Origin of the sequence: Lysinibacillus sp. FJAT-14745 (assembly GCF_001275675.1) — a bacterium.
Classification (GTDB): Bacteria; Bacillota; Bacilli; order Bacillales_A; family Planococcaceae; genus Lysinibacillus.
In genome coordinates this window covers 419,141-476,811 of the sequence record NZ_LITM01000009.1, presented here as the reverse complement: position 1 = coordinate 476,811, position 57,671 = coordinate 419,141, and the positions used below count along the sequence as shown (strand labels likewise).

The 57,671-nt window shown below is 38.0% G+C and carries 50 protein-coding genes and 1 riboswitch (1 of these 51 cut by a window edge); of the genes, 43 read left to right on the top strand and 7 right to left on the bottom strand.

Features of this window, described 5'->3' with window-relative positions:
* From AMS59_RS17450 to AMS59_RS17440, 3 genes are all read left to right on the top strand, one after another.
* Window positions 1-720, top strand: partial view of a cysteine desulfurase family protein gene (locus AMS59_RS17450; protein WP_053485001.1) — the 3' portion only. Its footprint begins 441 nt before the window's first position; 720 of the gene's 1,161 nt are visible here — the last part of the coding sequence; its start codon lies beyond the left edge, outside the window; its stop codon occupies window positions 718-720.
* Window positions 717-1,925 carry a tRNA uracil 4-sulfurtransferase ThiI gene (gene thiI / locus AMS59_RS17445; RefSeq protein WP_053485000.1) on the top strand — a complete coding sequence of 403 codons (1,209 nt, stop codon included), beginning with the start codon at window positions 717-719 and terminating at the stop codon, window positions 1,923-1,925. The genes AMS59_RS17450 and thiI overlap by 4 nt, the downstream gene beginning before the upstream one ends.
* A 152-nt stretch (window positions 1,926-2,077) precedes the next feature.
* A complete protein-coding gene (locus AMS59_RS17440; RefSeq protein ID WP_053484999.1) occupies window positions 2,078-2,296 on the top strand; it encodes an alpha/beta-type small acid-soluble spore protein in 219 nt (72 codons plus the stop codon).
* A 201-nt stretch (window positions 2,297-2,497) separates the two neighbouring features.
* On the opposite strand, the gene thiE is transcribed toward AMS59_RS17440, so the two are convergent.
* Genes thiE through thiM form a run of 3 tightly spaced genes read right to left on the bottom strand, consistent with a single transcriptional unit; the run spans window position 2,498 to window position 4,699 of the window.
* Window positions 2,498-3,130: a thiamine phosphate synthase gene (gene thiE, locus AMS59_RS17435; RefSeq protein WP_053484998.1), complete on the bottom strand. Its 633-nt coding sequence runs from the start codon at window positions 3,128-3,130 to the stop codon at window positions 2,498-2,500.
* Window positions 3,120-3,944: a bifunctional hydroxymethylpyrimidine kinase/phosphomethylpyrimidine kinase gene (thiD, locus tag AMS59_RS17430; protein ID WP_053485119.1), complete on the bottom strand. Its 825-nt coding sequence runs from the start codon at window positions 3,942-3,944 to the stop codon at window positions 3,120-3,122. The genes thiE and thiD overlap by 11 nt, the downstream gene beginning before the upstream one ends.
* On the bottom strand, window positions 3,944-4,699 hold the full coding sequence (thiM, locus tag AMS59_RS17425; RefSeq protein ID WP_053484997.1) for a hydroxyethylthiazole kinase: 756 nt from the start codon (window positions 4,697-4,699) through the stop codon (window positions 3,944-3,946). Before thiM ends, thiD begins: the two co-directional genes overlap by 1 nt.
* A gap of 87 nt (window positions 4,700-4,786) precedes the next feature.
* Window positions 4,787-4,885: riboswitch (TPP riboswitch) on the bottom strand.
* Between the two features lie 229 nt (window positions 4,886-5,114).
* Here thiM and mbcS point away from each other — a divergent pair.
* The 5 genes from mbcS to AMS59_RS17400 all read left to right on the top strand — a co-directional run bounded on the left by mbcS (window position 5,115) and on the right by AMS59_RS17400 (window position 10,760).
* Window positions 5,115-6,704: an acyl-CoA synthetase MbcS gene (gene mbcS / locus AMS59_RS17420; protein WP_053484996.1), complete on the top strand. Its 1,590-nt coding sequence runs from the start codon at window positions 5,115-5,117 to the stop codon at window positions 6,702-6,704.
* A gap of 313 nt (window positions 6,705-7,017) precedes the next feature.
* Complete coding sequence (sppA, locus tag AMS59_RS17415) at window positions 7,018-8,031, top strand: signal peptide peptidase SppA (RefSeq protein ID WP_053484995.1); 1,014 nt, start codon at window positions 7,018-7,020, stop codon at window positions 8,029-8,031.
* Between the two features lie 12 nt (window positions 8,032-8,043).
* Window positions 8,044-8,661 carry an RDD family protein gene (locus AMS59_RS17410; protein WP_053484994.1) on the top strand — a complete coding sequence of 206 codons (618 nt, stop codon included), beginning with the start codon at window positions 8,044-8,046 and terminating at the stop codon, window positions 8,659-8,661.
* Window positions 8,662-9,237: 576 nt separating this feature from the next.
* Window positions 9,238-9,741 carry a thiol peroxidase gene (gene tpx, locus AMS59_RS17405; RefSeq protein ID WP_053484993.1) on the top strand — a complete coding sequence of 168 codons (504 nt, stop codon included), beginning with the start codon at window positions 9,238-9,240 and terminating at the stop codon, window positions 9,739-9,741.
* 89 nt (window positions 9,742-9,830) lie between these two features.
* Window positions 9,831-10,760, top strand: a complete 930-nt coding sequence (locus AMS59_RS17400) for a class I SAM-dependent methyltransferase (protein WP_053484992.1) — start codon at window positions 9,831-9,833, stop codon at window positions 10,758-10,760.
* Window positions 10,761-10,806: 46 nt separating this feature from the next.
* Here the strand turns inward: AMS59_RS17400 and AMS59_RS17395 are convergent, their stop codons facing one another.
* Window positions 10,807-11,256 carry a universal stress protein gene (locus AMS59_RS17395; protein WP_053484991.1) on the bottom strand — a complete coding sequence of 150 codons (450 nt, stop codon included), beginning with the start codon at window positions 11,254-11,256 and terminating at the stop codon, window positions 10,807-10,809.
* Window positions 11,257-11,661: 405 nt separating this feature from the next.
* Here AMS59_RS17395 and ald point away from each other — a divergent pair, with 405 nt between their 5' ends.
* Window positions 11,662-12,777: an alanine dehydrogenase gene (gene ald, locus AMS59_RS17390; RefSeq protein ID WP_053484990.1), complete on the top strand. Its 1,116-nt coding sequence runs from the start codon at window positions 11,662-11,664 to the stop codon at window positions 12,775-12,777.
* A gap of 675 nt (window positions 12,778-13,452) precedes the next feature.
* Here the strand turns inward: ald and AMS59_RS17385 are convergent.
* Window positions 13,453-14,541 (bottom strand): Xaa-Pro peptidase family protein, encoded by a 1,089-nt coding sequence (locus AMS59_RS17385; protein WP_053484989.1) that lies wholly within the window; start codon window positions 14,539-14,541, stop codon window positions 13,453-13,455.
* 253 nt (window positions 14,542-14,794) lie between these two features.
* Here AMS59_RS17385 and AMS59_RS17380 point away from each other — a divergent pair, with 253 nt between their 5' ends.
* Window positions 14,795-15,478, top strand: a complete 684-nt coding sequence (locus AMS59_RS17380) for a metal-dependent hydrolase (protein WP_053484988.1) — start codon at window positions 14,795-14,797, stop codon at window positions 15,476-15,478.
* Between the two features lie 152 nt (window positions 15,479-15,630).
* A complete protein-coding gene (locus AMS59_RS17375) occupies window positions 15,631-16,938 on the top strand; it encodes a DRTGG domain-containing protein (protein ID WP_053484987.1) in 1,308 nt (435 codons plus the stop codon).
* 118 nt (window positions 16,939-17,056) lie between these two features.
* Here the strand turns inward: AMS59_RS17375 and AMS59_RS17370 are convergent, their stop codons facing one another.
* Entirely contained in the window at window positions 17,057-17,362 is a 306-nt protein-coding gene (locus AMS59_RS17370) for a YtpI family protein (RefSeq protein WP_053484986.1), read from the bottom strand.
* A 90-nt stretch (window positions 17,363-17,452) separates the two neighbouring features.
* Between AMS59_RS17370 and AMS59_RS17365 the strand changes: the two genes are divergently transcribed.
* The 8 genes from AMS59_RS17365 (at window position 17,453) to AMS59_RS17330 (ending at window position 27,952) form a co-directional block, all read left to right on the top strand.
* Complete coding sequence (locus tag AMS59_RS17365) at window positions 17,453-18,397, top strand: bifunctional oligoribonuclease/PAP phosphatase NrnA (RefSeq protein ID WP_156304706.1); 945 nt, start codon at window positions 17,453-17,455, stop codon at window positions 18,395-18,397.
* 44 nt (window positions 18,398-18,441) lie between these two features.
* Complete coding sequence (gene dnaE / locus AMS59_RS17360) at window positions 18,442-21,525, top strand: DNA polymerase III subunit alpha (RefSeq protein ID WP_053484984.1); 3,084 nt, start codon at window positions 18,442-18,444, stop codon at window positions 21,523-21,525.
* A gap of 131 nt (window positions 21,526-21,656) precedes the next feature.
* Complete coding sequence (locus tag AMS59_RS17355; protein ID WP_053484983.1) at window positions 21,657-22,298, top strand: FadR/GntR family transcriptional regulator; 642 nt, start codon at window positions 21,657-21,659, stop codon at window positions 22,296-22,298.
* Window positions 22,299-22,319: 21 nt separating this feature from the next.
* On the top strand, window positions 22,320-23,168 hold the full coding sequence (gene accD, locus AMS59_RS17350) for an acetyl-CoA carboxylase, carboxyltransferase subunit beta (protein WP_053484982.1): 849 nt from the start codon (window positions 22,320-22,322) through the stop codon (window positions 23,166-23,168).
* Window positions 23,161-24,117 carry an acetyl-CoA carboxylase carboxyltransferase subunit alpha gene (locus AMS59_RS17345; protein WP_053484981.1) on the top strand — a complete coding sequence of 319 codons (957 nt, stop codon included), beginning with the start codon at window positions 23,161-23,163 and terminating at the stop codon, window positions 24,115-24,117. Before accD ends, AMS59_RS17345 begins: the two co-directional genes overlap by 8 nt.
* A gap of 275 nt (window positions 24,118-24,392) precedes the next feature.
* Window positions 24,393-25,352: a 6-phosphofructokinase gene (pfkA, locus tag AMS59_RS17340; RefSeq protein ID WP_053484980.1), complete on the top strand. Its 960-nt coding sequence runs from the start codon at window positions 24,393-24,395 to the stop codon at window positions 25,350-25,352.
* Window positions 25,353-25,379: 27 nt separating this feature from the next.
* On the top strand, window positions 25,380-27,140 hold the full coding sequence (pyk, locus tag AMS59_RS17335) for a pyruvate kinase (protein WP_053484979.1): 1,761 nt from the start codon (window positions 25,380-25,382) through the stop codon (window positions 27,138-27,140).
* Window positions 27,141-27,562: 422 nt separating this feature from the next.
* Window positions 27,563-27,952 (top strand): FxsA family protein, encoded by a 390-nt coding sequence (locus AMS59_RS17330; protein WP_053484978.1) that lies wholly within the window; start codon window positions 27,563-27,565, stop codon window positions 27,950-27,952.
* Here the strand turns inward: AMS59_RS17330 and AMS59_RS17325 are convergent.
* Window positions 27,936-28,901 (bottom strand): AI-2E family transporter, encoded by a 966-nt coding sequence (locus AMS59_RS17325; protein WP_199777779.1) that lies wholly within the window; start codon window positions 28,899-28,901, stop codon window positions 27,936-27,938. The two genes, AMS59_RS17330 and AMS59_RS17325, sit on opposite strands and share 17 nt — an antisense overlap.
* A gap of 251 nt (window positions 28,902-29,152) precedes the next feature.
* On the opposite strand from AMS59_RS17325, the gene citZ reads away from it, so the two are divergent.
* The 24 genes from citZ to rplT all read left to right on the top strand — a co-directional run bounded on the left by citZ (window position 29,153) and on the right by rplT (window position 57,436).
* Window positions 29,153-30,268: a citrate synthase gene (gene citZ / locus AMS59_RS17320; RefSeq protein WP_053484976.1), complete on the top strand. Its 1,116-nt coding sequence runs from the start codon at window positions 29,153-29,155 to the stop codon at window positions 30,266-30,268.
* An 80-nt stretch (window positions 30,269-30,348) separates the two neighbouring features.
* Window positions 30,349-31,611 carry an NADP-dependent isocitrate dehydrogenase gene (gene icd / locus AMS59_RS17315; protein ID WP_053484975.1) on the top strand — a complete coding sequence of 421 codons (1,263 nt, stop codon included), beginning with the start codon at window positions 30,349-30,351 and terminating at the stop codon, window positions 31,609-31,611.
* 323 nt (window positions 31,612-31,934) lie between these two features.
* Entirely contained in the window at window positions 31,935-32,873 is a 939-nt protein-coding gene (mdh, locus tag AMS59_RS17310) for a malate dehydrogenase (RefSeq protein WP_053484974.1), read from the top strand.
* 1,135 nt (window positions 32,874-34,008) lie between these two features.
* Entirely contained in the window at window positions 34,009-34,686 is a 678-nt protein-coding gene (locus AMS59_RS17305) for a D-alanyl-D-alanine carboxypeptidase family protein (RefSeq protein WP_082337558.1), read from the top strand.
* 511 nt (window positions 34,687-35,197) lie between these two features.
* The gene (gene vanY / locus AMS59_RS17300; protein ID WP_053484973.1) at window positions 35,198-36,082 is read left to right on the top strand and encodes a VanY-A/VanY-F/VanY-M family D-Ala-D-Ala carboxypeptidase; all 885 of its coding nucleotides are present in this window, start codon (window positions 35,198-35,200) and stop codon (window positions 36,080-36,082) included.
* Between the two features lie 271 nt (window positions 36,083-36,353).
* The gene (locus tag AMS59_RS17295) at window positions 36,354-36,794 is read left to right on the top strand and encodes a MaoC/PaaZ C-terminal domain-containing protein (protein ID WP_082337557.1); all 441 of its coding nucleotides are present in this window, start codon (window positions 36,354-36,356) and stop codon (window positions 36,792-36,794) included.
* A 52-nt stretch (window positions 36,795-36,846) separates the two neighbouring features.
* A complete protein-coding gene (locus AMS59_RS17290; protein WP_053484971.1) occupies window positions 36,847-37,563 on the top strand; it encodes a response regulator transcription factor in 717 nt (238 codons plus the stop codon).
* The gene (gene pnpS, locus AMS59_RS17285; protein WP_053484970.1) at window positions 37,560-39,095 is read left to right on the top strand and encodes a two-component system histidine kinase PnpS; all 1,536 of its coding nucleotides are present in this window, start codon (window positions 37,560-37,562) and stop codon (window positions 39,093-39,095) included. Before AMS59_RS17290 ends, pnpS begins: the two co-directional genes overlap by 4 nt.
* 376 nt (window positions 39,096-39,471) lie before the next feature.
* Window positions 39,472-39,840 carry a CidA/LrgA family holin-like protein gene (locus AMS59_RS17280; RefSeq protein ID WP_053484969.1) on the top strand — a complete coding sequence of 123 codons (369 nt, stop codon included), beginning with the start codon at window positions 39,472-39,474 and terminating at the stop codon, window positions 39,838-39,840.
* On the top strand, window positions 39,837-40,550 hold the full coding sequence (locus AMS59_RS17275) for an LrgB family protein (protein ID WP_053484968.1): 714 nt from the start codon (window positions 39,837-39,839) through the stop codon (window positions 40,548-40,550). The genes AMS59_RS17280 and AMS59_RS17275 overlap by 4 nt, the downstream gene beginning before the upstream one ends.
* A gap of 202 nt (window positions 40,551-40,752) precedes the next feature.
* On the top strand, window positions 40,753-41,742 hold the full coding sequence (gene hflK / locus AMS59_RS17270) for an FtsH protease activity modulator HflK (RefSeq protein WP_053484967.1): 990 nt from the start codon (window positions 40,753-40,755) through the stop codon (window positions 41,740-41,742).
* Window positions 41,742-42,752, top strand: coding sequence for a protease modulator HflC (hflC, locus tag AMS59_RS17265; RefSeq protein ID WP_053484966.1), 1,011 nt, complete (start codon window positions 41,742-41,744; stop codon window positions 42,750-42,752). The genes hflK and hflC overlap by 1 nt, the downstream gene beginning before the upstream one ends.
* A gap of 692 nt (window positions 42,753-43,444) precedes the next feature.
* Window positions 43,445-43,876, top strand: coding sequence for a hypothetical protein (locus AMS59_RS17260; RefSeq protein WP_053484965.1), 432 nt, complete (start codon window positions 43,445-43,447; stop codon window positions 43,874-43,876).
* A 205-nt stretch (window positions 43,877-44,081) separates the two neighbouring features.
* The gene (gene polA / locus AMS59_RS17255; protein WP_053484964.1) at window positions 44,082-46,709 is read left to right on the top strand and encodes a DNA polymerase I; all 2,628 of its coding nucleotides are present in this window, start codon (window positions 44,082-44,084) and stop codon (window positions 46,707-46,709) included.
* A 12-nt stretch (window positions 46,710-46,721) separates the two neighbouring features.
* Complete coding sequence (gene mutM, locus AMS59_RS17250) at window positions 46,722-47,594, top strand: bifunctional DNA-formamidopyrimidine glycosylase/DNA-(apurinic or apyrimidinic site) lyase (RefSeq protein ID WP_053484963.1); 873 nt, start codon at window positions 46,722-46,724, stop codon at window positions 47,592-47,594.
* A 13-nt stretch (window positions 47,595-47,607) separates the two neighbouring features.
* Window positions 47,608-48,219, top strand: coding sequence for a dephospho-CoA kinase (coaE, locus tag AMS59_RS17245; RefSeq protein WP_053484962.1), 612 nt, complete (start codon window positions 47,608-47,610; stop codon window positions 48,217-48,219).
* A 1,106-nt stretch (window positions 48,220-49,325) separates the two neighbouring features.
* The gene (locus tag AMS59_RS17235) at window positions 49,326-50,348 is read left to right on the top strand and encodes a glyceraldehyde-3-phosphate dehydrogenase (protein WP_053484960.1); all 1,023 of its coding nucleotides are present in this window, start codon (window positions 49,326-49,328) and stop codon (window positions 50,346-50,348) included.
* 205 nt (window positions 50,349-50,553) lie between these two features.
* The gene (gene nrdR, locus AMS59_RS17230; protein WP_049667519.1) at window positions 50,554-51,024 is read left to right on the top strand and encodes a transcriptional regulator NrdR; all 471 of its coding nucleotides are present in this window, start codon (window positions 50,554-50,556) and stop codon (window positions 51,022-51,024) included.
* Window positions 51,025-51,042: 18 nt separating this feature from the next.
* On the top strand, window positions 51,043-52,425 hold the full coding sequence (locus AMS59_RS17225) for a replication initiation and membrane attachment family protein (protein ID WP_053484959.1): 1,383 nt from the start codon (window positions 51,043-51,045) through the stop codon (window positions 52,423-52,425).
* A 2-nt stretch (window positions 52,426-52,427) separates the two neighbouring features.
* On the top strand, window positions 52,428-53,366 hold the full coding sequence (dnaI, locus tag AMS59_RS17220) for a primosomal protein DnaI (protein WP_053485117.1): 939 nt from the start codon (window positions 52,428-52,430) through the stop codon (window positions 53,364-53,366).
* A 448-nt stretch (window positions 53,367-53,814) separates the two neighbouring features.
* Window positions 53,815-55,746 (top strand): threonine--tRNA ligase, encoded by a 1,932-nt coding sequence (gene thrS / locus AMS59_RS17215; RefSeq protein WP_053484958.1) that lies wholly within the window; start codon window positions 53,815-53,817, stop codon window positions 55,744-55,746.
* 540 nt (window positions 55,747-56,286) lie between these two features.
* A complete protein-coding gene (gene infC / locus AMS59_RS17210) occupies window positions 56,287-56,790 on the top strand; it encodes a translation initiation factor IF-3 (RefSeq protein WP_024363824.1) in 504 nt (167 codons plus the stop codon).
* 31 nt (window positions 56,791-56,821) lie between these two features.
* Window positions 56,822-57,022, top strand: coding sequence for a 50S ribosomal protein L35 (gene rpmI / locus AMS59_RS17205; protein ID WP_004226312.1), 201 nt, complete (start codon window positions 56,822-56,824; stop codon window positions 57,020-57,022).
* 54 nt (window positions 57,023-57,076) lie between these two features.
* Complete coding sequence (gene rplT, locus AMS59_RS17200) at window positions 57,077-57,436, top strand: 50S ribosomal protein L20 (RefSeq protein ID WP_004226314.1); 360 nt, start codon at window positions 57,077-57,079, stop codon at window positions 57,434-57,436.
* Window positions 57,437-57,671 lie beyond the last annotated feature (235 nt).

Genomic DNA, 57,671 nt, shown 5'->3' with positions numbered 1-57,671 from the left:
ATGATGCATGTAAATAATGAAATGGGTGCTATCCAACCAATTTTTGAAGCTGCGAAAATTATTCATGAATCGAGTCGAGCAGCTTTTCACGTTGATGCTGTACAAAGCTTTGGAAAGTTACCGATATCATTTAACGATGATGAGGGACCAGATTGTATTTCAATTTCTGGCCATAAAATTCACGGCTTTAAAGGTTCAGGGGTACTAGCATTCCGTAAAAAAATGACATGGCAGCCGTATGCACTTGGTGGAGGACAGGAGTTTGGTTTACGTAGTGGAACGGTAGCTGTACCGCAAGCCGTAGCCTTATCCAAAGCAGCCCGAATAGCAGTCGAGACGATGAATGACCGTGCAAAAAAATACCGTCAATGGTATGAAGAAATATGCACGCAATTACGTGGATATGGGGATGTAGTGCATATTTTATCAACGCCACAAGGAGCGGCACATATTTTATCTTTTAGTATTCGTGATTTAAAAGGTGAAGTCATTATCAATGCATTGCAAAAACGCAATGTAATTGTCTCGACATCGAGTGCATGTTCATCGAAACAGACAAAAACAAGCCATGTTGTTGAAGCTCTAAATATCGATGAGCACTTTAAAAAGGGTGTTATTCGTATAAGTTTTGGTGCTCATGTAACAAATGAAGATATAGTAAAGTTTAAACAAGTATTAGATGAAGTATTGATGGAACTTAAAGGAGAATTTAAATCATGATTTGGAAAGAAATTTTAATTCGATATGGAGAGCTTTCTACAAAAGGTCGTAACAAGATGGATTTTATTCGTCGCTTACGAGAGAACATTCGTCATGCGTTTGCGGATTTAGGACATTTACACATTCGTACAGAGCGCGATCGTATGTTTATTGCCATTCAAAATGAAGCACAAATGGACGTGCTATTAAAAGGATTACCTAAAATTTTTGGTATCCAATCATTTAGTCCAGTGGCAGCATGTGAAAAAGACCTCGAGTCCATGAAAAAACTGGCAGTAACAATTATGGATACATTTAAAAATGAGCAGCTTACTTTTAAAGTAGAAGTAAAGCGTACTGATAAAACATTTCCGTTAGAATCACATGCCATTCAACGCGAAATTGGTGGTTATGTATTACCACAATATCAAAATTTATCGGTAAAGGTGAAGAAGCCTGATATCGAACTTCGTGTAGAGGTGCGTCATGATGCAACATATATGATGGCACAAGTTATTCCAGGTGCAGGTGGAATGCCTGTAGGCTCTAATGGTAAATCTTTATTAATGCTTTCTGGTGGTATAGATAGTCCTGTCGCTGGTTATTTAATGATGAAACGAGGAGTGCGCTTAGAGGCGATTCACTTCTTTAGCCCACCGTACACAAGCCAAAATTCATTGGAAAAAGTAAAGGTGCTTGCAAATGAATTAACGAAATTTGGAGCTAATATCCGTTTACATGTAATTCCTTTCACTGAAATTCAAGTTCTTATTAAAGAAAAAGTACCTTCAAATGTATCAATGACAACAACTCGTCGTATGATGCTAAAAGTTGCTGACAAAGTCCGTGAAGAAATCGGTGCACTAGCAATCGTTACAGGTGAAAGTCTTGGACAAGTAGCGAGTCAAACTCTTGAAAGTCTAACAGCTATTAATGCCGTAACGAACACACCAATTTTACGTCCATTAATCTCGTCAGATAAATTAGAAATTATCGATATTGCAGAGAAAATAGGCACATACGAAACGTCTATCCAGCCTTTTGAAGACTGCTGTACAATTTTTACTCCAGCAAGTCCAAAAACAAAGCCAAAGCTTGAAAAGGTTGAGCATTATGAAAGCTTCTCGGATTTTGATGAACTAATCGAACGAGCAGTGAAAAACCGTGAAGTCTATATTTTCCCGAAAAAAGAGCAAGAAGCCGATAAATTTGCAGATCTTCTATAGAAGAAACTTGCGATTTCTTATGCTAACGAGCCGACTCAAAAATCTTGAGTCGGCTTTTTTGTTCATTTCCTTTACAGGTACAATTTACCGATATAATTTTTGTATTAAAAATCTAATAACGCACATTCTATATTCACAAGGAGGTGAGACACATGGCAAACAACACAAACCGCAGTTCAAACCAGCTTGCAGTACCAGGAGTACAACAAGCGCTTGATCAAATGAAATACGAAATTGCACAAGAATTTGGTGTTCAATTAGGAGCTGACGCTTCAGCTCGTGCTAACGGTTCCGTTGGCGGTGAAATCACTAAACGTCTTGTACAAATGGCAGAATCTCAATTAAAAGGCATGCCAAACAGCAACCAATAATTGCTTAATCAGCAATGATTAAAATTAAAACCAGTGGCCGTAAAAGGCACTGGTTTTAGTTTGTTTAAATTGTTTATTTTTTATCCCGTATTAATTTATCTGTATCGAAAGAGAAGTGTCAGGTTCAATTATAGGTGGGGCTAACTGCCCGTAAAAACCCGATTGGTGGGGTAAAGACGCCCCACTGATTAAAGTTTCACTTTATCCTACAAATGATTTAAATGTAGAGACTGTTTTAGAAATATCCTCACTTTGGCAAATGGCAGAAATAATTGCTATTCCATCCGCACCAGCTTGAAATACCGTATGAGCATTTGAGCAGTTTATGCCTCCAATTGCAACGATAGGGAGCTCCGGATACTGGCTCCGAACTTGCTGTAAAAAATCAGTTCCACTAGGTGGTCTGGCGTCGCTTTTAGAAGTGGTTGAAAAAATTGGACCAATTCCTACATAATCAGCACCATATTGTAGAGCAGTTTGTAATTCAGCTTGTGAATGAACAGAAACGCCTAAAATCATGTTGCCAATTTTTTTACGTACTATAGACACAGGAAAATCCTCTTGTCCAATATGAACACCATCCGCTCTAAGTTTTATAGCTAACTCTACATCATCATTGACGATAAACGGAACATTATACTGTTGACAGAGCTTTTGACATTTGCGAGCAAAATTTTCATAGGCTTCCCCAGTTAGTGTATTTGGCCCTTTTTCACGATATTGAAACATGGTAACTCCAGATTGGAGAGCTTTCTCTAAAACGTTTATTGGCTCCTGGTTTAAAACATTACCTGTACCCATAATAAAATATAGCTGTAGATCGTCACGTTTCATGAATGATTACCTCGCAAGTATCCTTATAGTTTTGATAGGCAAAATGATTTGTTGGACCATGGCCATTACCAATAAATAAATCATGCGTTATTGCTAATTGAATAAATTTTTTAGCTTCCTCAATCGCTTCTTTTAAAGGTAGTCCACGACCAAGAAAAGCAGTTAATGCAGCGGAAAACGTACAGCCTGTACCATGCGTATTTTTTGTTGCAATACGAGTGGACTGCATGGAAAATGACCGACCATCCTGAAAAAATACATAATCAGTAGCATAACATTTATCCTCTAAATGTCCGCCTTTAATAATGACGCATTGAACGCCCATTTGTAATAAGACTTGAGCTGCTTCTTTAATATCTGTTAAAGAATTGATTTTCCTTCCAGAAAGAGTTTCGGCTTCAGGAATATTCGGTGTTACAATTGTTGCTAAAGGTAGTAAATAACTACGTAATGCCTCAATTGCTTCTTGCTGTAATAAGCTTTCGCCACCTTTTGCAATCATGACAGGATCTACAATAAGCGGAATTTTCACTTCGGCTAAAATCTGTGCAATTGATTGAATTATTTCAGAGGAAAACAGCATTCCGGTTTTAACAGCACGAATTGAAAAATCTTCGACTAGCGCTATAAGTTGTTTTTCAACAAAACTAACATCAATTGGTAAGACATCCGATACACCAAGTGTGTTTTGGGCCGTTAAAGCTGTAATGACCGACGTTCCAAACACCTCTAATTCCTGAAATGTTTTTAAATCAGCCTGTATGCCTGCACCACCACCGCTATCTGAACCAGCAATTGTCGTTACAATTTGCATCATTCTTCACCATCCTTGGAAAGAAGATGCAGTTCATTCAATACTGCAATTTGAAAATCGCCAATGTATTGAGTAGAAGAAGCTGCTTGCTCTGCAACTTTTTTATAAAGCGATAATGTTTCTGCCAGTTGGTCAAAGGGTTTATTTCCAATGGCGAAGGATGCACAACAAATTGCACTCAATAAGCAACCTGTTCCAGTAACCTCTGTCATTTGAGAATTTCCACCTGTAACCCATTGCTGATGTTCGCCATCAGTAATAAAATCCTTTTCACCGGTCACAATCACAATACAATTGTAGAGTTGAGCCACTTGCTGTGCCTCATGTTCTAAAGAAATGGAACCACTACCACTATCTACGCCTTTTTGTTGCCATTCTATATTGGCAATAGCTGCAAGCTCTCCAATATTACAACGAATAGCCGCAAATTTTATTTCCTTCAGTAATTGCTGTACTGTTTGTTTCCGGTATGTTGTTGCACCTGCAGCAACAGGATCTAATATAACAGGAAGGCCAAGAGCATTTGCTTTTTTTCCTGCAAGTAACATCGAATCCTTCATTCGTTCATTAAGGGTACCAATATTTATCAATAAACCTGAGGCAATTGCGACCATTTCTTCAACCTCATGACTGTCATCAGCCATGACTGGAGAAGCACCTATTGCTAATAAGCCATTTGCTTGAAAATTAGCCACAACATAATTAGTAATGCAATGAATTAGTGGATTTTGTTTACGGATAGTATGAAATACCAATTTAAGTCCTCCTTGTTGGATGGACGTAAGCGTGCAAAAAAAGCTCTTTTTCGTGTAAAAAAACACGTAAAAGAGCCTTTCATCAGTAATTAGATGTGTATTGCTCCCTACGTCAGTATTAACTAACAGGTTCAAAGGGTCAGGTTTTACCTTCTCAACTCTAAATGAGTCCCCCTGCAATCATGCTTTTAGTTATCCAAAATGTACCATATTATTCATTCGTGTTCAATAGGGAGTTTTTTCTTCATTGCGAAAACTACACTAAACCTAAGTCGACATTGATAGCATCCATACATGACTGATGCCATATTGCAAAGCATGATAGTTGTCACGACTTTAATGAATTGGAGTGAATTCCATTGAAAATGATAAAAATTGAGTTTTATAATGAGCGTAACAAAAGGGGGCAATTGCCATGAACAGAGAAGATTTAATCGCACCAGAATGGTATAACATTTCAGAGGAAATTGAAAAATATGCACAGGATTCTACAAAAAATGCATTAGTAGTTTATAACGAAGATGAGGAAATTCAGTACTTAACATATCAAGCATTACTTGAAAAGGCGAATCAGGCAGCACATGTATTTACATCTCAAGGTTTAAAAAAAGGTGATGTTATTTTGGTCATGGTGCCAAGATCAGTTGAAGCGTATATCGTCTATATTGCCGCCTTAAAGGCAGGTTTAACCATTATCCCTAGTTCGGAAATGCTGAGAACTAAGGATATTGAATATCGAATCAATCATGCAGATGCAAAAGGCGTTGTTGCATTTGAGCCTTATATTGAACAATTCGATAATGTGGGAAATTTACAAGAAATACAACAATTTGTCATTGGACATGCACATGAACCTTGGCAGCCGTTGCTTGAAAAAATGCAAAATCAACCTACGACTTACATAAGTTCTACACCGACTAAGAGTACAGACATTGCATTTTTAGCTTATACGAGTGGTACAACGGGCAATCCAAAGGCAGCAGTTCATACACATAGTTGGGGTTATGCGCACTTACGAACTACTGCACCAAATTGGTTAGGTGTCCAAGAAGGTGACATTGTTTGGGCTACAGCAGCTCCTGGCTGGCAAAAGTGGATTTGGAGCCCGTTCCTTGCTACTTTAGGAAGTGGTGCGACAGCATTTGTTTACAAAGGTCACTTTGATGCGGCAACATATCTTACATTGCTTGAAAAATTCAATATTAATATTCTGTGTTGCACGCCAACCGAATATCGATTTATGGCGGGGCTTGAAAATTTACGAGATTTCAATTTAAGTACAATACGTCAGGCTGTGTCAGCGGGTGAACCTTTAAATAGTGAAGTGATAAAATTATTTTCTGAGGTCTTTAATTTACAAGTACGAGATGGTTATGGACAAACAGAGAATACATTACTTGTTGGTACAATGGTAGGGATGGAGGCTAAAATGGGCTCAATGGGTAAACCAACTCCGGGTAATACTGTTGAAATTATCAATGATTTTGGAAATCCTACTGCAATTGGAGAAGTTGGGGATATTGCTGTACACTGTGAAACACCCGCATTATTTAAAAAATATTTAAACGATCCTGAACGTACAAATTTACAATTTAGAGGCGAATGGTATATTACTGGAGATCGTGCATATAAAGATGAAGATGGCTATTTTTGGTTTGAAGGGCGTGGGGATGATGTCATTATTTCGTCTGGCTATACGATTGGACCATTTGAGGTAGAAGATGCGTTATTGAAGCATCCAGCAGTAAAAGAAACTGCCGTTGTCGCGAGTCCAGATGAAGTTCGTGGAAATATAGTAAAGGCATTTGTTGTGCTCTCTGATGGAGAAGTTGGTGATGAAGCGCTTATTAAAAAACTACAAAGCCATGTAAAAACTTTAACAGCCCCTTATAAATATCCTCGTGCAATTGAGTTTGTTACTGAGCTACCAAAGACTGCATCAGGCAAAATTCGTCGTGTCGAATTACGTGAACAAGAAAAAATCCATTCTATCATTCCTCGTTAATTTCCTAGGAAATAATGTCGAAAATCAAAGTTCCTGCTTTATTTATGAACTTTGATTTTTTTTATGAAATTAGGTAATGTATTATAGGTTGAATAGGTTAAAGCGATAGTATTGGCTCATCACCTAAAGTTTGGGATGACATTTGTTAACTTTCTATGCGGCAGCTCGCCAAGCGGCACATCAGACGCCCTATAGAAAGCGCCCCGTTGGAACAGAGGTTAACTTTAGTTATGGTGATAAGACCGTATTATGGCAATAAGTATGAAACAAATTAGGATATCAATCGTATAACGTTATGAGGAGGCGGAAAGATATGAATGGTAAAAGGTGGGCCGCTTTAATAATTGCAGGTGTACTATTAGTATTTTCATTAGGAATCAACACTGTTTTTGCAATATTTAAATCGGATTTCTTTAGCAATTTTGATAGCTTGGTAGCTGGAAACGACTTGACAGTAATGGAAGAGGTTAAAGAAAGTGGCAATATGGATAAACGTATTGCATACTTAAAGGTCGATGGTACGATTCAAGATGTTGGCTCAAGTACTTTATGGCAACCAGTTTCTTATGATCATCAATTTTTATTAAATCAATTAGATAATATTTTATATGATGAGACTGTTGAAGGTATCGTTTTAAGTGTTAATTCACCAGGTGGCGGTGTAAAGGAATCAGCAGAAATCTATAAAAAACTTTTGAAAATTAAAGAAGAGCGACAAATTCCAATCTATGTTTCTATGGATTCGATGGCAGCTTCAGGTGGTTATTACATTTCAGCACCTGCAGATAAAATATTTGCGCAACGTGATACAATTACAGGTTCGATTGGTGTCATTATGCAATCTATTAATTATCAGGCGTTAGCAGAAAAAGTTGGTATTAAATATGAAACGTTTAAATCTGGTGTACATAAAGATATGCTTAGCCCAATGCGTGAAGTGACACCGGAAGAGCGTGCTATGATGCAAGACATGATTAATGAAACTTATCAGGAATTCGTTAATATTGTGGCAAAAGGGCGTAATATGTCTGAAGCCGATGTGAAAAAAGTTGCCGATGGTCGAATTCTTAGTGGTAAGAAGGCTCTTGAAGCGGGCTTAGTAGATGAGATTGGCGATGAGGAAGCTACAATTGCTGCACTACGTAAAGACTTTGGTTTAGAGGACGCAGAATTATTTGAGTATACATATGATGTGGGCGGCTGGCAATCATATGTTGGGATGAAAATTGGATCAATGTTTGGTCCCTCAGCAGAGGAAAAAATGCTAATGAAAATTATGGCAGATTATAAAGCGCCAAAAATGATGTACTTATATGGCGAAAACTAAGGAGGGAGTACAATGACAAACAATGAAATTGTTATGCAAGGTTCACCCTCTATGGAGAATGCCTTCCTAATTGATAAGCCAAATACGAATAAAAATTATGCGTTAAAAACGGCAGGCTTTTGGATACGTTTTTGGGCATTTTTATTAGATGGATTCGTTATTACAGCTTTATGTGGAATTCTCGTTAACCCAATTTTTTATTTTATGGATTGGTCATTATCGGAAACAGTGTGGTATGCACCAATTTCAATTATATCTGCAATTCTCTATTACAGTTATTTCGTATTAATGACGAAGTTTTTTGGGCAAACATTAGGGAAAATGATATTTGGATTACGTGTTATTTCTTTAAAACATGAGAAGCTGACTTGGTCAGATGTGTTATTCCGTGATTGGATAGGGCGGATCATTAACAGCATTTTTATGCCACTCTATATTCTTGTAGGCGTTTTACCAAACAATCAAGGTCTACATGATTTTTTTGCGGATACAACAGTCGTTCATGAAAAAGTTTATATTGAAAAAGATATTGTGCAACCATCTTTGCCAATCAAAGAGGAAAAGACTGAATCTGTACCTCTAGTTGAAAAACTAGAACCTGAAAAGCTAGAGGAAAAAAACGAAGAATAATGGCTAGAGCTGTCTCATTACTTAGAGACAGCTCTTTGCTTTTACGGTGATAGTGGTGATTAATGGAGCTAGTGGGATTAGCGTCACAGATGAAACCATGGAAAGGCTAAAACCATCACGTCCTGTGATAACGCCTTCGTGACCGACATCGTGTTGTTGTCGCTTCGCTTTCGCACAGAAAACATTTGCTGCTGTCGCTACGTTAGCACTACGCTATCGCGCAAAAAACATCTGTTGCTGTCGCTACGCTTTCGCACAGAAAACATTTGCTGCTGTCGCTACGTTAGCACTACGCTTTCGCACAGAAAACATTTGTTGCTGTCGCTACGCTTTCGCACAAAAAACATCTGTTGGCCCAAGCTGCTCATCGGGACACCCTAGGGAAGCGCCCAGCCGGAACAGAAATCAACTCTACATTATGGTTATGAGCTTGGAAAATGATGCAATTTTAAGCAAACATGGATGAACAGTTTCGAAAGGATTTTTTCGAAACTATTTTTAGTAAGCTGTCTTAGTTGCAATTAATTCCCTCCATTTAGTAATATTATGTACATATGAAGATTAGGAGGCGTTTATATGGCACAAGTAACATTTAAAAATGGCCCAGTAACACTTGTAGGTAACGAAGTAAAAGTTGGAGACAAAGCACCAGACTTTACTGTATTAGCGAATGATTTATCACCTGTTACATTAAAAGATTCAGAGGGGAAAATTCGTTTATTTAGCGTTGTACCATCATTAGATACTGGTGTTTGTGATGCACAAACACGTCGTTTTAACGAAGAAGCAGCAAACTTAGGTGACAATGTCATTATCTATACGGTATCTGTTGACCTTCCATTTGCTCAAAAACGTTGGTGTGGTGCAGCAGGTATTGATGCTGTTCAAACAGTTTCAGATCACCGTGACCTTTCATTTGGTGAAGCATACGGTGTCTACATCCAAGAATTACGCCTTCTAACGCGTGCGGTGTTTGTTGTGGATGCAAATGATAAAGTGACATATGTGGAATATGTTCCTGAAGCAACAGACCATCCAAACTATGAAGCGGCAATTGCAGCTGTCAAAGCACTAGCATAATTTATTGATTTTAGGCTAAGATATTACTAGACAAAGGGGCTGTGACAAGTTTTTGTCACGGCTCTTTTCTGCTTGAAAGGAAGTTGTGTATGGAAAATATCGAAAAGTTATTTGGTATGCTAAATGAACATGCTGAAAAGATAGAAAAAGAACATAATATTACATTGCTAGAGGGTATTTTAGATGGCTTAGAGGCATGGCTAGATGGGGAAGTTGATTTTTCCCAAGACGGTGCTACAAAGGAAGATGTGCGCAAAGCGATTCAAATTGCTGTTTTAAAGGGGATGCGAAAAGGATCTCAGCCGAATCACCAAATGACACCTGATACTCTAGGGTTATTAGTTGGTTATTTTGTGGAACAACTATTTGCAGAGCGTCTAGAAACAGAAAAAATTTCTATTTTAGATCCAGCGGTAGGTACAGGGAATTTACTATTAACAGTTATGAATTTATTAGACGGAAAAATAGAAGCAACAGGTGTAGAGGTTGATGAGCTACTTATTCGTATAGCTGCTGCTACAGCTGAATTGACAGAGCAGCCAGTTTCCTTATTCCGTCAAGATGCTTTACAAGATTTATTAGTAAATCCTGCAGATGCTGTTGTTTGTGATTTACCAGTCGGATATTATCCGAATGAAGATGTCGCATTAGATTATGAATTATGCGCTTCAGAAGGAATGAGTTATGCACATCACTTATTTATTGAGCAGTCCATTAACTACACGAAGGATGGGGGCTACTTATTTTTCCTTGCACCAACCCATCTCTTTGAATCTGAGCAGTCGAAACAACTGCATAAATACATTCAAAAGCATGCTTGGATTCAAGCGATTATTCAATTGCCAGATACAATGTTCGCCAATAAAGCACTTGAAAAGAGCATTGTCATTTTACAAAAGCAAGGTAAGGAATTCAAAGCTCCAAAAGAGGTGCTGTTAGCAAAAGTACCAAATATGCAAAATAAACAAGCTCTTGCTATGTTCTTTGAAAAAGTGAAGATGTGGCAAGAAGGGAAATAAGTAAAAAAAGGTATCCAAAGTTGGATACCTTTTATGTAATACACAATTAATTTTCAGGTGTACGGATTACAAGTACGTCACATTTAGCTGAACGTACAATTGCTTCAGATACTGAACCAATTAGGAAGCGTTCTACTGCATTTAGACCAGTTGCACCACAGATGATTAAGTCTGCGTCTACAATTTTAGAAAGCTCTTTTGTAATGATATTTTTTGGTGAGCCGTATTCAATTACAAGGTTAACATTTGTTAAGCCTGCTTCTTCAGCTTGTTTTTTGTAACCATTTAATAGCTCCTCAGAGAATGCTTGAGCACGCTCAGCAATTGAACGGTCGTATGCTTCGATTGCAGCGAATGAACGTGTGTCAATAACATTTACTAAGTTTAATACAGCACCTTCGTTACGTTTTGCTACGTCAATCGATTTACGGAAAGCGTATTCAGCTTCCTTTGAACCGTCTACTGCAACTACAATGCTTTTATATTTATTAGCCATTTGAATTACCTCCCTGATTTGTATATGTTGATTATACCAAATGATTTTCTAAAGGAAATACTTTCCGGAAGAAAAAATGTGAAAAAGTAAAGGCATTTAATTCACAACAAAATAAATATTACATATTTTTTGTTACTACGTAGTAATCTCCAGGAATCCCTTTTTACCGATCGATGACCACCTTATATATTCCAAATAAAAACATGCCTGTTGGAAAATTACCACGCCATTCCAGTTTGAATATTTTGTGTTATTGGAATATTATTAATTTTATATATTGTTATTTTATTTAAAGCATTTTTTGTTTATGTTTGGTAATATGGAAGTGCAAGGGGTGCATCAATACATCGAAGAGTATGTAACAAAATGTGCTTATTTTTTAGGTAATGGAAGGGGATAGGGAAGATGAAGATTGGTATTCCAAAAGAGATTAAAAACAATGAAAATCGTGTAGCCATGACACCAGCAGGGGTTGTGACATTAACAAATGCAGGCCATGAAGTGTACATTGAAACTGGAGCAGGTTTAGGTTCAAGCTTCACAGATGCAGACTACGTTGCTGCAGGTGCTCATATTGTTGAGGCGGCAAAAGAAGCATGGGCGCAAGAAATGATCATGAAAGTAAAGGAACCCGTAGCATCAGAATACGATTACTTCTATAAAGGTCAAATCTTATTTACTTATTTACATTTAGCGCCAGAGCTTGAATTAACGCAGGCACTTTTAAATAAAAAAGTTGTAGGCATTGCATATGAAACGGTGCAATTAGCAAATGGTTCTTTACCTCTGTTAACACCAATGAGTGAAGTTGCTGGTAAAATGGCAACACAAATTGGTGCACAATTCTTAGAGAAAAATCATGAAGGTAAAGGTATTCTACTAGGCGGCGTATCAGGTGTACCACGCGGTAAAGTTACAGTGATTGGTGGCGGTATAGCTGGAACAAATGCGGCGAAAATAGCTGTCGGAATGGGTGCTGATGTAACGGTTATTGATTTAAGCCCAGAGCGTTTACGTCAATTAGAAGATTTGTTTGGCCGTGATGTGCAAACATTAATGTCCAATCCTTATAATATTGCAGAATCAGTAAAAAACTCAGATCTAGTAGTTGGGGCAGTTTTAATTCCTGGAGCTAAAGCACCAAAGCTTGTTTCTGAGGAAATGATTCAGTCAATGCAACCAGGTTCTGTCGTAGTCGATATCGCTATTGACCAAGGCGGTATTTTTGAGTCATCTGATCGAGTGACGACACATGATGATCCAACTTATGTAAAGCATGGAGTTGTGCATTATGCAGTAGCAAATATGCCAGGAGCTGTACCACGTACATCAACAATAGCTTTAACAAATAATACAATTCCTTATGCACTTCAAATTGCTAATAAGGGTTATAGACAAGCATGTGTTGATAACGCTGCATTGAAAAAGGGTGTTAATACTATAGAGGGACATCTTGTTTACAAGGCCGTTGCAGATTCTCAAGGTTTGCCATATGTAAATGTTGATGAATTAATTCAATAAGTAAAATAACAAAAGGAAGCACCGTGTTTATGGTTGCTTCCTTTTATGTTGTTGAAAACTATTCCTCTTTGCAAAATAAGGAGTGATTTCCGTTCCAGGCTACTCGCTTTCCTGTGGGCGAGCGTCGAGCCGCTTCCTCCGCTGCGCTCCGTGCAGGGTCTCGCCTGTCTCGCTTTCCCACGGGAGTCGAGTAGCCTTCCACTCCAATCGGCGATAGTGTATAACTTCTATCCATTTTAAAAGTGAACACTATGACGACTTATAACAGGGACGTAATTGTACACCTGTAGTTGCTAATGCTTCGCTTTCACACAAAAAAACATCTTGTGCTGCAGCTACGTTAGCACTGCGCTTTCGAACATAAAAAAATTGGTGCTGTCGCTACGCTTTCGCACAAAAAATATTTGCTCTAGTTTTTTATAACTATAAATTAGAGTGCCCTGCCAGAAGATACACACTATGTGAAGTAGTTGATTGGAGTGGAGACTGGGCGACTCCTTGGGGATCAGCGTCACAGATGAGACCCTGCAGCGCAGCGAAGCGGCTCATCGGACGCCCCCAGGAAAGCGCCCAGTTGGAACGGAAATCAACCCCTCGTTTTGCCGAAAGCTATACTTTACACTAAAAAAGGAAGCATCATGTTGGTTGCTTCCTTTTCTATATGCTTCAATAAACTTATAGTACAATCAAATCTTTCGGGAATTTTGTTAGTACTTCTACTCCGTCTTTTGTTACGACTACATCATCTTCAATACGGACACCAGTCACATCAGATTTATAGATACCTGGTTCAATTGTGAAGACCATGCCTTCCTCCATAGTCATTTCATTTGCACCTGTAACAGATGGGAATTCATGTACAGAAATGCCAAGTCCATGACCAAGTCGGTGTGTGAAGTATTCGCCATAGCCTGCGTCAGTAATAGTATCGCGAGCAATTTTATCTAAATCCATTGCACGTACACCTGGTTTTACTGCTGCAATTGCATTTGTGTTAGCAGATAGTACTGCGTTGTAGATTGCCTTTTGTGCCTCACTAGGTTCACCAAAGGCAACTGTACGTGTAATATCAGAGCAATAGCCATCGAAAATTACGCCGAGGTCGAATAACACCATATCGCCCTTTTCGATTTTGCGAGCACCGGGAGTACCGTGTGGAGAGGCTGATTTTGGACCACTTAATACCATTGTCTCAAAGGACATCTTACAGCCTTTATCTTGAATAGCATTTTCTATTGCTGTTAAGATTTCCATTTCTGTTTTGCCTTCAGCGATTTCTTTACAGCCGATTTCAATAGCATAGTCAGCTAGTTCTGCAGCTTTACGTAATTTTTCTAATTCATTTTCATCTTTAATTACTCGCATAGCATTGATTTTTTCGTCGATACGGACAAAACTTGCCTGCGGGAATGATTGTTGTAGGGCTTCTAACCGCTCTACAATGAGTTGAGCTTTTTCAATAGCAAACGTTTGTGGGTTAACATTTCGAGCTTTTATCGCTTGTGCAAGAACTTCCATTGAATTTTCAGTATCTTGGTGACCGATGACTTCATATGACCAACCAGCAGCCTTCGCATCTGGGATCTCCATTTGTGGACAAATTAAAAAAGGATCTGCCTCTTTAAAAATCATTACGCCTAGTAATCTCTCATGTGGATTACTTTTAAAGCCTGAAACGTAAAAAACATTGTCTGGAGTTGTGACGAAAGCGGCATCAATTTGATTTTGTTGTAAATAGTTTTGAATTTCTTCAACTTTTGACATAAACAATTCCTCCTCTTATTGTATTGAAAAATTTTCACGTGCTCGGCGGCAATAATAGCCTACACGATGAGGCTTCGACCTTTGAGGAATCTATAACTCGAATTCGAAGCTTCATTTTTGTACGAATGAATAATTGTCTCCTAACAGGTGAGGCTATTATTCTCTGTACAGCATATCAAAAAAAGGGGAAAATCGCATGGATAGCGAATAAAAATAGATGTAGCACAATATGTACTGCTGGGAGGAAACTTATATGGAAATTAGTTATCATGGACATTCTGTTGTCAAAATTCAATCAAATGGGAAAACGATATTGATAGATCCATTCATTAATGGAAATGGGCAAACAGATTTAAAGGTTGCTGATGAAGCACCAGATATTATTTTACTTACACATGGCCATAATGATCATGTCGGTGATACAGTGGAGCTTGCAAAGAAAAAAGATGCACTCGTCATTGCACCGAATGAGCTAGCCAATTGGATTTCTTGGCAAGGAGTGAAAACGCATCCAATGCATATAGGGGGAGCCAAGGAATTCGATTTTGGTAAAGTGAAGTTTACTCAAGCCTTCCACGGTTCGTCCTATGTAACTGAAAATAATGAAATTATTTATATGGGAATGCCTTCTGGAATTTTATTATTTATCGAAGGATTAACAATTTATCATGCAGGGGATACAGCTTTGTTTAGTGATATGAAATTAATAGGGGAACGCCATCCTATTGATGTTGCGTTTGTACCGATTGGTGACAATTTCACGATGGGCCCAGAAGATGCAGCTTGTGCAGTTTCATTTCTGAAGCCGAAAATTGTCGTACCAATTCATTACAATACATTCCCACCAATCGAGCAGGATCCACAAAATTTTGCAGATTTAGTGCAAAATGCAGAGGTTCAAATTTTAAAAGCGGGTGAAAAAGTAAACTGTTCTTAATCAGTGACACTGCTGTACTATATGAGTTGGCACCACGCGCGTAGTTGAAACGATGGGAAAAGTAAAACAAATTGATCACTTTATATTAAATATTTTAATGAAAAATATGGTACACTAAGAGCAGAATTGATGCTTGAGAAATAGGTGATATTTTGTCTACAAAACATGAGAGAATTTTACAATACATCGAATCACTACCCGTAGGTGATAAAATTTCAGTACGTCAAATTGCAAAGGAAATGCAGGTGAGTGAAGGAACGGCATACCGTGCCATTAAAGAAGCGGAAAATCGTCGTTTAGTAAGCTCTATTGAACGTGTTGGAACAATTCGAATTGAGAAGAAAAAGAAAGAAAATATTGAGCGATTAACTTTCGCTGAAATAGTTAACATTGTAGACGGCCAAGTTTTAGGTGGCAAAACAGGTCTACATAAAACGTTGACGAAATTTGTGATTGGTGCCATGCAATTAGAAGATATGATGCGTTATACAGACGCAGGAAGCTTGCTCATCGTTGGTAACCGTATTAAAGCACATGAAAATGCACTGCGAGCTGGGGCAGCTGTTTTAATTACAGGGGGCTTTGATACATCGGAGGAAAACAAGTTACTCGCAGATTCCTTGGACCTACCAATCATTTCAACAAGCTATGATACCTTTACTGTGGCAACAATGATTAATCGTGCAATTTATGACCAATTAATCAAAAAAGATATTTTATTTATTGAAGATATTTATGTACCGATGACGGAAACTTCTGTTCTCCGAAATGATGAAACAATTCATCATTTCCAAAAGCTAAATGAACGAACAACTCATGGTGCATTTCCTGTTGTTACTGCAAACAATAAACTTGTTGGGATGATTACAGTAAAAGATGCTATTGGTCGAGAAGAAAACGAGCTCATTGATAAGGTTATGACGAAAAATCCAATTGCTGGATCGATGAAAATGAGTGTTGCTTCTGCAGGACATCGTATGATTTGGGAAGGGATTGACCTGTTACCAATTGTCGATGATGACAATATTTTGCAAGGTGTCATTAGTCGACAAGATGTATTAAAAGCGCTTCAGCTTGCTCAAAGACAACCACAGCATGGTGAAACGATTGATGATCTAGTGAAAAACGAGATGAAAGTGCTTGGCGATGAAGAATTAATCGTAGATTTTAAAGTGACACCTCAAATGACAAACCAATATGGGGCAATTTCTTATGGAGCATTTACAACTTTGTTAGCGGAAGTTGGCTCATTCGCATTAAAGCGCCGTAAACGTGGGGATGCAGTTGCCGAAAACATGACGATTTATTTCATCAAGCCTGTGCAAATGGAAAGTACACTTACTGTAAAGCCTCGGATATTAGACATGAGTCGTAAGTTTGTGAAGATGGACTTCGAAGTGTTTAATCAACAAATGCTTGTTGGGAAGGCAATGATGATGTTCCAACTACTGGAACGTTAAGAAAATACAAAAAAGGGATGGTCTAGGGTAAATGCTAGACCATCCCTTTCACTTCTTCATCGGGTGTCCAAACACCCGCCGATACCAGACGCAATTATGCCGAGGCATAATTGATTATTTATTGGTTAATTCGGTACTCCTCTTCAACAAATTGACCGTAGTGACGAACCCTTTTAATATTTTCGATCACAACAAAGATGCCTAAAACGACAAGAATTGCTACAATAATAAATGTATATAACCCAGGGAATAAATAGGCTTGGTTTAAACCAAATAACAGAATAAATGCACCGAAACTTACATTAGCTTTACTTTTGTACCAATTTTTAGCGATTGGTAATGAAGAGCGGAACTGTTTTGTTTTAAAATAAAAATAAAAAACAAATGATATGATTATTGCAAACACAAATATTAAATTGAGCATAGTAAACCTCCTAGCATAACTAGTCATTATTGTAACGATTATTTAAGAAAAATGCTAACGGTTATTACTATCATATTGGGGGAAATTAATTTGAAAAGACAAATCATCGACACAATTGCTTCATATGAAACAATCATTATTCATCGCCATGTGCGTCCAGATCCTGACGCTTATGGATCTCAGCAAGGGTTAAAAGAGCTTATTTTAGCAAACTATCCGGAAAAGAAGGTTTTTGCTGTAGGTGAGCATGATGAATCTTTATCATTTTTAGCAAATCCAGATCGCATTACAGACGATATATACGACAATGCTTTAGTTATTGTGACAGATACGGCAAATACTGAACGTGTAGACGATCAACGCTATACAAAGGGTAAAATGGTCATTAAAATAGATCATCACCCAAATGATGATCCGTATGGTGATTTACTGTGGGTGGATACGAATGCGAGCTCTTGTAGTGAAATGATTTATGAGCTTTTTGAGGAAGGAAAACAAGTAGCAAACTGGATTCTATCTGATGCCTCAGCAAGATTATTATTTGCTGGTATTGTAGGGGATACAGGACGTTTCCAATTCCCTAGCACGACCGTAAAAACGTTTAAAATTGCAGGAGAGCTTATTACATATAATTTTGATCGAAATCAAATTTTCGATGGAATGTATGAAATGGAGCAAAAGCTATTAAATTTACAGGGCTATATGTATCAAAATTTCAAAATGGATGAGTATGGAGCAGCACATATCAAGCTGACAAAGGAATTGCTAGCAGAATTCAATGTTGAACCGTCAGAGGCGTCCCTGTTAGTTGGCTGTCTTGGAAGTGTGAAAGGTATTTGTGCATGGGTGGTCTTCATTGAAGAGGCCGATCAAATTCGTGTGCGTTTACGCTCAAAAGGCCCTATTATTAACACTTTGGCGAAAGAATTTAATGGTGGTGGACATCCGCTTGCTTCTGGAGCTACAGCATACTCATGGGAAGAAGCAGATCGTGTTATAACTAGATTACAGGAAATTTGTAAGGCATATCAATAAACCGGTTGCTTTATTGATTGAAACTTAGAAAGGAAGGGTTTCATTTGACACATGTATACACGAAAATGCATACGAGCGCGGATATATTGAAAAGTACGATTCGGCTTGAACAATTGATCCCTTTTTTACAAGAGCAAAATACGCAGGCCTGTGCAATCGTCAATTCAAAATTGTACGGGCTTTTGCCTTTTTGTAAAGCATTGCAGCAAGCGAATATTCATGCTGTATTAGGGCTCACGATCAATGTTCAGTGGCAAGAAAGAAAGGTTCCACTTGTGCTGTATGCTCAGACACAAGAAGGTTACCAACATCTATTAAAGATTAGTAGTGCTGTTTCGATTAGAGAGGATGATGCACTTCCATGGAAATGGCTTGAAGGATATGCAGCGGGCTGTGTGGCATTACTTTCTTCGGATGATTTAATAGAAATTGAGGATTGGTTTGAAGTAGCAAGTGCTCTAAACAAGGTATTTGGTAAACATTTATTTATGGGTATAGCAAGACCTGCAGGAATGATAACTGAAAAAGAAGATTCGTATGTAGCATGGTGTGAAACTATGAACATAACGATGGTTGCCTCTCAGAGCTGCTATTTTTTACGTCCAGAAGATCATTTTGCCTTTGAGGTTGCAAGAGCAATAGATTCAGGTGAAAAGCTTACCGATACAATGCTATCAGCCCATTTACAAGGTTATTTCGCTCCCACGGAAGAGGAATGGCGAAGTTGGTTTGCGGATCATCCAGAATGGCTTGAGTCTAGTGCAACGATGCTAGCTAGCTGTATGGCGGAAATTCCTGAAATGCACGTACAAATGCCTAAATTTCCTGTGCCAACAGGTGAAACAGCCGAAAGCTTGCTCGTTAAAGAGACTTTTGCAGGATTAGCAGAACGTTTAAAGCAAACAGAAATTCCTCAAGTTTATCGGGAGCGACTTCAATACGAGCTTGAAATTATTTGTTCAATGGGCTATGCAGATTATTTTTTAATTGTTGCAGATTTTATGCATTTTGCTAAAGAAAATCGTATTTTAACAGGCCCAGGTCGTGGTTCATCAGCTAGTTCTCTTGTGGCTTATAGCTTATCCATTACACAAGTAGATCCATTAGCTTACGGCTTATTATTTGAACGCTTTTTAAACCCTGAACGTGTCACACTGCCAGATATAGATATCGATTTTGTCGACAGTAAAAGACAAAGAGTCATCCAATATGTTACTCAAAAATATGGAAAGGCAAATGTGGCGCAAATTATTACGTTTGGCACTTTATCTGCTAAGGCAGTTGCTAGAGATGTTGCTCGTGTTTTTGGTTTTGACGCTGAAACGTTGGAGAAAATCTCAAAAATGATTCCAAATAAACCTGGAATAACATTGCAAAAAGCAGTAGCCGAATCACAAGGCTTACAAGGCTGGTTAGCTGAGGATGAAAAACATCGTCGTTGGTTTGAGGTGGCGTTAAAACTTGAAGGGTTACCAAGAAATTCTTCCACTCATGCGGCAGGAATTGTGCTGTCACCCTCACCATTAGTCAATACGATACCGATTGAAGAGGGACATGACGGAATATATTGTACGCAATGGCCAATGGGGGATGTAGAAGCTTGTGGCCTTGTCAAAATGGATTTTTTAGGTTTGCGCAATCTGACAATATTAGAGCAGGTACGATGGTCCATTTATAAAGCAGGTGGCCCATGGATAGAGTTTGAGCTTATTCCGATGCAAGATGAAAAGACATTTCAGCTGCTTCAAAAGGGAGATACATTAGGCATTTTTCAATTAGAATCTGAAGGTATGAAGCAAGCTTTAAGGGATATACATCCAACCAATTTTTTAGATATAGTGGCAATCAATGCCTTGTATCGTCCTGGTCCGATGGATTTTATTCCTGTATATGCAAGACGAAAAGCAGGTAGGGAATCGGTTACTATGCCACATCCAGCTTTAGAGCCCATTTTACGGGAGACATTTGGTGTCATAGTTTATCAAGAGCAGATCATGCAAATTGCTTCGGTGATGGCTGGTTTTACGATGGGACAAGCGGATTTATTGCGCCGAGCGGTAAGTAAAAAAAATCGTCAAATTTTAGAGGAGCAACGTACTGCATTTGTCAATGGAGCAATGCAGCAAGGCTTTGACATTCGAGTGGCTGAAGAAGTGTATGCATTAATTGTACGTTTTGCAGACTATGGTTTCCCTAAAAGCCATGCTGTCGCATACAGTGTTATTTCCTATCAAATGGCATATTTAAAGGCACACTTCCCACTAAGTTTTTATGCAGCACTATTATCCAATGCAACAGGTAATGTGGAAAAAATTCAGCAGTTTGTGAGTGAGGCAAAAGAGAAAGGGATTCCGTTTTACCCACCTTCATTAAAACATAGTACGAAATTTTTTACGGTTGAAAAGGATGGAGTTCGCTATAGCTTATCTGGAATAAAGGGTGTACCCTATACATTTATAGAGACAGTTAATGCCTTACGCCAAACGAATACAGAAGCATTTGATAATTTATTTGATTTGGCAGTTGCCTTAAGTGCACAGCATTTTAAACCAAAAATAATGGAGTCTTTAATTTTCGCTGGGGCTCTCGATTATATAGGGAAAGATCGTGCTGTCCTAATAGCAACATTGGAGGCAGCCTTAAAGCATGCTGAACTGCTGAGACCAACTGAGGATATTGATATAGCATCGGCTACTGCTTTTAGTTTTGGTAAGCCAAAATATATGGAAGTAGAAGAGATGTCCCAAAAGGAAAAATTACTGCGTGAGAAGGAAAGTCTTGGATTTTATATATCAGCACATCCGGTTTCAGAGGAAAGAGCTTTTTGGAATGAAGTAAATAGTACGTGCCGAGAGTTAAAGCATGCTCGTGAGGGAACGTATGTGAAAATGATTGGCATCATAGAAGAAGTAAAAAAAATACGCACAAAAAAAGGTGAGCAAATGGCCTTTGTTCAGCTTCAGGATGAGTTTGGAACGGTATCTGTAACCTTATTCCCACAGGTTTTTCATCTTGTTCAAGAGCTGTTACTAGAAGATGAATTGCTTTATATTGAGGGAACGCTTGAAAGGCGCTTTGGTAAACCACAAGTGAAAGTAAAACATGCACAAACGACGAAAAAAATATGAAATTGAAGAAGATTTTAGAAACTGCATAGATTTGCTATGCAGTTTTTTCTTTACTTTTTAATAATTATTTTGTAAGCTAGAGTCAACGTCAAAAAGTGGTCAGACCACTTTTTATAAGAGGAGTTGATCGTATGGATAAAAAAACTGAGCAAAAGAAAGTGTTTTTAGAAATCGTCCAACAACTACGTCAACTTATTAAAATGGAAAAAATCCAGGCTGGTGAAAAATTACCTTCCGAACGAGTCCTTTCAGAGCGTCTAGGTGTCGGGCGATCCTCTGTGAGAGAGGCGTTGCGTAGCTTAGAATTGTTAGGTCTTATTGAAACGAGACATGGTGGAGGTACTTTTCTAGCTTCAACACATAAACATCAGCTCGTAGAAATACTGTCGATGTTTATATTAGAAGATGAAAAATCGAAAAAGGATGTCGAATTAACGCGACATATTCATGAAAAGGAAGCAATTCGCGTAATAAGTTGTACAGAGATTCTGCGAACACTACCTGTGTGGGACAGTTTTTTTGTAAAGCTAGAGATAGAAGGTACGATTAATTGTCTAAGTGTTTTACGAGAAATATTAATCACGTCAGGAAATCGTCTTTCATTGAAAATCTGGTTTCAATTAGCAGCTTATGATGGTGACCGTTTAAATCGAAACTCAACTGAAGATGAAAAATTACAAATTCAAACTATGTTGAAATCGATGCAGCTTGGCTATGAGAGAGAAGCATTAAAAGCCTACGAGCAATGGATGAAGACTGTACAAAGTATTTAGACAACAAAGGGGGAGTCGAACATGGCAATACGCAGCTTATTTAGCAAAAAGAAAGAAGACGGACAAGAGAAGGGATTTCCAGAAGGACTGATGACAAAATGTCCAGAATGCCGTCATATTCAATTAACGAAGGAATTAGAAAAAAATCATAAAGTATGTACAAAATGCGGTCATCATTTCAAAATGACTGCACAGGAGCGCGTAGCATATTTCTTAGATGAAGGTTCATTTGTTTCAATGGATGATCATTTACAAACAAGCAATCCGCTTAATTTCCCTGCTTATGTTGAAAAAATTTCAGTCGATCAACAAAAAACGGGATTAAACGAAGCTGTTCTGACAGGATTAGGTACACTTGATGGAGAAGAAATTGTAGTAGCAATTATGGATTCTCATTTCCGCATGGGTTCAATGGGCTCGGTTGTCGGAGAAAAAATCACACGTGCTGTTGAAAAAGCTACTGAATTACGTGTACCGTTTATTATCTTTACTGCAAGTGGTGGAGCGCGTATGCAAGAAGGCGTACTATCATTAATGCAAATGGCAAAAACGAGTGTGGCGTTAAAACGTCATAGTAATGAAGGATTATTGTTTATTTCAATACTAACGCATCCGACAACAGGTGGTGTTTCGGCAAGCTTTGCCTCTGTTGGGGATATTAATATTGCTGAACCACAAGCTTTAATTGGCTTTGCTGGTCGTCGTGTAATTGAAGAAACAGTTAGAGAAAAACTACCAAATGATTTCCAGACTGCAGAATTTTTACTAGAGCATGGTCAGCTTGATGCAATCTTCCATCGAAATGATTTACGAAACCAAGTAACAGTACTTGTAAAAATGCATACGAAAGGCGGCGTGCAACATGTCTAAAAATTTGGCTTTTGAAGAACCAGTAGTACAATTACGTGGAAAAATTGATGAGTTAAAAAAAATTGCTACCGAAGCAGAAGTAGATATGACAGGTGAAATTGAAAAGCTTGAAACACGCCTAACACAGCTAGAAGAATCTATTTATGCCAATATGAAGCCGTGGGATCGTGTACAGGTTGCTAGACATCCTGAACGACCAACAACATTACAATATATAGAAGCTATGTGCGAAAACTTTATAGAATTACATGGAGACCGTACGTTTGCTGATGATGCGGCTATTCTTGCAGGAATTGCTCTCTTTGAAGGACAGCCAGTAACAATTATTGGACATCAACGTGGAAAATCAACTAAAGAAAACATTCGTCGTAATTTTGGAATGCCCCATCCTGAAGGATATCGTAAGGCATTACGCTTAATGAAGCAGGCTGAGAAATTTAAGCGCCCAATTATTTGTTTTATTGATACGAAAGGTGCTTATCCAGGTAAGGCTGCAGAGGAACGCGGCCAAAGTGAAGCAATCGCTAGAAATCTCGTCGAAATGGCGGGTCTAACAGTCCCAATTATTAGCATTGTTATTGGGGAAGGCGGAAGCGGTGGTGCACTTGCACTAGGTGTAGCGAATCGAGTCTTTATGTTAGAAAACTCAACGTATTCGGTTATTTCGCCAGAAGGAGCTGCGTCTATTTTATGGCGTGATGGTAGCCTAGCAAAGCAAGCAGCAGAAGCAATGCGTATAACAGCACCTGACTTAAAAGAGCTTGGCGTTATTGATGGAATTATCCCTGAAATAACTGGTGGAGCTCATCGCAATGTAGCGAAGCAAGCACTTTGTATAAAAGAATGTATAAGTGACACACTAAAAGTATTAAATTCTTTAAATGGCGAACAATTAATTGAAGACCGTTATGAGAAATTCAGAAAGATTGGACAATATACAGAGGCTTAAATACAGTTTTAGGTTTTTAGATATGTAAATTTGCTCGAAAATAGTTAAAAATTGTGTTTTACATTCAAAAAAACCTAGAGTAAATAGCGTGGAAAATAATGAAAATATATTGAATAAATGTTAAATTTCGGATGTTTTCAAATAAAAAGAGTGTGTGAAAACGCATTCTTTTTATTTTTTATGTAAAAGTTATGTTTTTCTAGCCTTAGAACTCTTACATAGTTTGTTTTTTCATGTTAATGTGAATAATAATAGTATCTGCAGGAGGTTCGACAATGAAAAAAATTGCCGTATTAACAAGTGGTGGAGATGCGCCAGGAATGAATGCAGCTATTCGTGCAGTCGTTCGTAAGGCAGCATATCATGGAATTGATGTTGTCGGAATTAAGCATGGCTATGATGGCTTAATAAAAGGCAATATGGAAAATCTTGATTTAGGTTCAGTAGGTGGCATTATTCAACGTGGCGGTACACATTTAAATTCAGCAAGATGTCCTGAATTTAAAGAAGACGCTGTTCAGCAGCGAGGCATTGACATTATGCGTGAAGCAGGTATTGAAGGACTAGTCGTTATTGGCGGTGATGGTTCCTACCGTGGAGCTATGGATTTAGTGAAAAAAGGCTTTCCTGTTGTAGGTGTACCGGGAACAATTGATAATGATGTACCAGGAACCGAGTATACTATAGGTTTCGATACGGCACTAAATACGGTCGTGGAATCAATAGATAAAATCCGAGATACAGCAACTTCCCATGAAAATTCCTTTATAGTTGAGGTAATGGGGAGAGATGCAGGGGACATTGCTTTATGGGCTGGTCTTGCAGCTGGTGCTGAAACAGTTTTAATTCCAGAAGAAGATTATAATTTGGACGACATTGTGGCACGCTTAGACCGTGGAGCAGCGCGCGGGAAAAAGCATAACATTATTATCGTCGCTGAAGGTGTCATGACTGGTAGCGAATTGGCAAAACTATTATATGAAAAAACAGGGAAAGAGACGCGTGTTTCTGTCCTTGGACATATCCAACGCGGTGGTTCACCTACTGCGCGTGATCGTGTTCTAGCGAGTCAATTCGGTGCACATGCAGTTGAATTGCTTATGGAAGGGAAGTCTGGAAGAGCGGTAGGTATCCGCAATCATCAAGTTATTGACTATGATATGCCTGAGGCTTTCGAAAAAAATCATGAGGCAGATGTAAGCTTATATACTTTAATGAAAGAACTATCAATATAATTTGTTATAAAACGGAGTGGGCAGAAAATGAGAAAAACAAAAATCGTATGTACAATTGGTCCAGCAAGTGAGTCAACAGAAATTTTAGAGAAACTAATTGAAGCAGGTATGAATGTTGCCCGCTTAAACTTTTCGCATGGTTCTCATGAGGAACATGAAGTACGTATTAATTTAATTCGTGAAGTAGCACAAAAATTAGGTAAACCAGTTGGGATTTTACTCGACACAAAAGGCCCTGAAATTCGTACACATAATATGAAAAACGGAGAATTGCATTTAGCGGCAGGGCAAGTAATTGATATTTCAATGACTGAGGTTGAAGGAACAGAGGCAAGCTTCTCTGTAACGTACGATCGTTTAATCGAGGACGTTGAGCAAAACTCGATTATTTTATTAGATGATGGACTTATTCAATTACGTGTATTAGCAAAAGATATGGAAAAAGGTCTTATTCATACAATTGTTGAAAATGCAGGTGTCTTAAAAAATAAAAAGGGTGTTAACGTGCCGGGTGTTTCTGTACAGCTTCCTGGAATTACAGAAAAAGATGCACAGGATATTCTATTCGGTATTAAACAAGGTGTTGATTTTATTGCAGCCTCGTTCGTTCGTCGAGCAAAGGACGTTCTAGAAATTCGAGAATTACTTGAACAAAATGGTGGTAGCCACATTCAAATTATCCCGAAAATCGAGAACCAAGAGGGTGTCGATAATATCGATGAAATCATCTTGGTTTCAGATGGATTAATGGTAGCACGTGGTGACCTCGGTGTAGAAATCCCAGCAGAAGAAGTACCACTTGTACAAAAGAAATTAATTTTAAAATGTAATCAAGTAGGTAAACCAGTTATTACAGCTACACAAATGTTAGATTCGATGCAGCGTAATCCACGACCAACACGAGCAGAGGCTAGTGACGTAGCAAACGCAATTATCGATGGTACAGATGCAATTATGCTGTCTGGTGAAACAGCAGCAGGGCTTTATCCAGTAGAGTCCGTACAAACAATGAATAAAATCGCACAGCGTACAGAAAATTCATTAGACTATAAGGCAATCGTCTCTACACGTAGTCGTGAAAAAGAGGCAAATATGACTGAGGCGATTTCTCAAGCTGTAGCATACACTTCGATTAACTTAGGTGTAAAGGCAGTACTAGCACCAACAGAAAGTGGTAACACAGCTAGAATGATTGCAAAATATCGCCCAGGTGTACCGATTGTCGCTGTAACAGGTTCTACTAATACAGCTCATGCATTAACACTAGTTTGGGGTGTAAACCCAGTTGCTTGTCAACGAGTTACGACAACAGATGAAATTTTAGAACTAGCTGTTGATGAAAGCTTGAAGCATGGCTTTGTAACGCACGGTGATGCAGTTGTCATTACAGCAGGTGTACCAGTAGGTGAAGCGGGTACTACTAACTTAATGAAGGTACACATCATTGGAGATTTATTAGCTCGTGGTCAAGGGATCGGTAAAGCTTCAGTAGTAGGAAAAACAGTTGTTGCAAAAAATGCAGCAGAGGCACTAGCATATGATACAGACGGATGCATTTTAGTAACGCTTGGCTCAGATCGTGATATGATGCCAGCAATTGAAAATTGTGTGGGTCTGATTACAGAGGAGGGCGGGCTAACAAGTCATGCAGCAGTTGTAGGACTAAGCCTTGGTATCCCTGTTATCGTCGGAGTAAAAGAAGCCACTACATTGATTCGCCACGGTCAAGAAATTACAATGGATGCTGAAACAGGAGTAATTTACAAAGGGCATGCAAGTGTACTTTAATCTATAATATAAAGCTCTAGTGCAACTATTTGCACTAGAGCTTTTCTTATAAAAAGAGGTAAATTGTGGTTCATCACTAAAAGTCGTGGATGACTTTTGATAAAACGTATACTATGTAAATAAGTTGATTGGAGTGGAGACTGGGCGACTCCTTGGGGATTAGCGTCACAGATGAGACCCTGGAGCGAGCAGCGCGAGTGAAGCGGCTCATCGGACGCCCCCAGGAAAGCGCCCAGTCGGAACGGAAATCAACCACACGTTTTGGTGATGATCCTAAATTGCATATATTTTGCCTAGATTAATCAATGTTTTAACAAAGCGTCACATCTCTTTAAATAGAACCCACTATTTTTAAAATGAAACTTAATGGGCTATAATAACGTATAAAAGGTATAGCTTTTTTAGATAGAAAGGAGAAAAATATGAGAAAAGTTTTTCTTGGTTTCATCGTCTATGCATTAGCCGAGTTGGCGTTATTAATAGTAATTGGTCAAAATATTGGTGTTCTAAATACATTATTGCTTATAGTCGCTACGAGTATTATAGGTATTTATGTAGTGAAAAATAAAGGTATGAATTCTGTACAAACGGTAAAAAATACGATAGCACGCGGAGAAGCTCCGGGGCCAGCATTAGTTGACACAGTATTAAATTTCAGTGGTGGTGTACTTTTAACATTACCGGGTTTTATAACAGATCTTGTTGGTTTATTACTGCTCATGCCTTTTTCTCGAAAAATGTTCCAACCAATCTTTTATTATTGGATGCGAAAAAAAATGAAAAAAGGTCAATTTATCATCGTTCAAAAATAGCATTATCCTTTAGTTTAACCGCCAAAAATAAAAATATAGGGCTCAATAAAATGCCGTAAAAACCAAATAATAAAATAGAGGCAGCACTGATGAAAAAGGTGTGGAATGTACGTAATTGTAATGTATTTGACCAAAGCATGGATTCAGCTAGCTGCCTTGTTAATTGAACGAAGAGATACAAAAGTAAAATAGCTACACATAAAAAGGTATTGCCTTTTAAGTAAAAATAAATGCTCATGGGTACTAGAAATACGCCGATCCCAAAGAACGGAAGTACATCTGCAAATGCAACAATAAAAGCTTTAATGATGGCTTGTTCAAATTGGAGAATCATAAATCCTGCACAAAGTATGAGCAGTGTAATTGTGAATAGCTGAAACTCCACGTACAAAAAGTAATGAAATAGCTGCATAATTTTAGAAAAATGCTTCTGCCATTCATTGCGGAATTTTTTGGGCACATATTGAAAAAACCAATATCGGGATTTACGAGTTTCCAATAGGGCGAAATAATAAGCAACAAGGAATATAAATACTTCAATTACATGCTTCATCAATAGTTGGAAAATATTAGCCGTATATAAAAAGATTGAATCGAAAATAGAAAGCGACTTTTCCTTTAAAACTTGGATGAACATTGATTCATATTCATTGAAAAGCGGGAAATTTTGTAATGTATCTCTGATTTCAGGGAAGACAAGAATAATACTGTTTATAGAAATGATAACGAGAAGAAAAATGCAAGCTAGTATAAGTGCTTCCACAATAAGTGCTGCAAGCCAATAGGTAATCCTACAATAAGAGTGAAGAAATTTTACAATAGGATAGGTGGAAAAAGACAAAAAAATCGCCAGTGATACAGGTAATACGAACCACAATATTACCAAATATAATGTGAAGAATAAAACGCTCGTAGTTCTTTCGTATGAAAAATATTTAATATTCCTCATTTTTACAAATTCACCCCGTTTCAAATGATAAATTAATATTGAAATGTGCAAAAGAATCTCTTTAAAACTTATTTATAATCGCTCGTGCGCCTTTTTCTTTATTCGAAGGTTTTTCATTCACAAAGCTGTCAAAAATGATTATAATAGCAATGTAAGCGATTAACTTAATGGTTCATATGAGCAAAAAACGTAAATGTGAGCTAATAACTGCATTTACAACTAAAAAATATATTATGAGGGAGCGATAATTTATGTCAGCAACTAAAGGTTTAGAAGGTATCGTAGCAGCGGAATCTAAAATCAGTTCAATTATCGATGACACACTTACATATGTTGGTTACAACATTGATGATTTAGCAGAGAACGCGTCATTCGAAGAGGTAATTTATTTATTGTGGCATACTCGTTTACCAAAAGCGGACGAGCTAGCTGAATTAAAACAACAATTGGCAGACAACATGTCTATTCCGCAAGCAATTGTAGACCAATTCAAAACATACCCACTGTCAACTGTACATCCAATGGCTGCACTACGTACAGCAGTATCTTTACTTGGTGTATTCGATGAAGAAGCGGATGTTATGGATACAGAAGCTAACTATCGTAAAGCAATCCGTTTACAAGCTAAAATTGCTACAGTAGTTACTGCATTTGCGCGTGTTCGTAAAGGTTTAGAGCCAGTTGCGCCAAAACCAGAATTAGGATATGCAGCAAACTTCTTATACATGCTTAAAGGTGAAGAACCAGCAGCAATCGAAGTTGAAGCATTTGACAAAGCATTAGTATTACATGCGGACCACGAATTAAATGCATCTACATTCACAGCACGTGTATGTGTAGCTACATTATCAGATGTTTATTCTGGTGTAACTGCAGCTATCGGTGCATTAAAAGGACCACTTCATGGTGGTGCAAACGAGCAAGTAATGAAAATGTTATCTGAAATTGGCTCACTTGAAAACGTTGAGTCTTATATTCAAAATAAATTAAACAACAAAGAAAAAATCATGGGCTTCGGTCACCGCGTATACCGCAAAGGCGACCCACGTGCACCACACTTACGTGTAATGTCACAAAAATTAACTGAGCTAACTGGTAAACCAGAGCTTTATGAAATGTCAGTTAAAATCCATGACATGATCGTAGAACAAAAGAAATTACCTGCAAACGTAGACTTCTTCTCTGCGTCAGTGTATGATTCTTTAGGTATTGATCATGACCTATTCACACCAATTTTCGCAGTATCACGTACTTCTGGTTGGGTAGCTCATATTCTAGAGCAATATGCTAACAACCGCCTAATCCGTCCTCGTGCAGAGTATGTTGGACCAGGCATGCAAAAATATGTTCCAATCAGCGAGCGCTAATTCGGAAAATATGCTAGAATATTTGGGACTGTGTTACTAATAACACAGTCCTATGATTATGAATTTAGGAGGCAACATCAATGTCAAACAAAATTGTAGTTGAAAATGGCGTACTTAATGTACCAAACAATCCAGTGATTCCTTTCATCGAAGGTGACGGAATCGGTCCAGATATTTGGGCTGCAGCATCACGCGTAATCGACGCAGCAGTAGAAAAAGCTTACAACGGTGAAAAGAAAATCGAATGGTTAGAAGTTTTAGCTGGTGAAAAAGCATTCAACCAAACTGGTGAATGGTTACCACAAGAAACTTTAGACAAAATTAACGAATACCTAATCGCAATCAAAGGTCCTCTTACTACTCCAATCGGTGGTGGTATCCGCTCTCTAAACGTAGCATTACGTCAACAGCTTGACCTATATGTATGCTTACGTCCAGTACGTCACTTTGATGGAGTACCTTCTCCAGTTAAACGTCCAGAAGATGTTGAAATGGTTATCTTCCGCGAAAATACAGAAGACATCTACGCTGGTATCGAATTCGAATCTGGTTCTGAACAAGCACAAAAAATCATCAACTTCCTACAAACTGAATTTGGTGTTAACAAAATCCGCTTCCCAGAAACTTCTGGTATCGGTGTAAAACCTGTATCTAAAGAAGGTACTGAGCGTTTAGTACGTTCTGCTATCGAATATGCTATTAATCATAAACGCCCATCTGTTACTTTAGTACACAAAGGTAACATCATGAAATTCACTGAAGGTGGATTCAAAAAATGGGGTTATGAATTAGCTGAAAAAGAATTTGCTGATCAAACATTCACTTGGAACCAATATGATGCTATTAAAGCTGAACAAGGTGAAGAAGCAGCGAACAAAGCACAAGCTGACGCTTTAGCAGCTGGTAAAATCTTAGTTAAAGATTCTATTGCTGATATCTTCTTACAACAAATCTTAACTCGTCCAAATGAGTTCGACGTAGTTGCTACAATGAACTTAAACGGTGACTATATCTCTGACGCATTAGCTGCTCAAGTTGGTGGTATCGGTATCGCTCCAGGCGCAAACATTAACTATGTAACTGGACACGCGATTTTCGAAGCTACTCACGGTACAGCTCCAAAATATGCTGGTCAAGATAAAGTAAACCCATCTTCAGTATTACTTTCAGGTGTATTAATGCTTGAACACTTAGGATGGCAAGAAGCAGCTGACATGGTTACTAAATCTGTAGAGAAAACAATTTCTTCTAAAGTTGTAACTTACGACTTTGCTCGTTTAATGGACGGCGCTAAAGAAGTAAAATGTTCAGAATTCGCTAATGAATTAATCAAAAACCTATAATTTTCTATTCTTAAATAGAAATTATAGTTAAAGCGGAAGTATTTCTGCCGATATAATTAGGGTGAAATGTAAATTTCTATTGACCTTAGCTTAATAAAATATTTACGATGAACTTGTTTATTCGAGGGAGGAGAATTTATTCTCCTCCCTCTTTTAACTTCTTTCAGTGGATGTTTGAACATCAGCTGAAAGAAGTAAAGCCTCCGGCGGATGTCACAGAATCGGAAAGGAGTTCTTTGTGCTTGCACAAAACCGATTCCGGACGCAATTATGCCGAGGCATAATTGAGTAAATATAACCTAATTTTAAAGGAGCGTATTCGAATGTCTCTGAAACGAAAAAAAATCTCAGTAATTGGTAGCGGCTTTACTGGTGCTACTGCAGCATTTTTAGCAGCTCAAAAAGAACTTGGTGATGTAGTGTTAGTGGATATTCCTCAAGCTGAAAACCCAACAAAAGGTAAAGCTCTAGATATGTGGGAAGCTGCACCAGTGCAAGGCTATGATTCTTATGTTAAAGGTACTTCTAATTATGCAGATACTGCAGATTCTGATGTAGTAATCATCACTGCTGGTGTTGCTCGTAAACCAGGTATGAGCCGTGACGATCTTGTTCAAGTTAATCAAGATGTCATGAAAGCTGTTTCCAAGGAAATTGCTAAGTACTCACCAAATGCAACAATCCTTGTTCTTACAAACCCAGTTGATGCAATGACTTACACAGTATTCAAAGAAACTGGTTTCCCTAAAAATCGTGTAATAGGTCAATCAGGTGTACTTGACACGGCTCGTTTTTGTGCGTTTGTAGCTGAAGAACTGAATATCTCGGTAAAAGACATTACAGGTTGTGTTTTAGGTGGTCATGGTGATACAATGGTGCCACTTACTCGTTACTCATTTGCTGGTGGTATTCCATTAGAAACATTAATCCCGGCAGATCGTCTTGAAGAGATTGTTGACCGTACACGTAAAGGTGGCGCTGAAATCGTTAACCTTCTTGGTAATGGTTCTGCATATTATGCTCCTTCAGCGGCGCTTATTGAAATGGCGGAAGCTATCATTAAAGACCAAAAACGTATACTTCCATCTATTGCATACTTAGAAGGCGAATATGGCTACAATGATTTATATCTAGGTGTTCCGACATTATTAGGTGCAAATGGTATAGAAAAAATCTTTGAGCTTGATTTAACAGACAATGAAAAAGCAGCTTTAGATAAATCGGCAGAGGCTGTCCGCGACGTTATGAAAGTTTTAGCTTAATAAGAGTTTATGAAATCGAGTGGGATTCATTCCTACTCGATTTTTTTGAGTATAGAGACATCAAAAAGTAGGGCGAATAGTGCGTCAAAAAGAGATGTTCTTACAAATTACGGGATACAAGAAAATAGAGATGAGTAATATCTGGAGCTTTTTAGGAAGCTTAACATACTGAGTCTTGCCTTGTTATTGGGGAATCCTGTATATTCACAAACTTTACCTTCAAATAAAATTGAAAATTTATATCCTGCCAATAAGGAATGGTAGCAGCTGGAGATACTTATATGCCAAAGTCTCCAATTTACTAGGAACACTTACAATTACGATATTCGTTATAGCCTATATAGTTTGGTTAAATAACGGAACTGATTCCACTTTTAGAACATGACCCTATACATCCATAATCATTTCTGGTATATTGCCTTTTCTTCTGTCGAGAAAATTCCTCATCAAATAATCAATTTCTCCTCATTATCCTTATACTTATTATAAATTACCTCCCTTTAATTTCATTAAATCTTAAGAAATGTCCTAAGTTTTTATTAATAATTATTCTTTATAATTAGTACTATCTTGATGAAGGGGAGATAAAACACGATAAAAACATTACTAAGAACACTGTTTTTTTACAGATAAAGGAATTTGGTTGAAAAGCCCAATGGTGATATGTCAACCATAAAAAACATCGAAACTGGAAACTCTTAAGCTTCTATAAAACTGTTTTTAAGCGCACTCAAAAAACCATGCATTTTTTGTGCGGAAAAATGGACGTAAATGCAAGCTGGTTAAAGGGTTTGAAAGAAAGTGAATGGGAAATTTACTCTCTCCTCTCGGTGGGTATGTACAGCTAATTCGTGCGTAGTAGCGAATGCACGAGGCGTACAAGTATTAAATTGGATAACACAAATAAGCAGGTAAGCACCTGTTAGCTATACTATTTTGAATGGTTAAAATGGAAGTTTCCTTTTGGTCCCTCGTGTAAACCAGGGTCAAACAGGTAAAACATAAAAAAAGAGTGAGGGAGCCAAAAGGCGACTATCTCCTATAGGAAATCCAACAGATCCCCCAGTTATCCGGAACAACTGGAAATTCTATCGGAAAGAGCTCTTATTACTAATAAAAGAAGAGGCATATAAATATGGTAAAAAAAATAGTCACAATTGCACTACTCATGATGATTCTAATTGTTTCTGGCTGTTTCGGAAATGAACAAAACAAACAACAAATACAACCGGGAGTACACACTGTCGCTGATCCTGAAAGTATCACCGTTCTTGTCAACAAACAAAATGCTTTTCCGGAAGGCTATGAACCGAAAGATCTCGTTTATCCAAATGTTCCATTTATATTTAATGAAAAAATAGAAAAAAGAATGATGAGAGAAGAAGCAGCGAAGTATCTCGAAAAAATGTTCCATGCGGCGAATAAGCAGAATATTCATCTAGCAGGTGTTTCAGCCTATCGTTCTTCTCAAACTCAAACAACCCTATTTAATAATTATGTTGAAAGAGATGGAATGGAAAAAGCAAGAACATATAGTGCTGTTCCTGGAACAAGCGAACATCAATCAGGATTAGCAATTGACGTTAGTGGTTCTGATGGATCTTGTGCAGCAGATGACTGTTTTGCGAATACAGAAGAGGCAGCATGGCTTGCAGATAACGCCCATAAATATGGATATATCATTCGCTTTCCAAAAGACAAAGATAATATTACTGGCTACAAATATGAACCATGGCATATTCGTTATATTGGTGTAAATTTAGCCACTGAGTTATATAATAAAGGGTTAACATTAGAAGAATATTATAAGTAGCACCTGTGAGCAGAAATAGAAAATAACAATGAGTATCAAAAAAGTAAAAATTCCTCCAATGATATGTGTGGAAGAAATTAATTTAGAGGGTTCCTATTGAAGAATAGGGGCTCTTTTTTGAGTAAAAAAATTGAATGGTTGGAATGTCAACACTAATTTGAACAGTTCTTTTAAGGGTGATTTTGTTATGAAGTGGCTTGACATGTATCCTATCCAGAGGGGCTTTACTTCAATTAGGAGTAGAGCCTTTTTCTACTTAAACTAGCGGTTTAGTTGAAGATGAAAAGAGTATTTTTAGGTACATATTGAAGTTAATGTTAAAATAGAAATTGTTTTCAAAATAGTGGATTTGAGGGTTTTATTTCAACAAGAGGTAAGTAAACAAAATAGTTAAGATAGCTTCATATTTTAAGTACGTAATTTAAGATAAATTTAAGATTTATCCTACTTTATTCTTAATTAGTTTAACTTATAATCTTTTAAGTAAAGAAGAATAAGGGAGAAGTTAAGAATGAAAAAGAAGGGCTTTTTATTAATTTTTGCAATATGTTTGGGTGTAACAGCCTTTAAGATAGTACCGTTCTTTCAAGGTGAAGAAGGAGTAATATTAAATGCCTATAATGAGAATGAAGTGGAGGGTAAGTTTTCTTCTGGAAATATAAAAAAGGTAGAAATTCCAGTAGAACAAATTTATCAAGGAAATTTACTTTTGGTCAACAGTAAGCACCCAGTTCACAATGAAAGTATAAAATCAGATGTCATCAATTTATATGCTCATAAAGAATTGGTAAAAGGATACAGAGTGTTTAATAAAGAAACATATTTATCCGAAAATATAGCAAGTAAATTTTCGAATATGACTCTTGATGCGGAAGAAGATGGATTTTCTAATTTTTTAATTTCGAGTGGTTTTCGAGGATTTGATGAGCAAGCTAAACTTTATAAAGAAATGGGTTCTAATCGTGCCTTGCCAGCAGGTTACAGCGAACACAATTTAGGTTTATCGCTTGATGTGGGAAGTACCCAAGGGAAAATGGAGGTAGCACCTGAGGGAGAGTGGATTGCAAAGAACGCTTGGAAATACGGGTTTACTCTACGTTATCCAGAGGATAAAACGGACATAACGGGAATTATGAATGAACCATGGCATATCCGCTATGTCGGTTTACCACATAGTGCGATTATGAAAGAAAAGAATTTTGTTTTAGAGGAATATTTAGACTATCTAAAAGAAGAAAAACATATTTCTGCTACTGTAAATGGTCAAAAATATGAGGTCTTTTATTATCCAGTTACTAAAAATACCACTATTAATGTGCCAGCCAATCTTCGTTATGAAATATCGGGCAATAATATGGATGGTGTGATTGTGACAGTATTTCCTGAAAACGTGTAGAAATTCAAGGAAGGTGAGGGTCTCATCGGACGCCCCCCCTAAGAAAGCGCCCAATCGGAACGGAATTCAATCCTCGTTATCAATTTCGCCTTGGTGTAATAGTAGCTGAGGCTTTGCTTTCGTTATGGATAAACAATGTTGCTGTCGCTTCGTTTTCACGCAGATAAAACAAAGCTGAATGAAGACATAATGGTAATTCTGCTTTTCGTTGTACTTTTGGAATAAAATTGATACTATGAAGGTATATGATAGAAAAGGGGTTGGCGTATTTTTGCTTCAAAAAAACAGTAAGCTTGGTCTCACTATTGATGAAATTACAGTTGGCGAGAAGATTCATATTACTGAAAAAATAGAAGATAAGGATTTACTGCTTTATTTAGGACTTACGAATGATAATAATCCGCTTTATATTCAACATGATTATGCTGCGATGACACCTTTTCAAAAGCCAATCGTACCAACAATCATGTTAAATGGTATTATTACGTCAGCTGTGTCAAAGTATATTCCTGGACCAGGTGCACGAATTATTGAGCAACATATAAAATATTTAGAACCACTCTATCATTATGAATTATTTGATACTCTTTTAGAGGTAACAGAAGTAAATAAAGTACAAAATACAATTACTGTATCGGTACACTCATATAATGAGCAGAAGCAGCTTATGATTGAGGGTACTTTATTGGTAACACCACCACTTGCTTTATAGACGTCTTGAGATTTGAAATGGGGGTTTCAAATCACTAACGGAGGCTTTACACATGACAAAAACGATTTTAGTTGTAGAAGATGAATTTTCTATTGCGACATTATTGAAATATAATTTAGAGCAGGCTGGATATGTTGTAGAAACAGCTGCGGATGGTCAAGAGGGTCTTGATAAGGCAATTGACATACAGCCAGATTTAATTTTATTAGATTTGATGCTTCCAAGGCTTGATGGTATGGAGGTTTGTAAACAAATTCGTCAACAACGTATGAATACACCTATTATTATGCTAACAGCAAAGGATGACGAGTTCGATAAAGTACTTGGTCTAGAGCTAGGGGCGGATGATTATATGACGAAACCCTTTAGTCCGCGCGAAGTGTTAGCACGGGTAAAGGCTGTTTTAAGACGTTTTACTCAAAATATAGTGGTTGAAGATAAGAATGGGCCACATGAGAAAATGTATGAATTTGGACAATTGCGTGTTTTTCCAGAGCGTTTTGAAGTATTTTTACAGGATGAGGCACTAGAATTTACACCAAAGGAATTTGAGCTACTCATTTATTTACTTGAAAATAAAAACCGTGTTTTAACACGTGATCAGCTATTAAGTGCTGTATGGAAGTATGACTTTGCTGGCGATACACGAATTGTGGATGTGCACATAAGCCACCTTCGCGATAAAATCGAGGAAAATAGCCGTAAGCCGATGTTCATCAAAACGATTCGTGGCCTTGGTTATAAGTTCGAGGAGCCGAAGACGACATGAAATCAATGAGCAACCGCTTATTCTTGACATTCATGCTATTGCTTGGATCGATATTAGCTGTCCTAATGATTGTTATAGGTCAGCTTTTTCCTGTTTATATAGAACAGTACAATGAGCAGGCTAGCTTACAGATGCAAGAATCCATTAACCAAGTAGTAGATGAACGAAAAATTGCACTATCAAAAGAAGATAAAGAGGCACTATATACTGCTCAAAACAATGAGGAAACAGATTCTCTTCTATCGTATGTTCATGCGCGACTTTATGTAGTGCTAGCAATTCTTTTTATAATAGCACTTATTTTAATAGCTATTGTAAGTCGCTATATGATTCGAAATTTCACTGCTCCTATTGATAACGTGACAGATACAGCACTTGAGCTGGCGAAGGGGAATTACCGTGCTCGTGCTCATGAAAATGAGCGTGAACGTATGATACCACTTAGTCACTCCATCAATATTTTAGCGCGTAACTTACAGGACATTACGACGATTCGCGAGGTAGAAGAGGAAAGACTTAAAACGTTAATTGAAAACATGGGAAGCTCCCTCATGATGATTGGACGTGAGGGGAATATATCTATCGTAAACCGTGTATTTTTAGAGCGTTTCGGTATGCAAATTGACGACGTACAAGGAAAAGTTTTTCGTACAATTGGCTTACCTAAATCACTTGAGCAATTTATCGACCATGTGTTTTTAACAGAAATGCCTTATCGTCAACAAATTAAAATGGAGGTCCAACAGGAGCTATATAATAAGGAAGTGTATGGAGCCCCTGTTATAGGAGATCATGGTCGATGGCTTGGTGTCGTTATCGTTATGCATGATATTACGGAGCTTATTCGTTTAGAGCAGATTCGTAAGGACTTTGTAGCAAATGTATCCCATGAATTGCGTACACCTATTACATCTATTAAAGGCTTTTCTGAAACTTTACTGGATGGTGCCTATAAGGATGAAAAAATGCTGCTATCTTTTTTAGAGATCATTAATAAGGAAAGTAACCGTCTGCAGATGCTTATCCAGGATTTACTGGAGTTATCGAAAATTGAACAGCATGGTTTTACCGTTAATATTATGCCGATGGGCTTGCAAGATGTACTTATACGTGGAGCAGAGCTGACAGGACCTCGTCTGGATGAGAAAAATATGAGCTTTCATGTTGATATAGAACGTGATGTTCAAGTTATGGGTGATGCGAATCGTATCATTCAAATTGTTACTAATTTAATTACCAATGCCATAACGTACTCTCCAGAAAATACAACCGTTACGATTCGATTAAAGGAAAATGAAACGTACGGCATTCTTGAAATAGAAGATCAAGGTATAGGAATAGAAAAGCATGAAATTGCCCGTGTTTTTGAACGGTTTTACCGTGTGGACCGTGCGCGAAGCCGGAATTCTGGGGGGACAGGGTTAGGGCTTGCAATTGTGAAGCACTTAGTAGAAGCGCATCATGGTCGCATTCAGGTAGAAAGTGAAGTTGGCGTCGGGACAAAAATGATTGTCATGATCCCGAAAAATTAACGATTTCTTTACAATAGCGCAATTTTAGATTCACAATGGGGCCTTATACTTGTTAGTAGAAACCCCCTATATATTATTAAGACTTTAAAATAGCCAAAAAATCTTTATATATAAGGATTTTTTGATTGTGTTGCTTAATTATCGCCACAATAGGAAGAATCTATTGCCAAACTTTTTGGTGATAGATTCTTTTTCTGTTTTACACGTAACGCAAATAGGTGTAAAGTATAGTAGCATAATATTCGACTAATAAGCAATGTACTTGTTAGTTGAACTAATCAGGCTTATACGGTCAGATAATAAGCCCATTTTAATCTAGAAGGGATCTATATTACTGACCGTTAGAGTGGGATAAAAAATTGAAAGAAGGATGACCATGAAAATCGTCAAAAGTATCGTGCAAATCGGCTATCTTTATGTAATTTTATTTGCTGGGAATAGTATTGCACGTCTACTTCACTTGCCGATTCCAGGGAGCATAATTGGACTAGTCTTATTGTTTTTACTTTTGCAGTTTCATATTATAAAGCTTGAATGGATTGAGCTAGGTGCAGGTTTATTACTTAGTGAATTATTACTGTTTTTCATACCATCTGCTATCGGAGTAATCGATTATACGGCATTATTCGGTGTGCAAGGTGTGAAAGCTGTGCTTGTTATTGTGTTGAGTGCCATAGTTGTAATGTTTGCAACAGGTTTTACAGCACAATTACTAGGGCAACGAAAGAAAGGTGATACTGCATGAGCCTTTTAATAGCTATAGTAAGTTTACTAGGTACTATTGCAATTTTTTATACTAGTAAGATGTTTTATAAAAAGTATCAGAAGGAATGGTTAACACCTATACTGATCACGCCCTTAATGGTAATTATCATTTTGCTACTAACGGGTACATCCTATAAATCCTATAATGCAGGAGCCAGTATTTTATCAAATTTACTAGGACCAGCAACAGTTGCATTTGCGGTACCAATTTATAAAAATTTTAACCTATTAAAGAAACATGCTTTTGAAATTTTTCTAAGTATTGCAGTTGGCTCAGCTGTTGCCATCACATCATCATTTATCTTTGCTGTAGTAGTTGGATTAAATAATGAGCTTGTGCATAGCTTAGTTCCACGTTCAGTTACTACACCAATAGCGATGGACATTTCCAATATGATTGGTGGCTCTCCTACTCTTACTGCTGTCTTCGTTATGGTAACTGGTATTTTAGGGAGTCTAATAGCACCAATAGTTATTAAAGTATGTCGTTTTCATCGACCATCCTCTAGAGGTCTACTGTTAGGAATGGGAGCACATGGTACAGGTACCTCTAAAGCATTTGAATTTGGTGAGCTAGAAGGTACTTTTGCAAGTCTTGCCATGATTGTAGCTGCATTAATTAGCATTGTTTTATCAACAACATTTTTTCCAGCATTCGAACATCTAGTTATCAATATCCTGTTGCCTTAAATGGTAGCAGGATTTTTTTCAGTTCTATTTTATTTGTGCGGTATGATTTTAGATGGAAGGTCAGTGCAGGAACGTTTGGTGAGCTTCGCAATGCTCCATATGTCAAACTGCCTAAAATAAAAAACTAGCTTATTAAAATATTTTGAAACTTTTTATAAAGTGTCCCGTATACAATAGTACTAAGCTTAAGGGAGGATTAGACATGAGTGTGAAAAGGTCACTAATGATGGTGGGACTTGGCATTTTCGGCATTGTTGCACTTATTGCTGTATTTACATCGTGGTACACGGTAGATGAATCAGAACAAGCTGTTGTCATTACGTTCGGTCGTGCCGATGATACAGTAACAGAACCGGGTTTACATTTTAAATTACCTTGGCCTGTACAATCGGTTGCAGTTTTATCGAAGGAAACATTTAGTTTAAAGTTTGGCTATAAGCAAAATAAAGATGGGGAATTGGAAGCTTATGATGCTGAAACGAAAATGATTACAGGGGATGAGCATATTGTTCTAACAGACCTTGTAGTTCAATGGAAAATTACAGAACCAAACAAATATTTATTCAACTCACAAGATCCAGAAAAAATATTACATAGCGCGACGTCGAGTGCGATTCGATCAATTATCGGAAGTTCCAAAATCGACGCTGCGTTAACTGAGGGAAAAGCGGACATAGAAGCAAAATCACGAGATTTACTCGTTTCTCTTATTGAAAAATACGATATTGGTATAAGTGTTTTAGGGGTCAAACTACAGGATGTTGAGTTACCGAATGCAGATGTGCGAGCAGCCTTTACAGCTGTTACAGACGCACGCGAAATGAAAAATACGAAAATTAATCAAGCAGAAAAATATAAGAATCAGCGTACTAATGAGGCTGAAGGTGAAAAAGATGCTATTATCTCGAAGGCTCAAGGTGAAAAAACAGCCCGTATTGAGCAGGCTCAAGGGGATGTAGCTGTCTTTAATAAAATGTATGAGCAATATAAGGGCAATAAACAAATTACACGCGAACGTTTAATTTTGGAAACACTTGAAAATGTATTACCTAAAGCAAAAATTTATATTATGAATGATGATGGTAGTACAATGAAATACTTGCCTCTTCAAGCATTGCAACCTACGAAACAGGAGACGCCTGCGACACAGGAAACACCAAAAGAGGAGAAAAAAGAAGGGGGCGGTAACTAATGGACCAAAAAAATAAGGATCTTGAAAAATTCCTCAATTTTTTATCAGGTAAATCCAAAAATACTGCTCCAAAAGAAGGGGATACAGTGGATAATGTGGTCAAAATGTCGAAAAAAGGCCCGATGAATCCGAAAAAATATATTTCTCTTGCCGTAACAATAACAGCCGTTTTTGCTATCGCCATTATATTATTTACTAATGTTTATATAGTTAAAGAATCCGAATACGCCGTTGTTAGGCAGTTTGGAGAAGTAGTGAAATTTCAGAGTAAGCCTGGCTTGAAAATAAAGGTTCCATTTATTCAAAGCGTAACGAAGCTACCCAAAAACCAAATGACGTATGAAGTTTCTGAAGAAGAAATTAATACAAAGGATAAAAAACGAATAATTATTGATAATTATGCAGTTTGGCGTATTACAGATCCAAAGCAGTTAATTTCAAATGCAGGAACAATAGAAAAAGTTGAATCACGTATGGAAGAGTTTATTTATTCAGTTATTCGTTCAGAGCTTGGTCGAATAGAATATAAGGCGATTATTAATGATGAAGATTCTTCACGTGGGAGTATCAACGATCAGGTAACTGCGCGTGTCAATGAGTTACTTTCAAAAGATAAGTATGGAATAGAAGTAATAGATGTTCGTATTCGCCGTATCGACTTGCCAACTGTAAATGAGCAATCCGTGTTTACAAATATGATTTCGGATCGTGAATCAATGTCGCAAAAATACCTATCTGAAGGTGATGCTCAGAAACGCCGTATTGAAGCTCAAACAGATAAGGAAGTTCAAGAAATGCTCGCAACAGCGAAAAAGGATGCAGCGTTGATTCAAGCGGAAGGTGAAGCAGAAGCTGCTAAGATTTACAATAAATCGTTCTCTCAAGACCCTGAATTCTATTCATTGTACCGTACATTAGAATCATATAAGAAAACTGTAGGTGAAGATACGGTCATTATTTTGCCATCCACTTCACCATATGCAAAAATATTATCTGGCTATATAAAGTGAAGCTTTAATCAGTGGGGGTTCTCCAACCCCCACTGATTATTAGTCTTCACCAATCGGGCTTTTACGGGCAGTTAATTTTCCGCATAACTTCTTTGCTTTCGTGAATTATGATGTGGGAGTCTTGTACCTGATTTGCTTTTGGTATAGATAAATTACTGCCCGTTAAAGCGGAATAAAATAATACTATTATTCTTGCAGGGATAAGTATATGAAGTCGTCTCAAACTTTTTGAGACGGCTTTTTTACACTATAACAAGGTATTTTGTATGGTATTGGAAGGACTTAAATGAATGATAATATTAACATAAGTTGATTGGAGTGGAGATTGGGCGACTCCTTGGGGATTAGCGTCACAGATAAGATCCTGCAGCAAAGCGGATGTTTTCTGTGCGAAAGCGAAGCGACAGCAACAACTGGTTTTTGTCTGTGCGAAAGCGAAGCGACAGCAACAACTGGTTTTTGTCTGTGTGAAAGCGAAGCAAGCGCCCAGTCGGAACGGAAATCAACCCACGTTATGGTGATGAGTCGCTATGGTCTGATTTTAGGTAATATTAATCATGTATAATATAAAAATCTTTCGAATATCAAAAATATGCTATTGAAATGATAAAAATTTATAATTTTGTGTTTCGTTTATGACTAATATCTGATAGAATAATAATGTTCAGAATTAAAAAATGGGGGTAATAGTTGTGAAATTGCAAATTAGCAAGTGGCTCCAAAATCTATTGATAGCCTGTAGTATTGCATCGTTATTTACACTTTTCTTCCGTCTATCAGATTTTGCATGGATCACAAAAAGTGTTTATCATATACCAGTATATTTTGTTATTTTGTTTTTATTAAGTTTAGTCATTGCTGAGGATGTACGAAAGATATTTAAAAAAATATTTTGGTACGAAAAACGCAAAGTTAAGCGTCCTATATGGCAAGTTGGGATCGGCTTCATTTTTTTCTTAGCGCAAATCGGCACTGTAATGGTGTTTAATACAGAGCTTACACATCCACAGCTTGGTGGTATGCCATTATTTTTAGTGTTTGCCTTTATGAATGCCTTTATTTTGACAGTCATATATGAAGAGATTTTCTATCGTAAAGAAAAAACAACTAAAGCAAGTGAATAAAATCGGAAAAGTCAATTACAATGAGTGATTGGCTTTTTGTGTGCAGTTAATCGTAAGCTAATCTATTGTTGTAGAAAATTTGGCGATTTTCATCGTTATGATTGGTAAAATAACCGTTTTCTCGATAAAGTAAAAGGAAGAGGCATTTTCAAACATACGTTTTCGTTTTACAATTAAGAAGACGACAACGCAGGAGGATAAAATCATGACAAAGGAAAAATTGCTATTATTGGACGGCAATAGTTTAGCATATCGCGCGTTTTTTGCGTTACCTCTATTAACGAATGATAGTGGAATTCATACGAATGCAGTGTACGGCTTTACAACAATGCTACAAAGAATATTAGAGGAAGAGCAACCAACGAAAATTTTGGTTGCCTTTGATGCGGGTAAGACAACCTTCCGCCATGAGACATTTACGGAATATAAAGGTGGTCGACAAAAGACTCCACCAGAATTATCTGAGCAGTTTCCTTATATACGTAAGCTTATTGATGCTTATGGTATTAAGCGATATGAGCTTGAATTGTACGAAGCGGACGATATTATAGGGACGCTTGCCAAAGAAGCTTCATCACAGGATATGGATGTCATCGTCGTATCAGGAGATCGTGACTTAACGCAGCTCGCGACTGAGCAAGTAACAGTATATATTACTAAAAAAGGTATTACTGAAATTGAAAAAAATACACCGGCATTTATTGCAGAAAAATACGGCTTAACGCCCGGGCAAATTATTGATATGAAAGGTTTAATGGGGGATTCTTCAGATAATATCCCTGGTGTGCCAGGTGTCGGTGAAAAAACGGCAGTTAAATTGCTAAAAGAGCATGGTTCAGTCGAGTCGCTTTATGCGGCAATGGATTCGGTGAAGGCTTCTAAAATGAAAGAAAAATTAGTTGCCAATGAAGAACAGGCACTAATGAGTAAAAAACTAGCTACCATTTTTACAGAGGCGCCGATTGAAATAACGATTTCTGATCTTGCCTATAATGGTCCGATTGAGGAAGAGTTAATTAGCGTGTGGCGGGAGCTTGGCTTTAAATCATTGCTAGAGAAAAGTGATTTTACTGTCCAAGAAGAGGAACAAGCACCTTTTGACTATGAAATTGTGCAAGAAGTAAAGCAAGGACATTTAAAAGATGTAATGGCAGTGCACTTGGAGCTAGAGGACGAGCATTATCATACATGTCAGCAACTAGGTATTGCACTAACAGATGGAACGAAAACAATGTACGTGCCGTTTGATATTGCGGCTAAATCAGATGTCCTTCGCCTCTGGTTAGAAGATGCTACTAAAATAAAGTATATGTCTGATTCAAAAGCATCTCAGGCTGCATTAAAACGCGCGGGAATACGTTTAGCAGGTGTGGAATTTGACTTATTGCTTGCTTCTTATATTAATAATCCTGCGCTAAGTGGAGATGATGTGGCAACACTTGCGAAAGAACTGGGTTATCGTAATGTACAGGCCAATGAGGCTGTTTATGGTAAAGGGGCGAAACGAGCGATACCAGCCATTGACGCACTTGCTGAGCATGCTAGTCGCAAAGCCTTTGCTGTGTGGTCTTTACAGCCAAAGCTGGAGGCATTGTTAAAGGAAAATGAACAGTTCGAACTCTATAAAAACTTAGAACTTCCTCTTGCTTCTATTTTAGGGGAAATGGAAAGTGAAGGTATTACGGTCAATCGTGCCACATTAGAGAAGATGGGGCAGGAACTAAATGACAAACTAGTTGTCATTGAACAGGAGATTTATACGGAAGCAGGAGAAGCCTTCAATATTAATTCACCAAAGCAATTAGGCGTTATCCTCTTTGATAAACTGGGTCTTCCTGTTATTAAAAAGACAAAGACAGGCTATTCCACTGCAGCTGATGTATTGGAAAAATTAAAGCCAGAGCATGCCATTATTGAGCATATTCTTTTGTATCGTCAGCTTGGAAAATTACAGTCAACTTATATTGAAGGCCTACTAAAGGAAATCCATGAAGAGGATGGAAAGGTGCATACTCGATTCCAACAAGCATTAACAGCTACGGGGCGTTTAAGTTCAACTGATCCGAATTTACAAAACATCCCGATTCGTTTAGAAGAAGGGCGAAAAATTCGTCAAGCTTTTGTGCCATCGAAAGAAGATTGGATATTATTTTCCTCCGATTATTCGCAAATCGAATTGCGTGTATTGGCCCATATGTCAATGGATAAAAATTTAGTCGAAGCTTTCCGTGAAGGTATGGACGTTCATACACGTACTGCGATGGATGTATTCCATGTCTCAGCAGATGAGGTCGATAGTAATATGCGTCGCGCTGCAAAAGCAGTAAACTTTGGTATTGTCTATGGTATTAGTGATTATGGCTTATCGCAAAATTTGGATATTACTCGTAAGGAAGCTGCTACATTTATCGAGAAATATTTTGCGAGTTTCCCAGGTGTAAAACAATATATGGATGATATCGTCCAAGCTGCGAAGTTTAATGGTTATGTGACAACGATTTTAAATAGACGTCGATATTTACCTGACATTTCAAGCTCAAACTTCAATTTACGAAGCTTTGCAGAGCGTACTGCGATGAATACACCAATTCAGGGAAGTGCAGCTGATATTATTAAAAAAGCAATGATTGATATGGATGCTCGCTTGAAAAAAGAAAATATGCAGGCAAAGCTCCTGTTACAAGTGCATGATGAATTAATTTTTGAAGCACCTAAAGAGGAGATTGCATTGCTTGAAAAAATAGTGCCAGAGGTTATGGAGAACGCAATCGAGCTTTCAGTACCATTAAAAGTAGATTTTAACTACGGAGCGACTTGGTACGAAGCAAAATAAGGAGGGATTAAAATGCCTGAATTACCAGAGGTTGAAGGTGTCGTCCAGGCATTAAAACCTAAAATTGAAGGGCGTACAATTCAACAGGTTCAACTATCTGAAATTATTCGTTTTTCCTTTGGGGAAGGAAAACAATGTATCGTGAAGCAAGCTGAGCTTGATGCATTTGAACTATCCTTGTCTCAAATGACGATTACAAAAATCGAACGACGTGCGAAATACATCTTCTTTCATTTGCTGAAAGAGGATGTCCCTTATGTGCTAGTTAGTCATTTAGGGATGACAGGTGCATGGTTTGTGGTGAATTCACCTGAGGAAATCCATGAGGAAAAATTTAAAAAGCATATTCATGCTACATTTCAAATGACAGATGGAGGCTATTTAATTTATTCGGATATACGTCGCTTTGGTGAACTACGTTTTTTAACAAAAATTGAGGATCATGCACCATTAACAAAAATGGCGCCAGAGCCATTCGATGAAATAGCATGTGATTATTTTATTGCGAAATCAAAGTTACCGAAATATGAGAAAAAGGCCGTTAAGGATGTAATTATGGATGGGCAGGTCATTTCGGGCTGTGGCAATATTTATGCTACAGAAGCATTATTTGCTCAAAAAATTCATCCGGCCCGCACAATGAACCGCATTAGTGAAAAGCGTAAGCGTGCATTATTCGAGGCAATTGTCGTTATTTTACGCCAAAGCATTGAAGCAGGAGGTTCAACAATTTCAGATTATCGTAATATTAATGGCGAAGCTGGAAGTATGCAGAACCGACTGCAAATGTATGGTAAGAAGATGTGTCCAACGTGTAGTACTGCGACGAGCCAAATGACGATAGGTGGGCGCACATCAGTTTTTTGCCCAAATTGTCAACATTAAAGGGGATTTAGCTATGATTATCGGACTAACAGGAAGTATTGCGAGCGGAAAAAGTACAGTAGCAAAAATGATGACAGCACTTGGTTTACCGATTGTCGATGCAGATATTGTTGCGCGTGATGTTGTAGAACCAGGAACGGAGACTTTAAAGTTAATAGCTGAAAATTTTGGACAAGTTATATTGCTAGAAGACGGTAGTTTAAATCGTGCCAAGCTTGGTGATATTATTTTTCACGAGCCTGCAAAGCGTAAAATGTTAAATGATATTATGCATCCTGCTATTCGTCATGAAATGTTACGCCAGCGTGATGCTTATTTAGAGGCTGGAGAAAAGCATGTTGTGATGGATATTCCACTGTTATTTGAAAGTAAGTTGCAGCATTTTGTTGAGCGTATTATCGTGGTTTCGGTTAGTGAAGAGGTACAGCTTCGTCGATTAATGGAGCGTAACAACTTATCAAAAGAGGATGCACTAGCTCGAATACGTTCTCAGCTACCTATGTCAGTGAAAGAAAAAGGTGCCCATGCGGTTATTTACAACAATGAAAATTTAGAACAAACAGAGCACCAATTAAAAAAAATCCTGACATATTGGGGCGTATTACAAAAAAATAAGAATCTGTAAAATTATTCGATGCGTAGCAATGACATATTGCTACGCATTTCATATTGTTGGAAAACTAATATGTCAATGAAATTAAGGTGTCATATTAAATAAAGTATGGCTCTTTCGGCAAAATGAGTGGTTGATTTCCGTTCCAGCTGGGCGCTTTCCTGGGGGCGTCCGATGAGCCGCTTGGGCCAACAGATGTTTTTTGCGCGAAAGTGTAGTGCTAACGCAGCGTCAGCAGCACCGATGTTGGTCACGAAGGCGTTATCACAGGACGTGATGATTTTAGCATTCGTTCCCCTATGTGCTCGCTCCAGGGTCTCGGGCCAACACGATGTTGGTCACGAAGGCGTTATCACAGGATGTGATGGTTTTAGCCTTCGTTCCTCTATCGCTAATCCCCAAGGAGTCGCCCAGCCTCCACTCCAATCAACCACTTCACATAGCAAGTATTTTCTTGAAGGGCATTCTAATTTATAGTTATAAAATTAACCTACAGCAGTTTTGTGAAAAAGCAAAGCATTAGCAATAATAGGTTACAATGCGTCACTGTTATAAGTCTTTTCTGTTCGATTAAGGTGAGTAGCAATAGTGTGTACTTTTGAAATGAATAAAATTTATAAAAATTCTACGCTATTGCTGATTGGAGTGGAAGGCTACTCGACTCCTGTGGGAAAGCGAGACCCTGCACGGAGCGGATGCTTTCTGTGCAAAAGCGTAGTGCTAACGTAGCGGCAGCAAATGTTTTATCTGTGCGAAAGCGAAGCGACAGCAACAACAACAGCGGAGGAAGCGGCTCGACGCTCGCCCACAGGAAGCTCTGCTCTGCGCGAAAGCGAAGCGTCAGCGACAAAGCGAGTAGCCTGGAACGGAAATCACCCTTTAAAGAGGCATGCCATTCACAGAGATTTCCTTGCCAATTTTGTTTTGTTAACAACACTTTGCTATGCTTTTTTGTGAGTTTATACCATAATAAGTACAAATTTAGGCGATTTTATTTTTCAGAAAATAAGAACTTTAATATTATGAATATATAATGTTCATCTTTTTTAAAATTGTGTTATACTATTCGCATAAAGTATATAATTAATTTGAGTATGACTCACAGGAGGATTTTATAAATGACAGTATCAGTTGCTATTAATGGTTTCGGACGTATCGGACGTATGGTTTTCCGCCAAGCGATCATGCAAGAAGATTTAAAAATCGTTGCAATTAACGCTAGCTATCCAGCTGAAACATTAGCACATTTGATTAAGTATGACACAAATCACGGAACATTCGAGGGTACAGTTGAGCCAGCAGGCGATGCTTTAATTGTAAATGGTAAACGTGTTCAAATTATTAGCGAACGTGACCCATTAAAATTACCATGGGCAACAATGGGTGTGGATATCGTTATTGAAGCAACTGGTAAATTTAATGATCGTGAAAAAGCAGCAATGCACTTAGAAGCAGGCGCAAAGAAAGTTATCTTAACAGCACCTGGTAAAAACGAGGACGTAACAATTGTTTTAGGTGTAAATGATGAGAAACTTGATATCGCAAAACATGATGTTATTTCAAATGCTTCTTGTACAACAAACTGCTTAGCACCAGTTGCCAAAGTATTAAATGACACATTTGGTATTGAAAGCGGGTTAATGACAACAGTTCACGCTTATACAAATGACCAAAAGAATTTAGACAATCCACATAAAGATTTACGTCGTGCACGTGGTTGCGCACAATCAATCATCCCAACATCTACAGGTGCTGCAAAAGCATTAAAATTAGTGTTACCAGAATTAGAAGGCAAAATTCACGGTATGGCACTTCGTGTTCCAACACCTAACGTATCATTAGTTGACCTTGTAGTTGATTTAAATACAGACGTAACAGTAGATGCTGTTAATGCTGCATTCGTGAAGGCTGCTACAGAAGGTCCAATGAAAGGTATCTTAAACTTCTCAGTAGAGCCTCTAGTATCTTCTGATTACAATACAACAACTTACTCTTCTACAGTAGACGGACTTTCTACAATGGTAATGGGTAACCGCAAAGTGAAAGTACTTGCTTGGTACGACAATGAGTGGGGTTATTCTGCACGCGTTGTAGATCTTGTGAAAAAAGTGGCAAAAGCTTTAGAAACAGTAAACGCATAATAATTTAATTATGAGCACATTGAAATCCAAGTGATTTTAATGTGCTTTTTTTATTAGATAGCAAGTTTAAATGTAGAATCTATGCTTGTACTTTCACCTTTCAAGGTTTATCATGAGCACACTAGCGTCAATGCGCTTTTCTTATACATAGGAAATTTGTTATAATAGAAATATTAAATTGTTGTGAAATCAGGAGAGTAATTATATGAGATGTCCATCTTGCCAATTTAACGGAACGCGTGTTGTGGATTCGAGGCCAGTTGATGATAATAAAGAAATTCGTAGACGTCGTGAATGTGAGTCATGTGGCTTCCGCTTTACAACGTTTGAAAAAATTGAAGAGACACCTTTAGTTGTCGTGAAAAAAGAAGGTTCACGAGAAGAATTTAGCCGTGAAAAGGTACTTCGTGGACTTATTCGTGCTTGCGAAAAACGTCCTGTTTCTCTTGAAGTACTTGAGGGACTAGTAATGTCTATTGAAAAAGATCTTCGCCGCATAGGGAATTCTGAAGTCCGATCCGAGGATGTAGGAGAAATGGTAATGGATCGCTTAGCAAAAATCGATGAGGTTGCTTATGTACGCTTTGCATCGGTTTATCGTCAATTTAAGGATATCAACGTCTTTATTGAAGAGATTAAAGAAATTATCCAACGTCAGACAGAACAGAAATTATAGGGAAAACAGAGAGGGTGAATGACGTTGATCCATTTGTATAAGGAATTGCAGCCAGCTGATTCTTTTGACATTCGTCTACCTCATGCACTTTCTACGCAGGAACGTCAATTAGTAACGCTTTTTTATCAGCCTTTAATTGGAGCGGAACCAATCAGCCTTTATTTAACACTATGGGCAGAAGCTGAGCAAATGCCAAGTCAGCAAATGACACATTATTATTTAATGAATGTGCTAGGGCTTCCTATTGGCAAAGTATTTGAGGCACGTATTGCGCTTGAAGCAATTGGTCTGATTCGCACATGGAAAAAAGAAGATGCTGGCCAACGAAGCTTTTTATATGAGCTGTTACGTCCACTTGATGCAGATAGCTTTATGAAAGACCCGCTGCTCTCGATGTTTTTATTTAGTAAAATAGGGGAGCAAGCTTATCGGAAGTTACGTCAGCGTTTTATTCCATCTGCGAGAGATGCAGAATTTAAAGATGTATCGCGTGCCTTCATAGATGTTTTTAAGCCTGTAAGTACAAAGATTCCAGCTGATTTACAAGCTGATACTAGTAGCAAGGAAAAACAGCAAAAGGTATATCCGTTTTATTTTGACCAGTTTGACTTTGAACTACTGCAAGCGGGCTTATCGGAGCAACTAGTGCCGGCAAGCCTACTAACATTTGAAGTACGTGAATCAATAGCAAAATTAGCATTTTTATATCACTTAACTGCACTTGATATGCAAAAAGTAGTGATTCTTGCATTAGATGATGACCTAGGTATTTCACTGGAACGTTTACGTAAGGCTGCTGCGGATTTCTATAAGCTGACGGTTTCAAAAGAACCACCAAAGCTTGCTAGAGTGAGTAAGCCGTCAACCATAGAGGAATCAGGCCAAAAAACAAAGGATCAGGAGCTTCAGCAATATTTAGAGACGACTCCCCCTGTGCAAGTACTGCGAGATATTAATAATGGCAAAGAACCTTTACAGACCTCCGTGCAGCTTGCTGAGAGTTTAATTGTCCAGCATGGAATGCCGGTAGGCGTTGTTAATGCTCTTTTGGAATATGTAATGCTAACAACTGATATGAAGCTACCTAAAAAATATGTGGAAACGATTGCGGATCATTGGGTACGTAAAAATATTCAAACGGCAAAAGCAGCCATGGAGCTAGCACGCCAAGAGCATGATAAGTACACTACGTGGAAAAATAAGCCTCAGACTTCGGCAAAAAAGAACTCGTACACCAAAAATCGCCGAGAGGAAAAAGTACCAGATTGGTTTTATAAGCGCAATGAAAAATCGGAGGAAGTATTAAAAGATACAACGAATACTGACGCTACTGATTTTGAAAAGGAAAGACAAAAAATACTAGAAAAATTAGGGAATATTCAAAATAAGGTAGGTGAATGACAATCGAACCAATTAATGGACCATTAAAAAGAGCAATTAATGTACCATCATTTCAAGAACGATATGAAGCGATGCGTAAAGAAATATTAGAAAACCCTCGTGTGCAAGAGTTTTTAGCTGAGCATATGGATGAGTTAAGCTATGATGCGGTTGAACGTAATTTACCGAAGCTCCATGAATTTATTAGTCAATCTACAGTTTGCTGTGGTTGTGATAATACAGAAAATTGTACAAACTACTTAAAAGGTTTTTTACCTACTTTACGCGTAGTGCGGAGTACTGTTGAAATTGATTATGTACGATGCGAGCAAAAGATACGTGAAGATGAGCGCCGGGATGTTGCCAATATGATCGCAAGTATGCATATGCCGAAGGATGTGCTACAAGCTACTATCAGTGATTTATTTATTGATGATCATACACGTGTTGACATTGCAAACCGTGCGGCTGATTTTGTTCAAAATGTACTAGATACAGGGAATTTGCCTTCTAAGGGCTTTTATTTATATGGTCAATTTGGAGTGGGGAAATCTTTTGTGCTAGGCGCATTAGCTAATGAACTTGCGAAGGCTAAAGTAAAGTCAGTTGTAGTTTTCGTGCCTGAATTTTTACGAGAAATGAAAAATGCAATTGGTGACAACACGTTGAATGAAAAAATAGATTATGTAAAAAAGGCACCAGTGCTAATGCTCGATGATTTAGGCGCCGAGACAATGACCGCTTGGACTCGAGATGAAATTCTAGGGACTATTTTCCATTACCGTATGGCGGAGCAATTACCAACATTTATTACATCTAATTTTAATTATGATGAATTGGAGCATCATTTAGCACAGTCGCAAAAAGGTGACATTGAAGTCGTAAAGGCTGGACGTGTTATGGAACGTATTAAAGCCTTGACAGAGCCGATTAAAATGGGCGGGCAAAATAGACGTATGTAAGATTGGCAGTTGCATTTTATGACAATCGAGCGTATACTGTCACATATAATAAATAACAAATGCATTGATGAGGACATGAATTTTGTGTAACGTCTTTTAGAGAGGGAAGTCATTGGCTGTAAGCTTCCTAGTTCGAGCACACTATTTACTACCTGCTGAGCAGCGAAAGGGATAATCTTTCGCCGGTCCCTAGCCCGTTAGCTAGCCTTGAGCTTCGTCTGACTATAAAAAGTCGGAAGGAAGAAGGGTGGAACCACGAGCATACGCTTCGTCCCTTTCATAGGGACGGAGCTTTTTTTATTTCCGTTCAATGGAAAATAGTGGTGAGATGAATGCGGATATAGTTTCTTTTCAGAGGTGTCCAAACACCTACTGAATAAGGATAAATTCCGGGGATTCTTGGACTTCAATCATGCATCACAACAAACCTATAAGGAGTGCAAACAAAATGTCAGATATGATTAAATTAACTTTCCCAGATGGCGCTGTAAAGGAATTTGCAAAAGGTACATCTACTGATGACGTAGCATTATCAATTAGCCCAGGACTTCGTAAAAAAGCATATGCCGGTAAAGTAAATGGTGTCTTAGTCGATTTAAAAACAGCAATTGAAGAGGACGCAACAATCTCGATTATTACACAAGATGATGAGGAAGCACTTGAAATTCTACGTCACTCAACAGCACACTTAACAGCACAAGCGATTAAACGCTTATTCCCAGATGTTAAACTCGGTATTGGTCCAGTTATTGAAGGTGGCTTCTATTACGATATAGATGCACCAACACCAATCACTGCTGAAGACCTACCAGCAATCGAAAAAGAAATGAAAAAAATTATCGCTGAAAATCTAGAGATCGAGCGCAAAAATGTTAGCCGTGCAGATGCACAAGCGATCTATGAAGAAATCGGCGATGAATATAAATTAGAATTACTTGAAGCGATTCCAGCTGATGAGCAAGTTTCCATTTACTACCAAGGTGAATTTTTCGACCTTTGCCGTGGTATCCATGCACCATCGACTGGCAAACTACGTGAGTTCAAACTTCTTTCATTAGCTGGTGCTTACTGGAGAGGTAACTCAGATAACAAAATGCTACAACGTATTTATGGTACAGCATTCTTTAAAAAAGAAGAATTAAAACATCATCTACAAATGCTTGAAGAAGCAAAAGAACGTGACCACCGTAAAATTGGTAAGGAATTAGAATTATTTACAACTTCTCAAAAAGTTGGTCAAGGCTTACCGCTATGGTTACCAAACGGTGCAACAATCCGTCGTGTCATTGAGCGCTATATCGTGGATAAAGAATTATCTCTTGGTTATAAACATGTTTATACACCAGTACTTGGTTCTAAAGAGCTGTACCAAACTTCTGGTCACTGGGATCACTACCAAGATTCTATTTTCCCACCAATGGAAATGGACAATGAAACATTAATTATGCGTCCGATGAACTGTCCTCACCATATGATGGTGTACAAAAACAGCATGCATTCTTACCGTAATCTACCATTACGTATTGCGGAGCTTGGTACAATGCACCGTTACGAAATGTCAGGCGCTGTTTCAGGCTTACAACGTGTACGTGGGATGACTTTAAACGATGCGCATATCTTCGTTCGTCCAGACCAAATTAAAGTGGAATTCCAAAAAGTAGTACAGTTAATTTTAGAAGTTTACAAAGACTTCGATTTAAAAGATTACTCGTTCCGTTTATCTTACCGTGACCCAGCGGATACTGAAAAATACTTCGACGACGATGCAATGTGGGAAAAAGCACAAAGTATGTTAAAAGAGGCAATGGATGAGCTTGGCTTAGATTACTTCGAAGCTGAAGGTGAAGCTGCATTCTACGGTCCTAAACTTGACGTACAAGTGAAAACTGCTATTGGTAAAGAAGAAACTTTATCAACAGTTCAGCTTGACTTCTTATTACCAGAACGCTTTGACTTAACTTACGTTGGAGAAGATGGTAAACCACATCGTCCAGTTGTTATTCACCGTGGTGTTGTATCAACGATGGAACGCTTCGTTGCCTTCTTAATCGAAGATTATAAAGGTGCATTCCCAACATGGTTAGCACCAGTACAAGTTGAAGTCATTCCAGTTTCAAACGAAGCACACTTTGATTATGCAAAACAAATTGAAGAGCAATTAACTGCAGCGGGCTTACGTGTTGAAATGGATGACCGTGAAGAAAAACTAGGCTACAAAATCCGTGAAGCACAAATGAAAAAAATCCCGTATATGCTTGTTATCGGAGACAAAGAAGTAGAAGCTGGTGGCGTAAATGTACGTCGTTACGGCTCAAAAGACTCAGAAACAATTAGCTTCCAAGACTTCTTAGCTAACATTAAAGCAGAAATTACAAAATAATTTCTCTATATAAGTTGATTGAAGTGAAGACTAGGCGACTCCTTGGGGATCAGCGTCATAAGCTGAGTCCTTCAGCGGCGCAACGGATGTTTTCTGTGCGAAAGCGTAGTGCTGACGTAGCGGCAGCAACGAAGCAGCTCATCGAACGTCCCTAAGTAGCGCCAAGTCAGAACGGAAATTAACTGTAGTGGTTTAGATTAAAAATCTTTAGGATACTTTAATAATTATAAGCTAAAAAACATTTGACAGCTTATAAAGTACATGCTATCATAATTAAGGTTAATGAATACAAAGTTTGTGGTTGAAGTAGAGGCTGCCCGCTTCTCACCTGATACAACGCTCTTATGCTGTGAACAGGTATTACACGTTGAATTGTTTTGCGCAGACTTGCGCATGCACATATAGCGGGCGGACATCTTCAAAGTGTCCGTCCTTTTTTTATGGACATGACAAGAGGATGTACCGTTCAACCGGGCAAGGCTTTGCCCAAACCATGTATTCGCGACAACTACTTGGAGGTGGATTACTATTAGCAAAGACATGTATGTAAACGAAGGCATTCGCGCACGTGAACTTCGATTAATCGATCACAATGGTGACCAGCTTGGTGTAAAGACACGTAATGAAGCGCTAGAAATCGCCACTCGTGTAAACTTGGATCTTGTCCTTGTGGCCCCTCAAGCCAAGCCGCCAGTCGCTCGTATCATGGACTATGGTAAATTTAAGTTTGAACAGCAAAAGAAAGACCGCGAAATTCGTAAAAATCAAAAGGTCATCGTAATGAAAGAGGTTCGTCTGAGCCCAACAATCGATGAGCATGATTTCCAAACGAAGCTACGTAATGCGATTAAATTCCTTGAAAAAGGTGATAAAGTTAAATGTAGCCTACGTTTCAAAGGTCGTGCGATTACACATAAAGACATTGGTCAACGTGTGTTAGATCGTTTTGCTGAAGCTTGTGCTGAAGTATCGACGGTTGAACAAAAACCGAAGATGGAAGGCCGAAGCATGTTCTTAGTTCTTCAACCGAAGAACGAGAAATAATATTAGACGAACAGTTTAGGAGGAATTCGACATGCCAAAAATGAAAACTCACCGTGGAGCTGCGAAACGTTTCAAAAAAACGGGTTCAGGTAAATTAAAATATGACCGTGCTTATGGAAGCCACTTATTCGCAAACAAATCTACGAAACAAAAACGTCACCTACGTAAAGCAAACATCGTTTCATCTGGTGACTTCAAACGTATCAAATCTTTACTTGTTTACATGAAATAATTGACTAAAAAATACTAACATTCATTTTTAAATGAAAAGCAGGAGGTAATTCATATGCCACGCGTAAAAGGCGGAACAGTGACGCGCAAACGTCGTAAAAAAGTATTAAAATTAGCTAAAGGTTACTACGGTTCAAAACATACATTATACAAAGTTGCTAACCAAGCAGTAATGAAGTCAGGTCAATATGCATACCGTGACCGTCGTCAGAAAAAACGTGATTTCCGTAAATTATGGATCACTCGTATCAACGCAGCTGCTCGCATGAATGGTCTTTCTTACAGCCGTTTAATGCACGGTTTAAAAGTTGCTGGTATCGAAGTTAACCGTAAAATGTTAGCTGACCTAGCTGTAACTGATGCAGCAGCATTCACTCAATTAGCAGACGCTGCTAAAAAAGCTGTAGCTAAATAATTAGTGATATAATGCTTTCACAAGACTGATGGATTTATTCGTCAGTCTTTTTTGTGTTAGAGTAGTAGTAAATAGAAAATAAAAAGGAGTACACAATGGGTAACTAAACTGTTACGAAAAATTTGGACAAAACTATACAAACCTGTATAGAAGCATAAATTTATAACAGAATACCCTTCGTATCAAGCGATTGGTGCGAACTCCACGTTAATTGCTTTTAACTCCTAAAGCCTTG

What these genes read in the sequence shown, in the direction of transcription:
- AMS59_RS17235 (WP_053484960.1), top strand. Translation starts at nt 49,326, where the DNA reads ATGACAGTATCAGTTGCTATTAATGGTTTCGGACGTATCGGACGTATG.
- pyk (WP_053484979.1), top strand. Translation starts at nt 25,380, where the DNA reads ATGAGAAAAACAAAAATCGTATGTACAATTGGTCCAGCAAGTGAGTCA.
- nrdR (WP_049667519.1), top strand. Translation starts at nt 50,554, where the DNA reads ATGAGATGTCCATCTTGCCAATTTAACGGAACGCGTGTTGTGGATTCG.
- thrS (WP_053484958.1), top strand. Translation starts at nt 53,815, where the DNA reads ATGTCAGATATGATTAAATTAACTTTCCCAGATGGCGCTGTAAAGGAA.
- accD (WP_053484982.1), top strand. Translation starts at nt 22,320, where the DNA reads ATGGCAATACGCAGCTTATTTAGCAAAAAGAAAGAAGACGGACAAGAG.
- AMS59_RS17400 (WP_053484992.1), top strand. Translation starts at nt 9,831, where the DNA reads ATGGAAAATATCGAAAAGTTATTTGGTATGCTAAATGAACATGCTGAA.
- mutM (WP_053484963.1), top strand. Translation starts at nt 46,722, where the DNA reads ATGCCTGAATTACCAGAGGTTGAAGGTGTCGTCCAGGCATTAAAACCT.
- thiD (WP_053485119.1), bottom strand. Translation starts at nt 3,944, where the DNA reads ATGCAAATTGTAACGACAATTGCTGGTTCAGATAGCGGTGGTGGTGCA.
- AMS59_RS17440 (WP_053484999.1), top strand. Translation starts at nt 2,078, where the DNA reads ATGGCAAACAACACAAACCGCAGTTCAAACCAGCTTGCAGTACCAGGA.
- mbcS (WP_053484996.1), top strand. Translation starts at nt 5,115, where the DNA reads ATGAACAGAGAAGATTTAATCGCACCAGAATGGTATAACATTTCAGAG.
- AMS59_RS17280 (WP_053484969.1), top strand. Translation starts at nt 39,472, where the DNA reads ATGAAAATCGTCAAAAGTATCGTGCAAATCGGCTATCTTTATGTAATT.
- AMS59_RS17290 (WP_053484971.1), top strand. Translation starts at nt 36,847, where the DNA reads ATGACAAAAACGATTTTAGTTGTAGAAGATGAATTTTCTATTGCGACA.
- polA (WP_053484964.1), top strand. Translation starts at nt 44,082, where the DNA reads ATGACAAAGGAAAAATTGCTATTATTGGACGGCAATAGTTTAGCATAT.
- sppA (WP_053484995.1), top strand. Translation starts at nt 7,018, where the DNA reads ATGAATGGTAAAAGGTGGGCCGCTTTAATAATTGCAGGTGTACTATTA.
- rpmI (WP_004226312.1), top strand. Translation starts at nt 56,822, where the DNA reads ATGCCAAAAATGAAAACTCACCGTGGAGCTGCGAAACGTTTCAAAAAA.
- AMS59_RS17330 (WP_053484978.1), top strand. Translation starts at nt 27,563, where the DNA reads ATGAGAAAAGTTTTTCTTGGTTTCATCGTCTATGCATTAGCCGAGTTG.
- AMS59_RS17385 (WP_053484989.1), bottom strand. Translation starts at nt 14,541, where the DNA reads ATGTCAAAAGTTGAAGAAATTCAAAACTATTTACAACAAAATCAAATT.
- AMS59_RS17325 (WP_199777779.1), bottom strand. Translation starts at nt 28,901, where the DNA reads ATGAGGAATATTAAATATTTTTCATACGAAAGAACTACGAGCGTTTTA.
- pnpS (WP_053484970.1), top strand. Translation starts at nt 37,560, where the DNA reads ATGAAATCAATGAGCAACCGCTTATTCTTGACATTCATGCTATTGCTT.
- rplT (WP_004226314.1), top strand. Translation starts at nt 57,077, where the DNA reads ATGCCACGCGTAAAAGGCGGAACAGTGACGCGCAAACGTCGTAAAAAA.
- mdh (WP_053484974.1), top strand. Translation starts at nt 31,935, where the DNA reads ATGTCTCTGAAACGAAAAAAAATCTCAGTAATTGGTAGCGGCTTTACT.
- pfkA (WP_053484980.1), top strand. Translation starts at nt 24,393, where the DNA reads ATGAAAAAAATTGCCGTATTAACAAGTGGTGGAGATGCGCCAGGAATG.
- icd (WP_053484975.1), top strand. Translation starts at nt 30,349, where the DNA reads ATGTCAAACAAAATTGTAGTTGAAAATGGCGTACTTAATGTACCAAAC.
- AMS59_RS17395 (WP_053484991.1), bottom strand. Translation starts at nt 11,256, where the DNA reads ATGGCTAATAAATATAAAAGCATTGTAGTTGCAGTAGACGGTTCAAAG.
- infC (WP_024363824.1), top strand. Translation starts at nt 56,287, where the DNA reads ATGTATGTAAACGAAGGCATTCGCGCACGTGAACTTCGATTAATCGAT.
- AMS59_RS17275 (WP_053484968.1), top strand. Translation starts at nt 39,837, where the DNA reads ATGAGCCTTTTAATAGCTATAGTAAGTTTACTAGGTACTATTGCAATT.
- hflK (WP_053484967.1), top strand. Translation starts at nt 40,753, where the DNA reads ATGAGTGTGAAAAGGTCACTAATGATGGTGGGACTTGGCATTTTCGGC.
- AMS59_RS17380 (WP_053484988.1), top strand. Translation starts at nt 14,795, where the DNA reads ATGGAAATTAGTTATCATGGACATTCTGTTGTCAAAATTCAATCAAAT.
- AMS59_RS17370 (WP_053484986.1), bottom strand. Translation starts at nt 17,362, where the DNA reads ATGCTCAATTTAATATTTGTGTTTGCAATAATCATATCATTTGTTTTT.
- AMS59_RS17305 (WP_082337558.1), top strand. Translation starts at nt 34,009, where the DNA reads ATGGTAAAAAAAATAGTCACAATTGCACTACTCATGATGATTCTAATT.
- AMS59_RS17410 (WP_053484994.1), top strand. Translation starts at nt 8,044, where the DNA reads ATGACAAACAATGAAATTGTTATGCAAGGTTCACCCTCTATGGAGAAT.
- vanY (WP_053484973.1), top strand. Translation starts at nt 35,198, where the DNA reads ATGAAAAAGAAGGGCTTTTTATTAATTTTTGCAATATGTTTGGGTGTA.
- thiI (WP_053485000.1), top strand. Translation starts at nt 717, where the DNA reads ATGATTTGGAAAGAAATTTTAATTCGATATGGAGAGCTTTCTACAAAA.
- AMS59_RS17225 (WP_053484959.1), top strand. Translation starts at nt 51,043, where the DNA reads ATGACGTTGATCCATTTGTATAAGGAATTGCAGCCAGCTGATTCTTTT.
- AMS59_RS17355 (WP_053484983.1), top strand. Translation starts at nt 21,657, where the DNA reads ATGGATAAAAAAACTGAGCAAAAGAAAGTGTTTTTAGAAATCGTCCAA.
- ald (WP_053484990.1), top strand. Translation starts at nt 11,662, where the DNA reads ATGAAGATTGGTATTCCAAAAGAGATTAAAAACAATGAAAATCGTGTA.
- coaE (WP_053484962.1), top strand. Translation starts at nt 47,608, where the DNA reads ATGATTATCGGACTAACAGGAAGTATTGCGAGCGGAAAAAGTACAGTA.
- citZ (WP_053484976.1), top strand. Translation starts at nt 29,153, where the DNA reads ATGTCAGCAACTAAAGGTTTAGAAGGTATCGTAGCAGCGGAATCTAAA.
- tpx (WP_053484993.1), top strand. Translation starts at nt 9,238, where the DNA reads ATGGCACAAGTAACATTTAAAAATGGCCCAGTAACACTTGTAGGTAAC.
- AMS59_RS17345 (WP_053484981.1), top strand. Translation starts at nt 23,161, where the DNA reads ATGTCTAAAAATTTGGCTTTTGAAGAACCAGTAGTACAATTACGTGGA.
- thiE (WP_053484998.1), bottom strand. Translation starts at nt 3,130, where the DNA reads ATGAAACGTGACGATCTACAGCTATATTTTATTATGGGTACAGGTAAT.
- hflC (WP_053484966.1), top strand. Translation starts at nt 41,742, where the DNA reads ATGGACCAAAAAAATAAGGATCTTGAAAAATTCCTCAATTTTTTATCA.